The 57,671-nt window shown below is 44.9% G+C and carries 46 protein-coding genes (1 of these 46 running past the window's edge); 22 read left to right on the top strand and 24 right to left on the bottom strand.

What is annotated here, in order from left to right:
* The 5 genes from G3R49_RS04455 to G3R49_RS04435 all read right to left on the bottom strand — a co-directional run.
* A protein-coding gene (locus G3R49_RS04455) for a cyclopropane-fatty-acyl-phospholipid synthase family protein (protein WP_167868743.1) crosses the window boundary here: on the bottom strand, window positions 1-585 show its beginning. Its footprint begins 675 nt before the window's first position; 585 of the gene's 1,260 nt are visible here — the first part of the coding sequence; it begins with the start codon at window positions 583-585; its stop codon lies off the left edge, out of view.
* Window positions 586-719: 134 nt separating this feature from the next.
* On the bottom strand, window positions 720-1,628 hold the full coding sequence (locus G3R49_RS04450) for a DUF1365 domain-containing protein (RefSeq protein WP_167868742.1): 909 nt from the start codon (window positions 1,626-1,628) through the stop codon (window positions 720-722).
* Window positions 1,628-2,896, bottom strand: coding sequence for an NAD(P)/FAD-dependent oxidoreductase (locus G3R49_RS04445; RefSeq protein WP_167868741.1), 1,269 nt, complete (start codon window positions 2,894-2,896; stop codon window positions 1,628-1,630). Before G3R49_RS04445 ends, G3R49_RS04450 begins: the two co-directional genes overlap by 1 nt.
* 83 nt (window positions 2,897-2,979) lie before the next feature.
* Entirely contained in the window at window positions 2,980-3,870 is an 891-nt protein-coding gene (locus G3R49_RS04440) for an SDR family NAD(P)-dependent oxidoreductase (protein ID WP_167868913.1), read from the bottom strand.
* A gap of 49 nt (window positions 3,871-3,919) precedes the next feature.
* Window positions 3,920-4,342, bottom strand: a complete 423-nt coding sequence (locus G3R49_RS04435) for a nuclear transport factor 2 family protein (protein WP_245335269.1) — start codon at window positions 4,340-4,342, stop codon at window positions 3,920-3,922.
* A gap of 578 nt (window positions 4,343-4,920) precedes the next feature.
* On the opposite strand from G3R49_RS04435, the gene G3R49_RS04430 reads away from it, so the two are divergent.
* Window positions 4,921-5,496: a YgjV family protein gene (locus G3R49_RS04430; protein WP_210147091.1), complete on the top strand. Its 576-nt coding sequence runs from the start codon at window positions 4,921-4,923 to the stop codon at window positions 5,494-5,496.
* Window positions 5,497-5,698: 202 nt separating this feature from the next.
* Here G3R49_RS04430 and G3R49_RS04425 read toward each other — a convergent pair whose 3' ends face one another.
* Window positions 5,699-6,919 (bottom strand): Xaa-Pro peptidase family protein, encoded by a 1,221-nt coding sequence (locus tag G3R49_RS04425; protein ID WP_167868739.1) that lies wholly within the window; start codon window positions 6,917-6,919, stop codon window positions 5,699-5,701.
* A 414-nt stretch (window positions 6,920-7,333) separates the two neighbouring features.
* On the opposite strand from G3R49_RS04425, the gene G3R49_RS04420 reads away from it, so the two are divergent.
* The 11 genes from G3R49_RS04420 (at window position 7,334) to G3R49_RS04370 (ending at window position 20,469) form a co-directional block, all read left to right on the top strand.
* Window positions 7,334-9,121: an aminopeptidase P family protein gene (locus tag G3R49_RS04420; RefSeq protein WP_167868738.1), complete on the top strand. Its 1,788-nt coding sequence runs from the start codon at window positions 7,334-7,336 to the stop codon at window positions 9,119-9,121.
* Window positions 9,122-9,606: 485 nt separating this feature from the next.
* Entirely contained in the window at window positions 9,607-10,908 is a 1,302-nt protein-coding gene (locus tag G3R49_RS04415) for a DEAD/DEAH box helicase (protein WP_167868737.1), read from the top strand.
* A 571-nt stretch (window positions 10,909-11,479) separates the two neighbouring features.
* A complete protein-coding gene (locus tag G3R49_RS04410; RefSeq protein WP_167868736.1) occupies window positions 11,480-11,755 on the top strand; it encodes a hypothetical protein in 276 nt (91 codons plus the stop codon).
* 223 nt (window positions 11,756-11,978) lie between these two features.
* On the top strand, window positions 11,979-12,578 hold the full coding sequence (locus G3R49_RS04405) for a peroxiredoxin-like family protein (RefSeq protein WP_167868911.1): 600 nt from the start codon (window positions 11,979-11,981) through the stop codon (window positions 12,576-12,578).
* Window positions 12,579-12,859: 281 nt separating this feature from the next.
* Window positions 12,860-14,905, top strand: a complete 2,046-nt coding sequence (locus G3R49_RS04400) for a HAMP domain-containing sensor histidine kinase (RefSeq protein ID WP_167868735.1) — start codon at window positions 12,860-12,862, stop codon at window positions 14,903-14,905.
* 3 nt (window positions 14,906-14,908) lie between these two features.
* The gene (locus G3R49_RS04395; RefSeq protein WP_167868734.1) at window positions 14,909-17,152 is read left to right on the top strand and encodes an EAL domain-containing protein; all 2,244 of its coding nucleotides are present in this window, start codon (window positions 14,909-14,911) and stop codon (window positions 17,150-17,152) included.
* A gap of 96 nt (window positions 17,153-17,248) precedes the next feature.
* Window positions 17,249-17,890 (top strand): DUF2913 family protein, encoded by a 642-nt coding sequence (locus G3R49_RS04390; protein ID WP_167868733.1) that lies wholly within the window; start codon window positions 17,249-17,251, stop codon window positions 17,888-17,890.
* A 293-nt stretch (window positions 17,891-18,183) separates the two neighbouring features.
* On the top strand, window positions 18,184-18,921 hold the full coding sequence (locus tag G3R49_RS04385; protein ID WP_245335233.1) for an ABC transporter substrate-binding protein: 738 nt from the start codon (window positions 18,184-18,186) through the stop codon (window positions 18,919-18,921).
* 90 nt (window positions 18,922-19,011) lie between these two features.
* Complete coding sequence (locus tag G3R49_RS04380) at window positions 19,012-19,503, top strand: GNAT family N-acetyltransferase (protein ID WP_167868732.1); 492 nt, start codon at window positions 19,012-19,014, stop codon at window positions 19,501-19,503.
* Window positions 19,504-19,635: 132 nt separating this feature from the next.
* Window positions 19,636-19,896, top strand: coding sequence for a DUF2960 domain-containing protein (locus G3R49_RS04375; protein ID WP_130598094.1), 261 nt, complete (start codon window positions 19,636-19,638; stop codon window positions 19,894-19,896).
* A 63-nt stretch (window positions 19,897-19,959) separates the two neighbouring features.
* Window positions 19,960-20,469 carry an RDD family protein gene (locus G3R49_RS04370; RefSeq protein ID WP_130598095.1) on the top strand — a complete coding sequence of 170 codons (510 nt, stop codon included), beginning with the start codon at window positions 19,960-19,962 and terminating at the stop codon, window positions 20,467-20,469.
* Between the two features lie 97 nt (window positions 20,470-20,566).
* Here G3R49_RS04370 and lptG read toward each other — a convergent pair whose 3' ends face one another.
* On the bottom strand, window positions 20,567-21,622 hold the full coding sequence (lptG, locus tag G3R49_RS04365; RefSeq protein WP_130598096.1) for an LPS export ABC transporter permease LptG: 1,056 nt from the start codon (window positions 21,620-21,622) through the stop codon (window positions 20,567-20,569).
* Window positions 21,619-22,734, bottom strand: coding sequence for an LPS export ABC transporter permease LptF (gene lptF, locus G3R49_RS04360; RefSeq protein ID WP_167868731.1), 1,116 nt, complete (start codon window positions 22,732-22,734; stop codon window positions 21,619-21,621). The genes lptG and lptF overlap by 4 nt, the downstream gene beginning before the upstream one ends.
* 318 nt (window positions 22,735-23,052) lie before the next feature.
* On the opposite strand from lptF, the gene pepA reads away from it, so the two are divergent.
* The 7 genes from pepA (at window position 23,053) to G3R49_RS04325 (ending at window position 35,170) form a co-directional block, all read left to right on the top strand.
* Window positions 23,053-24,561, top strand: a complete 1,509-nt coding sequence (gene pepA, locus G3R49_RS04355; protein WP_130598098.1) for a leucyl aminopeptidase — start codon at window positions 23,053-23,055, stop codon at window positions 24,559-24,561.
* A gap of 215 nt (window positions 24,562-24,776) precedes the next feature.
* The gene (locus G3R49_RS04350; protein WP_167868730.1) at window positions 24,777-25,226 is read left to right on the top strand and encodes a DNA polymerase III subunit chi; all 450 of its coding nucleotides are present in this window, start codon (window positions 24,777-24,779) and stop codon (window positions 25,224-25,226) included.
* Window positions 25,227-25,257: 31 nt separating this feature from the next.
* A complete protein-coding gene (locus G3R49_RS04345) occupies window positions 25,258-28,158 on the top strand; it encodes a valine--tRNA ligase (RefSeq protein ID WP_167868729.1) in 2,901 nt (966 codons plus the stop codon).
* Between the two features lie 494 nt (window positions 28,159-28,652).
* A complete protein-coding gene (locus G3R49_RS04340; protein WP_348633905.1) occupies window positions 28,653-29,348 on the top strand; it encodes a hypothetical protein in 696 nt (231 codons plus the stop codon).
* On the top strand, window positions 29,348-31,732 hold the full coding sequence (locus tag G3R49_RS04335) for an EAL domain-containing protein (RefSeq protein ID WP_167868728.1): 2,385 nt from the start codon (window positions 29,348-29,350) through the stop codon (window positions 31,730-31,732). The genes G3R49_RS04340 and G3R49_RS04335 overlap by 1 nt, the downstream gene beginning before the upstream one ends.
* 60 nt (window positions 31,733-31,792) lie before the next feature.
* A complete protein-coding gene (locus G3R49_RS04330; RefSeq protein WP_210147089.1) occupies window positions 31,793-33,124 on the top strand; it encodes a hypothetical protein in 1,332 nt (443 codons plus the stop codon).
* A gap of 498 nt (window positions 33,125-33,622) precedes the next feature.
* Window positions 33,623-35,170, top strand: coding sequence for an MFS transporter (locus G3R49_RS04325; RefSeq protein WP_167868727.1), 1,548 nt, complete (start codon window positions 33,623-33,625; stop codon window positions 35,168-35,170).
* 110 nt (window positions 35,171-35,280) lie between these two features.
* Here G3R49_RS04325 and G3R49_RS04320 read toward each other — a convergent pair whose 3' ends face one another.
* From G3R49_RS04320 to G3R49_RS04300, 5 genes are all read right to left on the bottom strand, one after another.
* Window positions 35,281-36,072 carry a hypothetical protein gene (locus G3R49_RS04320; protein WP_167868726.1) on the bottom strand — a complete coding sequence of 264 codons (792 nt, stop codon included), beginning with the start codon at window positions 36,070-36,072 and terminating at the stop codon, window positions 35,281-35,283.
* Window positions 36,072-36,626: a sigma-70 family RNA polymerase sigma factor gene (locus G3R49_RS04315; RefSeq protein ID WP_167868908.1), complete on the bottom strand. Its 555-nt coding sequence runs from the start codon at window positions 36,624-36,626 to the stop codon at window positions 36,072-36,074. The genes G3R49_RS04320 and G3R49_RS04315 overlap by 1 nt, the downstream gene beginning before the upstream one ends.
* A gap of 69 nt (window positions 36,627-36,695) precedes the next feature.
* Complete coding sequence (locus G3R49_RS04310) at window positions 36,696-38,144, bottom strand: hypothetical protein (protein WP_167868725.1); 1,449 nt, start codon at window positions 38,142-38,144, stop codon at window positions 36,696-36,698.
* A 61-nt stretch (window positions 38,145-38,205) separates the two neighbouring features.
* On the bottom strand, window positions 38,206-39,069 hold the full coding sequence (locus tag G3R49_RS04305) for a transporter substrate-binding domain-containing protein (protein ID WP_167868724.1): 864 nt from the start codon (window positions 39,067-39,069) through the stop codon (window positions 38,206-38,208).
* A 188-nt stretch (window positions 39,070-39,257) separates the two neighbouring features.
* Complete coding sequence (locus G3R49_RS04300) at window positions 39,258-40,106, bottom strand: hypothetical protein (RefSeq protein ID WP_130598106.1); 849 nt, start codon at window positions 40,104-40,106, stop codon at window positions 39,258-39,260.
* Window positions 40,107-40,464: 358 nt separating this feature from the next.
* On the opposite strand from G3R49_RS04300, the gene purE reads away from it, so the two are divergent.
* Window positions 40,465-40,956, top strand: a complete 492-nt coding sequence (gene purE, locus G3R49_RS04295) for a 5-(carboxyamino)imidazole ribonucleotide mutase (protein ID WP_167868723.1) — start codon at window positions 40,465-40,467, stop codon at window positions 40,954-40,956.
* Window positions 40,956-42,035 (top strand): 5-(carboxyamino)imidazole ribonucleotide synthase, encoded by a 1,080-nt coding sequence (gene purK / locus G3R49_RS04290; RefSeq protein WP_167868722.1) that lies wholly within the window; start codon window positions 40,956-40,958, stop codon window positions 42,033-42,035. Before purE ends, purK begins: the two co-directional genes overlap by 1 nt.
* Window positions 42,036-42,111: 76 nt before the next feature.
* On the opposite strand, the gene G3R49_RS04285 is transcribed toward purK, so the two are convergent.
* The 6 genes from G3R49_RS04285 to G3R49_RS04260 form a co-directional block, all read right to left on the bottom strand.
* Window positions 42,112-42,774: a GAP family protein gene (locus G3R49_RS04285; RefSeq protein WP_130598109.1), complete on the bottom strand. Its 663-nt coding sequence runs from the start codon at window positions 42,772-42,774 to the stop codon at window positions 42,112-42,114.
* Window positions 42,775-43,135: 361 nt separating this feature from the next.
* Window positions 43,136-43,753 (bottom strand): hypothetical protein, encoded by a 618-nt coding sequence (locus G3R49_RS04280; protein ID WP_207234115.1) that lies wholly within the window; start codon window positions 43,751-43,753, stop codon window positions 43,136-43,138.
* Window positions 43,754-43,857: 104 nt separating this feature from the next.
* Window positions 43,858-44,271 carry a hypothetical protein gene (locus tag G3R49_RS04275; protein WP_348633904.1) on the bottom strand — a complete coding sequence of 138 codons (414 nt, stop codon included), beginning with the start codon at window positions 44,269-44,271 and terminating at the stop codon, window positions 43,858-43,860.
* 22 nt (window positions 44,272-44,293) lie between these two features.
* Window positions 44,294-45,913 carry a glutamate--cysteine ligase gene (gshA, locus tag G3R49_RS04270; RefSeq protein WP_348633910.1) on the bottom strand — a complete coding sequence of 540 codons (1,620 nt, stop codon included), beginning with the start codon at window positions 45,911-45,913 and terminating at the stop codon, window positions 44,294-44,296.
* Between the two features lie 273 nt (window positions 45,914-46,186).
* Complete coding sequence (locus tag G3R49_RS04265; protein WP_167868719.1) at window positions 46,187-49,024, bottom strand: pitrilysin family protein; 2,838 nt, start codon at window positions 49,022-49,024, stop codon at window positions 46,187-46,189.
* 143 nt (window positions 49,025-49,167) lie between these two features.
* A complete protein-coding gene (locus tag G3R49_RS04260; protein ID WP_130598112.1) occupies window positions 49,168-49,581 on the bottom strand; it encodes a YqaA family protein in 414 nt (137 codons plus the stop codon).
* Between the two features lie 389 nt (window positions 49,582-49,970).
* Between G3R49_RS04260 and G3R49_RS04255 the strand changes: the two genes are divergently transcribed.
* On the top strand, window positions 49,971-51,218 hold the full coding sequence (locus tag G3R49_RS04255; RefSeq protein WP_167868718.1) for a dicarboxylate/amino acid:cation symporter: 1,248 nt from the start codon (window positions 49,971-49,973) through the stop codon (window positions 51,216-51,218).
* A gap of 92 nt (window positions 51,219-51,310) precedes the next feature.
* Here the strand turns inward: G3R49_RS04255 and G3R49_RS04250 are convergent, their stop codons facing one another.
* The 5 genes from G3R49_RS04250 to G3R49_RS04230 all read right to left on the bottom strand — a co-directional run bounded on the left by G3R49_RS04250 (window position 51,311) and on the right by G3R49_RS04230 (window position 57,481).
* A complete protein-coding gene (locus tag G3R49_RS04250) occupies window positions 51,311-52,669 on the bottom strand; it encodes a hypothetical protein (protein WP_167868717.1) in 1,359 nt (452 codons plus the stop codon).
* Window positions 52,670-52,915: 246 nt separating this feature from the next.
* On the bottom strand, window positions 52,916-54,130 hold the full coding sequence (locus G3R49_RS04245) for an alginate export family protein (RefSeq protein ID WP_245335232.1): 1,215 nt from the start codon (window positions 54,128-54,130) through the stop codon (window positions 52,916-52,918).
* Between the two features lie 112 nt (window positions 54,131-54,242).
* Window positions 54,243-55,103: an ABC transporter ATP-binding protein gene (locus G3R49_RS04240; protein WP_167868716.1), complete on the bottom strand. Its 861-nt coding sequence runs from the start codon at window positions 55,101-55,103 to the stop codon at window positions 54,243-54,245.
* A 36-nt stretch (window positions 55,104-55,139) separates the two neighbouring features.
* On the bottom strand, window positions 55,140-56,066 hold the full coding sequence (locus tag G3R49_RS04235) for an ABC transporter permease (protein WP_245335265.1): 927 nt from the start codon (window positions 56,064-56,066) through the stop codon (window positions 55,140-55,142).
* A gap of 98 nt (window positions 56,067-56,164) precedes the next feature.
* Complete coding sequence (locus G3R49_RS04230; protein WP_245335264.1) at window positions 56,165-57,481, bottom strand: CmpA/NrtA family ABC transporter substrate-binding protein; 1,317 nt, start codon at window positions 57,479-57,481, stop codon at window positions 56,165-56,167.
* Window positions 57,482-57,671 lie beyond the last annotated feature (190 nt).

The raw sequence follows: 57,671 nt of genomic DNA, 5'->3' as shown, positions 1-57,671 counted from the left end.
AGGCTTTAAATCAAGACGCTTACAAATGGTATCTAACTTATGGATTTGAGCCTGCGCCAGGCTTGAGTCGATAAACGGATAAATTGCGCTTGAGTACAACATTTCTGGGTCAAGAAACTGCTGGTACATGTCGTTACCTAAATCGTAGTGCGCAAGGATATTGCGTTTTGAACCCGCCTTAGAGTTACGATTAAACATGTGCTTGAAGCGATTGACCACTCGACTAAACCAGGAGAACTTGCCTTCGATGCTATCAAGCAGAGCTAGGTTTTTGGCAAACACCTGCACGACTTTGGTTAAATCAGGGCTAGTCCAATGGCCTTGGATGTAAGCTTCACCGGCACCAATTGACCCACCAGTTAACACCTGACGATAAAAACTTGGGTGGGTAACGTGAATACTGGCATGAATATCTGATTTAGGATCACCAAAGCTCTGCGAGCCACCGTTTCCCTGCTCTGCGGTGTCATGAATGGTGAGAAACCCGTGTTGCAATCCAGATAGCGCTTTTAATATGAGCTTTTTCGCCACGTTTTGAGAAAGCGTCGCCTGAGTAAGTACAGATCCGTTAGCTGTATTTTCCATTTTTCACTCCGTTGCAACATGATTTGCTAATGTAAAACCAATAATTAAGTTAGAAGCTTATACGCACACGATGACGATTTGGTTTAACGTGTATCAATTCGAATAACTTAAGTTCGAGTATGCGCCTAATACGCTTAGACCTCGGCATTCTTCGAGACCAGCGCACTCTTGCCAAGAAATGGGATCTTCTTGCGCCAGATCTTGAATGCTTGCCAGTAAATACGCGCAACTATGCCAAATGTCATCAAAGGAAAGCGCCAGGCAAAACTTCGTAAATTCGCTTTAGAAAAAGGTTGCTGTTTGAGTGCCATATTGGCTTCAAACAAACGCTGACGACCACTATCTAGGTTGCTGATACTGACAGAAAACTTATTTTCTGGTGGCAATACTCGCCAGCGATATTGCATATCGAGCCCCATGAATGGCGAGACTAAAAAGTCTTTGTCTGTCATTTGGGTTGTCGATAATTCCACTAAATAACAATGTCTTTCATTCCAAGGCGTGTTACTCACTTCAGCCAACATCACTCGCGCTTGCCCATCTTGATAGCAAAAGTAAAAATTAACCGGACTGAAGTAAAAGCCAAAGTGGCGCATCTGTCCGGCAAACAACACCTTATCAATACAATCTGGGTCAAAAGCCTCAGTTTGAGGAGCTTGAACGCCCTGCGACGCTTGTGGCTCTTGTGAAAAGCAGGATAGCTGAGTGCTATGCTGCTCAGCTAAACGCTTAACCACTGATATGACCCGCGACTTAAGCGCACTGGCACTATCTTCCGATTTAACTATCGCTAGCTCTTCGTCAAACTGCTTATCAAGCTGATTAAGGTAGTCATTGCAATTAAAACGTATTGGAGCAAAACCAGATGATGAAAAGCTAGCGCTAAGCTCAGAGAGGTTATTTAACTCATCAAGGTCAATTACTAACATGGCAAAAGGATAATTAAACTGATGCACACTAGGCGCAAAGCGTCTGTGCATGACACTGCCTCGATAAATGCCGCCGTTAAATTCACTATGCGCACTGTCAGTTTTCTTAACCATTAGAGTTCAACCCCAAGCATATTGCACACATCAACCGCGCTGCGCACACCGTCTTCATGAAAACCGTTATACCAATATGCGCCAGCAAAATAGGTATTGTTTTTACCATTAATGAGTCCGCGCTGAGCCTGAGCATCGCTCGCTGCTTGATTAAATACTGGATGAGCATAGTTAAACTTACGTAAGATCTTCGACTCATCAATCAGTTGCGTTTGGTTTAAGGTTACACAAAACGTCGGTGAGCCTTTAGGCAATCGCTGCAGAATATTCATGTTATAGGTCACACTCGCAGGTCGTGACAACAGCTCCGCCTGGCTCGCCCCATCTAAACGATAGTTCCAACTTGCCCACGCAGCCTTGCGCTTTGGCAACAAATCGGTGTCTGTGTGCAGCACTACCTCGTTGTTTTGATAAGCCAAATCACTCAGCAACCGTTTCTCATCATCACTGGCATCACTCAGCATGGCTAACGCTTGATCGCTATGACACGCAAGTACCACATCATCAAAAAGCTTAACTTCACCGTTATTAAGTGTAAGTTCAACACCATCATCGCTGCGCTTCACCTGCTTGATTGGCGTATTAAGGTGTATCTTGTCCGCATATGGCGCGGTTAAACCTGGAATATAGCTGCGTGAGCCGCCTTCAAGGACATACCACTGAGGCCTGTCGCTGACATTAAGCAAGCCGTGATGATGGAAAAAGCGAATAAAGAACTGCAGCGAGAATACCCGCATATCGTCAATACTTGCCGACCAAATAGCCGCGCCCATTGGCAAAATATAGTGCTGAGAAAAATACTCGCTAAAACCTTGCTCGTCTATGAATTGCCCTAATGAGGCATAAGGAAAATTGTCTTGCTCATACAATTCTTTGCAAATGCGGTTAAAGCGTAGGATCTCTTGTAAAAATCGATAAAATCTAGGGTTCAGTAAATTGCGTTTTTGCGCAAACATGCTCCAAAGACTATGGCCATTGTACTCAAGCCCAGTCAGCGCATTGTGCACGCTAAAACTCATTTCAGTTGGCAACGAGCTCACGCCAATCTGCGCCATGAGTTTTTGAAATCGAGGGTAAGTGCGATCGTTAAATACGATAAAGCCAGTATCAATTGCATAACTTTTGCCATCGACTTCGACATCGACGGTTGCCGTATGCCCGCCAATATAGTCATTGGCTTCAAACACAGTCACATCATACTGTTTACTCAATAAATAGGCTGAAGTTAAACCTGCAATACCACTTCCTACTACGGCTATTTTTTTCATTTTACGTCCTGTTTGTGATTGCCTTTGTTTGTCCAGCTTATCTTGTAGCTAATTCAAATTATTCGAGTTTTACCTGCTTTGCCTTAAACTTGCTTCACCCGTTTAGTTGCTGATGATTTGCTATTTGATGTTAATTTCGGTCCAGAATCTTGCTTGCTACGAGAGCTTTTGTTGTTAGCATCAGCCCCTAATAGTTTGAGCTTGATAAATGTCGGCAACATACCTAATAACTTCAACATATAGGTGAACCGCCTAGGGAAATGAATATCATTGCGGCCAACTTTCATGCCTTGATAAATATAACTTGCTGCTTGCTCACTAGAGATGCGCATTGGCATCGAAAAATCATTTTTGTCAGTTAACGGTGTTTGAACAAACCCTGGATGGATGACACTGACATGTCGCTTAGATGCTTGGAGATCTACGCGCAAGCTTTCTGCCAAATAAGTTACTGCAGCTTTTGATGCGCCATAGGCTTGAGCACGGGGAAACGGCAAATAAATTGCGCTCGAACTCATTAATGCAATGCGCCCATCCTCGACTAACAGCGGCAAAAAAGCCTCTAAGCAAAAACCTGTTGCAACAACATTAGTATTGATGACCCTAGCAAACAGGTCACTGTCAAAACGCGACACATCATCTATGTACTCGCAACTTCCCGCATTAAGCACAACTTGAGTGAGGCTTAGGTTTTCATCGGCAATGAGCTGCTTTAGTTGCTCACCGGCAGATAACACCTGCTGCTTGTTGGTAATATCAAAACTAAGCTGATGAATCTTGCCTTGAACACAACCGGTCGATGAGTTGTTGTCGAACGAGATTGCACAACTAGCCGCCAAACATGATTCCTCCAGCAACGCTAACTTAGCGCTGTTGCGCCCGCAAGCAATGACCTGCCAACCCTGATCAAAATAATGTTTTGCTAGACTGTAGCCAATGCCCGAACTGGCCCCGGTAATAAGGACACAAGGCATTGTATTTTGGCCATTAAACTCTGTTGAGCTAGAGCCTGCTATATATTGTTTACTCATCTGTTGCCACCCGCTGTTTAATTTTGTTAATCGCCCAACCAAGCACAGGTATGTGTTGATAAACCATAGCTGCTCCATCGAAGTAGTCCCTGTGGAACATCACCTTGTCGGCAAATTTGAGTTGGCTCATGCCTTCAACTTCAATTGGCTCACCCTTGGCGAGTTTGGGGTGTTGATAGGTCATAGTCCAAAACACGCTGGCATGGTGAACATCTAAACTCTGCGGCTGACCTGAACTGATATCAACCTGGTGAATATCGAACTTGATGGCAAGCACGTTTTCATACATGCCAGCAAAGTAGTGCTTCAGCTGTTGCAATCCTTTGATGTGATGAAGCGGATCTTTAAACTCGATTTGCTCGTTATAGACTTCATCAAGTAGGCTCAAATTATCTTTACCTAGCTTCTGATACATCGCGATAAAATTTGCAATAGCACTAGGCAGCTCAGCTTCAACGCCTTGAGCATTAATGCCCTGTACGCTTTCACTTTTAGCTAACTTAACCTCTGTGCCGTGCGTAGTGCTTGCTGGCACACTCGCTAGGTTGCTGGCATCAGCCATATTTACTCCCTATCTTTTATCGAACCGATCTTTTATCGACCTTATCTTGTATCGATCAACGGCTTGCTTCAAAAACAAAAAAATAACTGCTTAACAATACGTTAAAAGTTAGCTCAAGGATCAGTTCATGTCTCTTTTTATCTCAAATGTATTTGAGATAAAGCTTTCTCAGTCAACAATTTCTAGCCTCGCCAATTTTTACGCTTTGAAAACAAATTTCAAACACCCAACACACGTCTGCAAAACAGCTAACAAACACTTTTCGGAAACTCGCCCTCAAAACCGCCTCAATATGCGCCTTTGCTAAGTAGATCACAGCATGCAAGCACAAAAAACATACAATGCGCGCCCTTTGAATTTTCATCGCAGCACGGTGAAGCACAAGGTCTTACCCCTTAGATAAACCAAGATCAAACTAGAGCGCAGCATCCATGAACATTACTGAGTTTAGCTATCAAGTGATTGCCCAAGGCATTGGCTTTATTGCCATGATTTTTGGCTGGCGCGCTTGCACACAAGACTCGCGCTCAGGCTTTATGCGCAACAATATGTTGGCATCACTGCTCACCGCAATACACCTAGGATTAATGGGCAGCATGGCGGGTATGGCTAATCAGCTGATTAATATGGGGCGCTTTACTGCAGGGCAAAGCAGGCGTTGCCGTACAGGGGCAAGGCCACTAATACTCGCCACAGGATTTAGTTTAATCGCCCTATTACAAGGGATTTTGTGGGCGCAGCATTGGAGCGAATGGTGCGCGGTTGGCGCTGGGGTGTTCAGCAGCTTTGCGGTGCTATATTTAGCACAAAACAAACTAAAGCTGGCGTTTGTGCTTACCAACTTGATGAACCTAAGCCTTTCTTTATATTTACTTTCTTGGTCTGGGATGATTTACCAAGTTGTCGCAATCGGTTTGTTGCTCAAGCAAATTCATCTCGAAGGCGATGTTGAGGGTGAGATAAACCTTGAAGGTAGTGACGCAGGCATGGAAGCATCTAAAGCCTAGATATTAACCAAACCCAGGCATCAAGCAAACCTAGGTCAGCTCACAGGGCGAGTGCATGAGAGATTGATTATCAGCCATGTACTAAAGGAAACGCGCGGTAAATATTCGTAACCCCAGCCCGTAGATGATCCAACAATAAATTTGCAAAAAATAAGCGGTGACTTACATCACCGCTTGGTTATTTATAAGAAATTTTGTCGACTTAGTTGTCAGCTAAATCAAATGGGTCATCAATTGACTTCGCAGGCTTGGTAAACCATTTAGGACCATCAGCAGCCATATAGAAATGATCTTCATGGCGCACTCCAAACTCACCCGGTACGCATAACATTGGCTCGTTACTAAAACACATGCCAGCAGCAAGTGGCGTATGATCGTTTAATACCAAATATGGCCATTCGTGAATATCTAAGCCAACACCGTGACCTGTGCGATGCGGCAGCCCTGGCACGTCGTAACCTGGACCAAAACCCGCTTGCTCAAGCACAGTTCGTGCTGCTCTATCTACCTCGCTACATGGCGTACCAATTTGCGCTGCAGCAAAAGCGGCTAATTGCGCATCTTGCTCATATTGCCAAAGCTCACGTTGGCGTTCACTTGGCTCGCCATATACATAAGTACGGGTAATATCTGAGTTATAACCTTCAAGCTGACACCCAGTATCAATCAGCACAGTGTCATTCAGCTCAAGCGCTTTGGGCGACATCACACCATGTGGATAGGCGCTGTCTTCACCAAATAACACGATACAGAAGTAAGACCCTTTTGGTGCGCCCACCTTAATGTGCGCCTGATGAATAAAGGCTTCAACTTTTTGCGTGGTAATACCTTCACGCAAAATACTTGCAGCGGCTATATGCACCGCAAGCGTCATATCTTTAGCACGCTGCAATAAGGCAAGCTCGGCAGCTGATTTAATTTGACGACACTTTGCACTCACGCAGCTTGCATTAATAACTTCAACATTTGTGAGTGCTTTATCGATACCATTGGCGATAAAGAAGGCTGCAGCTTCATCAACCGCTACTCGGTTGTAATTAAGCCCCATGCGTTTGACGACAGTAGCAAATAGCGCATAAGGACTTTCATCTTCTTGCCAGGTATTTACCTCGCCAGTAATTTGCATAAAGCCTTTTAGAGTGTCGAGCTCGAATGCTGGGGCAATAAACTCTAGCTCACCGTTTGCTGGCAAAATCGCGCCCACCATACGCTCACTTGGATACCATCTCAGGCCGGTAAAATAATAAAGGTTGGTACCAGCATTGAGGTACATGGCATCAATATTTTGCTCAGCCATGAGTTGCTGAGCTTTGGCGATGCGCGCCTTGAACTCACTTAGCGCAATCGGCTCAACGCCTTGAGTCATATTTTCCAAGGTCGCTAACGCCTGCTCTGGCGTTTTTCCACCTACACCAATTGTCATTACTCTCTCCAATAATCTATTACGCACCTAGCTGCTCAAATCCGCTCGTAACATCTGCTGAGACAAGTAAAAGGCTCAAACTACTGAATCTGAATTCGGAAAGATAGCTAAGTGCATATACTGTAAAATTGCATACAATATATCATCATCTGCGAATATTGTGCTATCGTCTGCAGCAATCAGTTTTACATTGGCAAGAAAACTAGCACATTAAGCAATGGCTGATTGTTAGTTAACTAGACCACAAGTCATTACAAAAATATTAGCAATATAAGCTCTGCTAGCCCTTGCCAGCTAAGGTTTAATTGCCATAATAGCCTCACAATCTTCGCTCACGCTTTACTTATGTGATGAGCAGTAGCGTGACAAAAAATAATGATAAGCACTGCCTAAAGCAGCCCAATTGGAGTAGATATGCCTGCAACTATCGCCGACCGCCTAAGCCTTATTCGTCAATCAATGTCAGAGCAAGCCGTTGATGCCTTTATTATTCCCCGCGCCGATGAATACTTAGGCGAATACGTACCCGAGAAAAACGAGCGCCTATTGTGGGCAACCAATTTTACTGGCTCGGCAGGTATGGCAATTGTTCTTGCAGATACTGCTGCGATATTTACCGATGGCCGCTACACTGTGCAGGTACGCCAACAAGTTGATGGCGAGCTATTTCAATACCTAAGCTTGGTTGATGATCCACAAGTCGAATGGTTAATTGACACCTTGCCTAGCGGCAGCACAGTAGGCATTGATGCACGCCTGCATACGCTTGCATGGTACAAACAAGCTAAAAGTAAATTCGACCAAGCTGGCATTAAGCTTAAATCAGTTGCGGGTAACCCGATTGATCAACACTGGCAAAACCGTCCTAACTTGCCGCAAACGCCTATCACGCTATTTAGTCATGAGTCGGCTGGCGCAGACAGTGTACAAAAGCGAAAGCAGATTGGTGAGCTAGTGGCTAAAGCCGGTGCTGACGCAGCCCTTATTAGTGCACTAGATTCATTCTGTTGGCTACTAAATCTCCGTGGTAGCGATGTTCCGCGCTTGCCAGTATTGCTTGGCAACGCGATTTTATCTGCCAATGGCGACATGACCTTATTTACCGACACCAGCAAGTTACCAGCGAATGCACTTGAGCACGTTGGAGCAGGCGTGAGCGTTAAAGATGAGTCAGAGCTAGAGCAAGCCCTATTAAACCTCGGCGACATTAAGCTATTGGCCGATCCAAATACTGCCAATGCCTGGTCGCAGTTAACTGCTGAGCAAGGCGGCGCAAGCTTAGTTGCAGGTGCAGACCCTGTTGCAATCCCTAAAGCACAAAAAAATAGCGCAGAGCTTGCCGGCATGTACGCCAGTCACGTGCGTGATGGCGCAGCCGTTTCTAAATTCTTAGCCTGGTTAGATAATCAAGTTGCTCAAGGCAACATGCACGATGAAGGCAAACTTGCCGATCAATTAGAGAGCTACCGCCTGCCAGATCCGCTATATCGCGAGCCAAGTTTCGATACTATTTCGGCAACCGGCGCCAACGCTGCCATGTGCCATTACAACCACAACAATGGCACGCCAGCAACCATGACGCCGAACAGCATCTATCTGGTCGACTCTGGCGCGCAATACCTAGATGGCACCACTGACGTTACCCGCACCATTGCCATTGGCGAGGTGACGCCAGAGCAAAAACAAATGTTTACCCTAGTGCTAAAAGGTCATATCTCGCTTGATTTAGCCCGCTTCCCGAAAGGCACAACTGGTCAGCAACTTGATGCGTTTGCCCGTCAACATCTATGGCAATATGGTTTTGATTATGACCATGGAACAGGTCATGGTGTTGGTCACTTCTTAAGTGTGCATGAAGGGCCGCAGCGCGTCGCGAAAAACGCCAACAATGTGCCACTACTGCCGGGCATGGTGATTTCAAACGAGCCAGGCTATTACCGTGAAGATGGCTTTGGTATTCGTATCGAAAACCTAGTTGCAGTGCGCCCATGTGAAGCACTTAACGGCAGCGAGCGTGAAACCTATGAGTTTGACGCGTTAACGCTTATCCCAATCGATACCCGTCTGGTAGATAAATCATTAATGACCGCAACTGAAATCAATTGGTTAAATGATTATCACGCTAAAGTTCAGCAGACCATTAGCCCACTACTTAGCGGCGATGAATTAGCTTGGTTAACTCAGGCAACGCGAGCTATTTAGTAGCCCTAAAATTCAACTATCAAGCACGACATGATCCATTTAGGAGAGCCATTTAGGAGAGCTTAGGCTCTCCTTTTTTGTGGAAGATAAGTATGCGAACTCGCCAAACAATTCTAGGAGGTATTGGAGCAAGTCTTTACGGCAAGGATGCCATAGCGAAGCCATCAGGGATGATTTTACGGCGGCTTGCGAATCTATCCCCTAGAGTTGGTACCTCATTGAACAATCTTGGACTCACTGTAGCAATGAGACTGCTTCAACACTTGCACCATCAGCCATTTATTATCAATTAGCCCCACATAACCATGAAATTTATATTTATCGGCACTTGCTAAGGTCCATTAGTTAAAAACAGCAGTGAAAACTCTGATAAAATTCAAGCAATCGACAAAAGTTTGCTATACTCCGCGACCGCAAAATGACGACTCGGTGTTGAGTGCACTAACCAATATGCGCCCAGACCCACGAATTAACAGGAAATCAGCATGAAATTTGAATCATATAGCTTCGCTCAAGAAATTCTCAGTGCGATCGCTGACTGCGGTTATAAAGACATGACCCCAGTACAAAGACAAGCTATTCCTGCTATTCGTCGTGGCGAAGACGTGCTTGCCAGCGCGCAAACAGGTACAGGTAAAACGGCAGCCTTTGCTCTGCCGATTTTGCAGCGTATTGCTGAGCAACCAAAAGCACTGCAGCACTCAAACACGCGCGCGTTAATCCTAACGCCAACCCGTGAGCTAGCGGCGCAAGTTGCTGACAACATTAAAGACTATGGCAAAAACCTAGAGCTAACGGTTCACACCATTTATGGCGGCGTGAAGATGGACACGCAGTCGCAAAAGCTTAAAAACGGCGCAGATGTGATTGTGGCGACGCCTGGTCGCCTACTAGAGCACATAGTTGCCTGTAACTTGAGCCTTTCAACCGTTGAGTTTTTAGTGCTGGATGAAGCTGACCGCATGCTGGATATGGGCTTTAGCTCAGATATTCAAAAAATCTTGCAAGCGGTGAATAAAAAGCGTCAAAACCTGTTGTTCTCAGCCACCTTCTCAAGCGCGGTTAAGCAACTTGCCAACGACATGCTTAACAAGCCAAAACTGATTAATGCCGACAAGCAAAACACCACAGCGGAAACCGTTAGCCAGGTGGTTTACCCAGTTGAGCAGCGCCGCAAGCGAGAACTGCTCTCTGAGCTGATCGGCACCAAAAACTGGCACCGCGTATTGGTATTCACCGCAACCCGCGAAGATGCTGACACACTAGTAAAAGAGTTAAACCTCGATGGTATTCACTCTGTAGTGGTACATGGCGAGAAAGCTCAGGGCAGTCGCCGCCGCGCGCTACGCGAGTTTATGGAAGGTAAAGCCCGCGTAATGGTGGCAACCGAAGTCGCCGCTCGCGGCCTTGATATTCAAGACTTAGAATACGTAGTTAACTACGATCTGCCATTTCTTGCAGAAGACTATGTACACCGCATTGGTCGTACTGGCCGTGCGGGTAAAACCGGTGTCGCCATCTCGTTTGTCAGCCGTGAAGAAGAGCGTACTTTGAAGGATATTCAAAAGCTAATCGGCCAGAAAATTCGCCGCATTTCAGTGCCAGGTTATGAAGTCAGTAGCCGTGAACTACTACTCAAACAAATTCAAAAGCGCCGCAGCTTTGCCAAAAAGAAGCAACGTAGCGACAACGCGGGCGAGCAAATGATTGCCGAGAAGAACCTAAAAGGTCGCCACGTCAAAGTCGGCAAGAAATCAAACAACGTGCAGTATAAGAAGATTAAGTAGCTGCTTTGTGCACGCTAGCTTCAATACCTGCTGAATACAAAAACGCCTTAGCGCTTAATGCCTAAGGCGTTTTTTGTATTCAGCTCACTAACTGTGCAAACTCAGGTTAATCTTTTAGCTGTCGAACATTAAAACTGCTCGCGCTCAAATAGTAACTAGCTGATATATAGCGTTTAGCTACAAAGCGATGTTGCAAATATGTTGTCAGCCATAGTATCTTGACTGCTCAAACAAGTGGTGCTGACTACGCACTCGTTGGTAAATTGTCTTTTGCTTTTTGCTCTAGACTTGAAAGTAAAGGGATTTACTCCAGATGCCAAAGTTAGCAACCTTCTAGCTCCTTCATACATGGATAGTAACAATGAACATTGACCAGTATCAGATTGGTTTTATAACCAGCTTCCTACCTGCCCCGTTAACAATCACAACCTCCCCTTTAAGTCGTTATAGCGACAACAAACTAACATCGAGTATCTTCAACAAAATACGCTTTTAGCACGACAATATGATGGGAAGTATGAAACTACTAACTAAGCCATTGGAATGGCACATGTACGCCCTAGGTTACCTCATGGCAGGAATCCTTTATTTACAAATCATCGCCTGTGCAGTGGGATTATCATTAATGGCCAGTGGGCTTGCCTTACTAGCACTGCCTTCAGCACCAGGAAATTATGTATTACTTGCCGCTTCGCTAGTCGGCACTGTGATTGGCATTGTTTGGGCAGAGTCCATTCGTAAGAATATTGGAATAATTACTTTCCATAGCTTCTTGTTGTCTACTCCTGAAATTGACGGCTGGCGAGATTACAACATCAAACGCAAAATTAGAGAGCGAAATATATAAGGGGCAAAACAGTCTCATACACTGCAAACACTAACAAAGAAAATAAAAAATACCCTAGCGTGAAATTTTCCCTCAACTACTCAGGTCTATTGTTGCACCTAGGTTATCGCCCGTGAATAACGGGCGTTTTAACCCATCAACTTAGTAGCAAACACAAGGACCTATAATGCTAAACAAGTTACTCGTTACCCTATTGTCAGCCGCTGTTATCACTTTTTCAGCTATGAGCATGTCAGAAGCTCAAGCAAAACCTATTGCCGTTGATGAGAACAATATTTCTCCACTGTTAAATGGCCATAACATTCCAAAAGTAACCCTTAACGACTATCAAGGTAAGCCTGTAGAGTTAGCAAAGCTGGTTGAAGCTAAGCCAACTATCTTCTTCTTTTACCGCGGAGGCTGGTGCCCATTTTGTAATATCCAAATGGGTCAACTCAAAGCCATTGAGCCAAAGTTAATTGAAATGGGTTTCCAGTTAGTGGGTATTTCTCCTGACTCGCCTGAGAAACTACGTGAATCAATGACCGACAATGAACTTAGCTATATGTTGCTGTCAGACGAGAACTTAGAAGCCACTAAAGCTTTTGGTTTAGCTTTCTTTACCAGTCAAAAGGTGACTGACATGTATCAAGCTAAGCTTGGTGTTAAAAACCACCTATTCAAAAATGCCCAGGGGCAAGAGCGCCTAGTGCTGCCGGTTCCAGCGATTTACATTGCAGATAACCAAGGCTTGATTCACTTTCAATATGCCAACCCAAATTACAAGGTGCGCCCAGCTTCTGAGTTAATCATGACTGCTGCAAAGCTGGTTGTCGCCAAGTAATCACTAAACTGTTTTACCCCACTGACTTCATCATCAAAAGTCATGTCTTTCAGCGTTGTCGCACCCCATGCTTCAACGCTGCTTTTTTATCTAGTTAACCCATAGATGACTGATAGCCATTATATGTAAAAAAAGGCGGCTAGCTAACTTTACGCCATTTCAAAAATTATCCTTTCTTTTCAATATCCTTTGCTACACTTTATCTAATGCATCGATTCACGCAGCACTCTCAACGATTAGACAATTTTAATAGATAATTTATTGGAGCATTGACGGCGGATATGACGAAAAGGACCTCTATCCTTAAGCGCCTTAACCGGGTATTTTACTTCATCATGATATTGGTGATTGTGAACACCGCTGTTTTCAGTTTCACCAGCTATCAAATTCAGTCCATCTCTAGCTCAACTATTCAATACGACTTTCCACTAGAGGCAGCATCTGCAAAGATGATTTCAGCCCATAAGTCGATGCAAAGTAATGCTGCTGAATACCTACTAGGCGACTATCAACAAAAAGCGATTTATCGCGATAATATCGAGCGATTAAATCAAGCTCAGCAGTTCATCTTAGATAACGAATTACTGCAAAACCCACAGCAAGTTGAGCTGTTTAATCAAATATCTGAGCTAAGTCAGGCAATCAATCAGATCTACATTGAGCAAATTTTTAGTCAGTACAATCCTGGGGATGAATCAGCAGCAGAGAACATCGCCATCAACCTGCTAAATACTGTCGCCATACCGCTTGAAACCTTGATAGAAAGTCGCGCCAATGACGAAATAGAAGGCGCTATGACAAGCTCAGACGAGAACGAGCTACGTAATGATGATATTCCTGCCATAAGTTATTACTTGAGGATGGTAGATAAGGTCGGCGACATGCAAAATGGCCTGTCTCGCTACCTACTCAATGACCCACACGCCAAGACAAGCTTTGAGCAAGACTCAAAAGAGTTTTTACAATGGTTTGAGTTAGTATCACCGCTTGAGCAAGATGCTGATGAGCAGCAGGACCTAGCTATTATTCGCCATCATTATCAAACGCTAGTTGATGACGGTAACCGATTATTCCAGCTCTATAATCCACTGCAATATCAAAATGCGATTCAAACCTTTAAACAGATGGAGCAGCAGCAACTTTCACAAATTGAAAATCTTCTCGGTCAGCTGTCGCAAAACTCACAAGATGAAGTCATAGATCAACTTGCCAGCCTTAGTTACATCAACAACCTTACCTTTGGCTTAATTGCCACCATGACACTGTTTGCGATTATCGTACTGTTTTCAATTCAACGTCATGCCCGTATTACCATTTACAAGCCTATTCGTGCACTTGCTCATGCGGTAGATAGACTGCGTCAGGGCGAGCGTAATATTGAGCTAAAACATAATAATGATGAGCTTGGCGATGTGTTTGTTAATGTCGCGCATTTTCAGCAAGACTTACAAGCGCTAGATGATCTACGCGAGCAAGAAAAAGCCTATAAACAACAGCTTGAGAGCGAGCGCGACAAACTAAAAATTGCCCTTGAAGATCTTAATCTTGCGAAGGATAAACTGGTCACAAACGAGAAAATGGCATCTTTAGGTGCCTTGGTCGCTGGTGTGTCCCACGAAATCAACACTCCAATTGGTATTGCGGTCACCATAAGCTCCACCTTTGAAAGCCGAATTAAAGAGTTTATGACAAAAGCCAATAGCGGCGAAGTGACAATGGAAGATCTTGAGCAGTTTGAAGCAGAAAGCCTAGAAGGCCTGGAGATCATGCTACGCTCGCTTAACAAGGCGGCAGAACTCATCCATAGCTTTAAGCGAGTGGCCATAGACCAATCAAGCGAAGTGAGGCGAGAGTTTAATCTTTTTGAGGTGATTAACGAGGTGCTCAACACGGTTAAACACCAAATAAAAACCAAGCAATATGTGGTCAATCTCAATGGCGATCAGGATGTGTTAATCGACAGCTACCCAGGCCCACTTGGGCAAGTCATCACTAACTTGTTCAATAATGCAGTACTGCACGGTTTTGATGGCAGTGATAGCGGTGAAATCAATATCAGCATTAGCAAAACCTGCAGCAAATGGGTTCAGATAATATTTGCCGATAACGGTAAAGGAATACCAAAAGATCATGTAGCCAAAGTCTTTGACCCTTTCTTTACCACTAAAATGGGGAAAGGCGGCTCTGGGCTTGGGATGAATATCGTGTATAACATAGTAAGTGGCATGCTTGGCGGCGAAATAAGCCTGAGTAGCAGCCAAGATGCGGATACTCACGGCACTCAATTTACCATCAATATTCCATTACAAGCACCACAGGGAGAATAGTGTATGTCTGGTGGCTTCTTAAAAATAAAAAAACACAAAGAGCCTAGTGAAGCAAAACCTAAGCTAGACCCTTGGTTGATTGGCATTATTGATGATGAACCCTCGATGCATGACGTAACTAAACTGGCGTTGTCGCGGATCACCATCTTTGACAGACCACTTAAATTTGTTAGCGCCTATAGTGCCCATGAAGGCTATGAGCTCATTGAACGTCACCCAGAAATGGCGCTGGTATTGCTAGATGTGGTAATGGAAACCGACGATGCTGGTTTGTGCTTGGTCAAACGTATACGTGAAGAGCTCAGCAATAAGTTTATTCAAATCATTCTACGTACCGGCCAGCCAGGTTTTGCCCCTGAAGAGCAGGTAATGGTCGACTACGAGATTAATGCCTACAAAACTAAAAGTGAGCTCACTCGCTCCAAGTTATTTACAGCTCTGGCAACAGGTATTAGAAGCTACCGACAAATCACCGCTCTTGAGAAAAGCCGCCAAGGGTTGAGAGCAATCATTGAAGCCTCATCTAACCTGATTCAAGAGCGCTCGGTTTATGATTTTGCTAGCGGCGTTCTGGATCAAATTAGCGCTTTATTTGAACTAAACACCGAAAGCATATTCTGTGTTTCCCAGCGACCGCATAATGGCCCGTCGGCCATTAGTGCCCGCCAATCGGATGAATACTTTGTGGTGGCGGCAAGCGAGAAGTATCAGCCTTTGTTTGGTAAACCCATTAGTGCAATCGGGCAAACCGGTTTATCTGATGCGCCAATTGATATCGTTAAACAAGTACTGCAGAAAAAGCAGCATATTTTTTCTGAGCAATATAGCTGTTTGTATTTAAGCACCCCTTCACAATGGGAAGGAGTGATCATTGCTGAGCGCGCTGAAAAATTAAAACAAGTAGATCAAGAGTTATTGCAAGTGTTCTGCATGAATGTAGCGATTGGGCTTGAGAATGCTAAGTTTTTCAATTATCTCAATAAAGCCGCCTATTATGATGAAGTAACAGGCCTATTTAGCCGCGCAGGTTTTATTGATAATGCACGCACATTCTATCGTAGCCATGGCGATGAACTGTGTTTGTATTTGCTTGATGTTGATTACTTCCACAATATTATCGAAAGCCTAGGCTACGACTTCGGTAACAAAATTCTTAAGCGTATTGCCCGCCACTTAATGGCTTCTTATGGGGAAGATGTGGTGCTAGCAAGGCTGCATTCAGACGTATTTGCCCTACTCCTGCCCCATAGCAATATCAAAGCGCAAGAAGTCGCCATGCGTAGCTCGATTCCGTTTAACATTGACGACCATGCTATTCGTCTAGGGATGACGGTAGGCGCAGCCAAACTCGAAGAAGGTGAATCCATCGACGAGTTCGACCCGTCTTTGTTGTTGCGCCACGCTGAAATAGCACTTAAGGTCGCCAAGGAGAATCGCCGCGGCTCGGGTGAGTTGTTCGATAGCAACTATGAGCGTAACTCTCGTCATCGCATGAGCCTACTCAGTGATATCCGCCAAGCTATCGACAGCAAAGAACTCTATTTGGTCATGCAACCTAAAGTGAATTCAGCTGATTTGAGCATCATGGGATACGAAGCACTGCTGCGTTGGGAACATGAGCTGCAAGGCAATATTCCGCCGGATGCCTTTATTCCTGCGGTGGAGAAATCTGGACTATATTATGATGTTGACCTGTATGTTGCACAGGCGACATGTGATTTAATTAATCAAAATAAACAGTTATCACATCCTATTTCGATAAATCTGTCGGCGAACTCGTTGAACCACGAAACCTTTGTCGAAGACCTACACAATGTGTTCATTCGCAATCAGGTGCCGCTAAACCGGGTGGAACTGGAGATCACCGAGAACGCACTTATTCACTCTGAAACAGCAATCCGTGAGCTAGATAGACTTGCCGCATACGGATTTACCATCTGTTTAGATGACTTTGGCGCAGGCTATTCATCCCTTGGTTACCTGCTGCGCTTACCTCTGCACACCATTAAAATCGACCGCGCTTTTGTGTCGCACCTAGAAGGCAATCAAAAAGCACAGGTGGTGCTGGAAGGCATTATCAACATGGGACAAAAGCTGGGTAAAGAAATGATTGTTGAGGGCGTAGAAACTCAGGCCCAGTTAGCTCTAGTAAGAGAAATGGGGGTGGAGCATATACAAGGTTTTTACTTCTTCAAACCTATGAAGATAGAGCAAATTTTAGAGTTGCAAAGCCAATATAAGCTGTAATCAATACAAGGTGATAACCTATTTAACCTAAGAGCGCCAAAATCATTTATAATTTGGCGCTCATTTTTATGGTTAATTTCACCACTCGGAAAACCCATGGCAACACAAACCTATAATCAGGCAATTCTCGAATTGGCTCAAACTGGCACTCAAGCACTGAACACTTGGGCAGCACAATTTAGCTCACCGCGCACGGCCGCGCAGCAAAGCCATTACTTGTGTAGCTGGATGGTTGAGTCGTTAAAAACCAAACGTTTCTCAAAACTGGTAGCCGATGATTTAACCATGTGGATCCGCACCGCTCGCAGTCAAGGCGCTGGCGCGCAGCTCGCCGAATTACTGGCAAATATTGAACGTCATTACCAAGTTGCGCAGCAGCACGACAGTCAGCTTGGCACTAAGCTCGAGCAGCTATTAGAAACCTTAGAAGAGCTAGATTGGCTAGTGATTGCCGACACCACTATTGATACTAAGTTAAAACTTAACAGTGAAGGTCAATCAAGCTTGGTGGTATGCGCAGATGTGCTCGAAGATGCAATTAAAGATGGTGAGCTAATAAAATCGATTCTGGTCTATGTGCGCGGCAATGAAGCTCAGTTTGCTAAGCAAGCGCTAGCACAAGGGTTGCTCGTCAGCCAAGGTAATAAAAAAGCCTCACTCATTAAACACCATAAAGCTTACCAAATCGGTGTCGCGAATCAGCTTAAACAGCTATGTTTGCTAACGGCGCAAGACTAAGCATCTGCTTTCACGGCTACGCCAATGATCGTCAATAAACTACACCTAGTGCTATCAGGGCTAGGTGCAGTATTAACGAGCGCTGAACTTTTCCCTTTTCTTTGTATTGCGCTTTCCTTTTCGCTTTTTCCTTACAAATATCTAATTTAGCGCTTACCTAAACCCTCCAAACGAGACGCACTGTTCGCAGCCACGTTCAATGCCACCGATAGACAAGCTTTAACATAGTTGAGATCTTTGTATCAGTTGTTAGACTGATATCAACCTATTGTTTTACCCAAAGGACAATTGCCTTGCGACTAGTTGTAACAGCCGTTTGCTTTTTCTCCATGTTAACTTGTGTCGCCGCTATGGCCGACACGGTGCTCAAGTACAATGTCAATGCATCAAGTGGCTGGGTTCCCTATTACATTCCCCATCAAGATGATAAGCCAGGGATCCTCGGTGAAATTGTGCCTCTGCTGATGGCAACGGCCAAAATTGACATCCAAAAACACAACTTGCCGCCAAGACGAACCAATCAAGCTATTGAAAATGGTGACTTAGACTTTGATTTTGTTAGCCCAGACTGGTTTCCAAACCATGATTTAGGTGAGCTATTTGTGCAGTCTGAGCCGCTAATGCCAATTAAAGAGTTCATCATTACCACTAAAGCCAATGCTGATGCATGGGCTGATATCAATAAGATAAAAGGTCAACGCATAGGTACGGTGCGCGGCTATTACTATCACGACACAGATCAATTCACTCGCGTAGATTTCAGCTCCGAGCGCGAGCTGATAAAAGCTATCTCGAAAAACCGTGTACAAGCGGCTATTTCAGGTGACTTACCCGCACTTTACTGGGCGAAAGAACTGAATATGCCGATTAGCCTCGCGGCACTGCATTCAGACGGATACCTTGTTATGCGACTTAGAAAAGAACACGCCCATTTGTTGCCCGCAATTAACAGTGCTATTAAACAATTGCAGCAACAAGGCAATGTTGAACAACTCATCGATAAATACACTAAGGCCGAGGTGTTTCAGTAACGCCATCTTGCTATGCTTAGCCCTAAAATGAGCCAATCAGTAAAACTAGTTCATCTATAAAACTAGTCATACAGAGTTAGGTATACCAAGATGATTATCCGCCCTATTGCTGCAGGTGACTGGCCTGCGATTATGACGATTCAAAGCCAGTGCTACTCACAAGACACCTGCGAGTCAAAAGCCGTTTTGCAAGATAAAGCGCAACACTTTGCCGACACCTGTTTCGTGGTCGAGTTCAATGGACAAGTTGCAGCCTATGTTTTCGCTCATCCCTGGCAACAACTTGATGCTCCCAGTTTAAATCTTGAGCTTACCTATATTGAGTCCGCAGACTGTTTATATATCCACGATATGGCAGTAAGCCCAAACTTTCAGGGTAAAGGCATTGCCAAGCAATTATTCAAGCAGCTGTTAGCAATCAAGCAGCAAAACCAACTAGGTCACATGGCATTGGTTGCCCTGCCTGAAGCGCTGGCATTCTGGCAAACACTTGGTTTTAGCGCGCCTAACGTTTTACCTGATAAGGTTAGAGCCTCACTGGCTAGCTACCCAGAAAACACCCAATACCTTACCCGCAGTTAATGGTATCAGCCTTCCTTACGCTTCAGTCCAAGCTTTAAATTAGCTTAAACATCCGCTCGCTATGCTTGGACAAACTCGGGTTCCGTGTGACAATAGCGACAATTTTTGAACCAGTACATTTGAGGCGCACTTATGGCTCGCCAAGTTATCTACACCTTTAAGGGTGAAACCAAAACCATCGCATTTAGTTACGACAAACATCACGATTTGTATGAAGCCGCGGCAGAAGCAGAAGGTATCGACCTGACTAACTTTTTAAAGATGGAAGCGCAAATTGCCATGACGTCAAAGAAAGGCGCTAAAGCTGAGCGCGACTTTAGACGCACTGAATTTGCCCGCTTTGGTTTTACTAGCATTAAGTTCGTTCGCGAAGACGACGAGCCTGCTAAATAGCATTCGCTAACCGCTCGACAAACAACTCAAAAACAACAATAACTGATTAATAGTGAGTGATAGATGATTAACCCAGAACACGCTAACTTCCCTCGCGCTACCTTCTTTCGCCGAATCGGTGCCATGATCTACGACGCGATGCTAGCCGTCGCTGTGTATATGTTTGCTGGCGCTATCGGGTTCGGGATATTTTTTGGGTTAACCAGCATAGGTCTAGTATCAATGAATGGTTACGAGCATGTATCTGATGCCTTAAATAGCACCCCAGTCTACTCAGGAGTCTATCAATTTTACCTAGCATGCTGCGTTGGTGGGTTTTACGCGCTATTTTGGAGTCGCGGCGGTCAAACCCTCGGCATGCGCGCCTGGCGTTTAAAAGTTCAACACCCAAATGGGCAAAACCTTAGCTTTATCACCGCTTGCGCTCGCGTAGTTTGGTCGTTGCTTGGGATAGGCAACTTATACATTTTACTGAATAGTGAAAAGCTAGCACTGCAAGATAAACTGACCCAATCTGAAGTGGTTGTGTTATCGGTTGAGGCTAACCAGATGCGTAACTGGCATGGTGCTTAGTCTCAACAAAATGCTTTCCAGACATAAAAAATGCGGCTTCATAGCCGCATTTTTTATTGTTTTGTAGTCCAGACTCTTGCACTTTGCGCCACATTAACTAGCGCCGGATGAAGTACACTGCAACACCAGTAAACAGAATGCTCGGCGCCATAGCCCCTACTGCAGCGGGTAACTCATACACAATGCTCATCGGGCCGAATATTTCATTACAAATGTAGAAACTAAAGCCAGCGACTACCCCAAGTAATACCCGTGCACCCATGGTGACGGTTCTAAGTGGGCCAAAAACAAATGAAAGCGCCACTAGCATCATCACTGCAACGGTCACCGGTTGCATTATCTTGCGCCACAGCGCCAACTCATAACGGCTAGCTTCCTGATTGTTTTGCTGCAGATAATCTAAATAACCAACTAAGCCTTGAATAGACAGAGCCTCTGGTTTTACCGACACCACACTCAGTTTGTCAGGGGTTAAGGTCGACTGCCAAGATTGATTCTCTACGTACGAAGGTACGATTCTATCTGGCTCGACTTGAGTCTTTTGCACCTCAGATAATAGCCATTCATCACCCATATATTCAGCGGTTTTAGCATGGCTCATGCTGACCAAGTCTTGCTTATCATTGAACTCATAGAAGGTGATATTGTTAAGCTTCGTGACCTCTTGTACCTCACCAATATTGACAAACATATCACCGTCTTTCGCCCACACGCCGCGGTGAGAAGCGATCATGCTACCGCCTGAAAGCTTCAATGCTTGCATCTCTTTAGCCACGCGTTCAGACACTGGCGCGCCCCACTCACCCAAGGCCATCACCATAATCATCAACGGAATAGCGGTTTTCATGGCTGACTGAGTGATCTGCAAACGCGATAACCCTGACGCTTGCATCACCACCAATTCAGAATTTGACGCCAACATGCCCATACCAATCAATGCTCCAAGCAGCACCGCCATAGGGAAGAACATCTCAATATCTCGCGGGATTAAGAACAGTACATAAACACCCGCATCCAACATGGTGTAAGTACCACGGCCAACAAGGCGAAGTTGGTCAACCCATTTAATAATGCCCGACAGGCCCGTCAAAATAAGTAAGGTCAACGCCGAGGTGCTTAAAATCACTCGCGCAATATAAAAGTCTAAAATCATGCGCTTTTCACCTGCTTACGTTTAAGTCCATTAAACAGCTTCAAGGCTTTTGGCCTTTCTTTACTGAGCAGCAATAGTCCCATGACCAAGGCACTTGCATGGATCCACCACATACCTAGCTGCGCAGGAATAACCTCATCTTCAAGCGCTTTACGCCCTGCGACCATCAGCCCAAAGTAGCCAAGATACAGCAAAATAGCTGGGAAAATTTTGGCAAACTTACCCTGGCGTACATTCACCCTGGCAAGCGGTACTGCAATTAAGGTCATCATAGGTATCGCTAAGGGAATGGCGATGCGCCAATGGAACTCAGCCACGGCTTCTGGGCCAGGCGTGTTAACCAATTCATCGATAGGCAATGCTGACAAACGGCGATTACGTTCATCTACTTGCTGCTCTTTAATCTCCATTTGGTAGCCGCCAAACTCGATAATTTGGTAATTAGGTGCTTGCGCACTCCCCTGATAACGCGTACCTGAATTAAGCTCGAGTTGCTGACTTCCGTATTCATCTTCGATAACGCGGCCATTGTTTGCCACCACCACATTGGTGATATCAGAATCACTATCTAAGTCTGGTAACTGAGCAACAAATACTTTCTCTAGCTGGTTATCTTTGCCAATTCTCTCTACAAACAATACCGCACGGCCATTGGGACTGGTTTGAAAGCGCCCTTGTACAAGCGCAGCTAAGCCAGCTTCAGATTGAGCTTGCTCCAGCACCTGATTTTGTTGCTCTTCAGCCCATGGACTGACGTATATCGCCAGTATCGCGGTGACAATGACATTGAACAAACCAAGCAATAAAGTCACACGAGTAACGTACCACTCAGAGACGCCCACACCATGCAAAATCACCATTTCATTCTCAGCGTACATGCGGCCATGGGCAAGCAAAATACCGAGGAAAAAGCTTAAGGGTAAAACCAACACGGTTAACTGAGGTAAATTTAAACCTAACAGGGTAAGCACTAGTGAGGCAGGAAATTCGCCGTCCGAGGCATCGGCCAAAACGCGAACAAACTGTTGGCTAATAAAAATAGTTAACAGCACAATTAATACCGCGAATTGTGCCTTTAAAACTTCGCCAATCAAGTATCTAAATACAATCACAACAAGGATCCGGGAGCTTAACTTATCTTTTTACTGGTAACAGGCTATCTTTCATGTAAACTGTCTACTTTTAGCAGTTTTGATAATTTTCTGACCAGCTTGGAAGGTGCTTCAAAGCATTCATTTGCTGAGTTGATTGCTGACAGCAATTTGCAACCAACGACTCATTTACTTATTACAATAATGACAAGCAAAGTAAGCAAAAGTTTTGAATGAAAGAAGTTTATCACCTAAACGTTATTCATGATGGCGATTTCGCCGAAGTGAAACATTATCTTATAAATATAAAAATTTGTCTTTAATAATCTAGGAGTGCTCATGGAGTTTAGCGTAAAGAGCGGCAGCCCAGAGAAACAACGTTCAGCCTGTATCGTTGTGGGCGTATACGAACCACGCCGTTTATCTGGTATCGCGGAGCAATTGGATAAAATCAGTGAAGGTTATATCAGTAACCTACTTCGCCGTGGTGACCTTGAAGGTAAACCAGGGCAAATGTTACTACTTCACCATGTACCAAACGTATTAAGTGAGCGTGTTCTACTGGTTGGTTGTGGCAAAGAGCGCGAGCTAGATGAGCGCCAATACAAACAAATCATCACAAAAACCATCAACACGCTTAACGAAACTGGTTCAATGGAAGCTGTATGCTTCTTAACTGAACTGCACGTAAAAGGCCGGGACACCTACTGGAAAGTTCGTCAGGCAGTTGAGAGCACACAAAACACTCTTTACACCTTCGACACGCTGAAAAGCCGCAAAGGTGAAACCCGTCGCCCACTTCGCAAAATGGTATTCAATGTACCAACTCGCCGCGAACTCACCATTGGCGAACGTGCAATTGAGCATGGCGTTGGCGTTGCAGAAGGTATGAACCTGTGTCGCGACGTGGCAAACATGCCGCCAAACATCTGTAACCCTGCTTACCTGGCATCGCAAGCTCGCCAAATGGGTGAAGTTTACGAGAACCTAAAAATCACCACGGTAGGTGAAGAGCAAATGGCAAAACTAGGCATGAACTCATACCTAGCAGTGGGCCGTGCAAGTGCCAATGAGTCAATCATGACCATCATGGAGTACCAAGGCGCAGTCGATAGCACTGAAAAGCCAATCGTACTTGTTGGTAAAGGCTTAACCTTTGACTCAGGCGGTATTTCACTTAAGCCTGGCGAAGCCATGGACGAAATGAAATACGACATGGGCGGTGCAGCCGGTGTTATCGGTGCAATGAAAGCCCTTTGTGAGATGAAGCTACCAATCAACGTGATTGGTATTCTAGCTGGCTGTGAAAACATGCCATCTGGCAATGCTTATCGCCCAGGCGACATCTTAACCACTATGTCAGGTCAAACTGTTGAAGTACTTAATACTGACGCAGAAGGTCGCCTAGTGCTATGTGACGTATTAACTTACGTTGAGCGCTTTGACCCTGAACTGGTTATCGACACAGCAACCCTAACTGGTGCTTGTGTGATTGCCCTTGGTAAACACGCATCAGGCCTATTTAGCTCGCACAACCCGCTAGCCCATGAGCTACTCAATGCAGGCGAGCAAAGTGGTGACCGCGCATGGCGCATGCCGCTATGGGATGAGTACCAAGACATGCTAGACAGCCCATTTGCTGACATGACCAACTTAGGTGGCCGCCCAGCAGGTTCAATCACAGCAGCTTGTTTCCTTTCTCGCTTTGCTAAGAAGTACAACTGGGCACACATTGATGTGGCAGGTACTGCTTGGAACAGCGGCGCAAACAAAGGCTCAACGGGTCGTCCTGTGCCACTACTAGCACAATTCCTGATCAACAAATCAGGTGTTGAAGCTGGCGAATAGTCCCTAACGAATAGCTGCTAACGAATAGCTGCTAACGACAGCTTAAAATGATAAAAGGTGAAGCTCAGGCTTCACCTTTTTTGTTCATGGGACGAATTAATCTGCCGCTCATATCAATGAGCACTGAAATTTAAGTGGCAAATGCCACCTGCCCCTAGCTTATAACTGAGGTTTTAGTATAAAATTCTCGTTCAATTAATTGCCTATATTCATTAATGCCTCAAGCTCAATTTTTCCTTATGCCTGCTCTTGCAGCCAATACCACTGCCATTGATGCAGTGTATCTTGCTGCTTGCCAGTTGGCTGAGCAAAATTATCGTCAGCAGCGCAGTGTTTATATTCATTGCCAAGACAAGCAACAGGCCCATGCAATTGACGAACTACTGTGGCAATTTGAGCCCACAAGCTTCGTTCCACACAACCTCAAAGGTGAAGGGTTAATCAATGGCTCGCCAGTGGAAATTGGCTTTGATCCCGTTGGCCCAAATAAAAGTCGCCAACTACTGATTAATCTTGCACAACAAGTGCCGCAATTTGCGGTAAACTTGCCAGATATTATTGATTTTGTCGCGCAAGACGGTGCGTTAAAACAACAGGCTCGCCAACGCTACCGCCAATACCAACAACTTGGCATGCAAGTGAGCACGCAACCGCTTGCCGTTTAACCCATATTTTTACTGAAGAAATTACGCACCCATGGAAAAAACATACAATCCTAAGTCGATAGAACAGTCTCTGTACCAAAACTGGGAAGAGCAAGGCTACTTCAAGCCGCACGGTGATACGTCACAAGGCAACTACTGCATTATGATCCCGCCACCGAATGTCACAGGTAGTTTGCACATGGGTCACGCGTTCCAAGACACCATCATGGATGCGCTAACTCGTTACCAACGCATGAAGGGCAAAAACACCCTTTGGCAAGTGGGTACTGACCACGCGGGTATCGCTACTCAAATGCTGGTTGAGCGTAAAATTGAAGCCGAAGAAGGCAAAACTCGTCACGACTTAGGCCGTGATGCGTTTATGGACAAAGTATGGGATTGGAAAAACCAATCTGGCGGTACGATTACCAAACAGCTACGCCGCATGGGTGCATCAGTTGATTGGGACCGTGAGCGCTTCACTATGGACGAAGGCTTATCAAAAGCCGTTCAAGAAGTGTTTGTTCGCCTGTACGAAGACGACCTAATTTACCGTGGTAAGCGCCTAGTAAACTGGGACTGCAAACTACAAACGGCAATTTCTGATCTTGAAGTAGAAAACAAAGAAAAGAACGGCAGCATGTGGCATTTCCGCTTCCCACTTGCTGACGGCGCATTAACCGCTGACGGTAAAGACTATTTAGAAATCGCTACTACGCGCCCTGAAACCATGCTGGGTGATAGCGCAGTTGCGGTTCACCCAGATGACGAGCGCTACCAATCGCTAATTGGTAAGCACGTAATGCTGCCTATCGTTAATCGCCCTATCCCAATCGTGGCAGACGACTATGTAGACATGGAATTTGGTACGGGTTGTGTGAAAATCACTCCAGCACACGACTTTAACGACTATGAAGTAGGTAAGCGTCACAGCCTGCCTATGTACAACATCTTTACTTTAGATGCAGCTGTACGCGCTCAAGTTGAAGTGATCAACACAGATGGCACACCAAACAAAGACATCGAAATCGCGCTACCAGAGCGTTATGTGGGTCTTGATCGCTTTAAAGCAAGAACCAAAATCGTTGAAGAGTTTGAAACTCTAGGCCTGCTTGAGAAAATCGAACCACATGGACTTAAAGTACCTTATGGTGACCGCTCAGGCGTAGTTATTGAGCCTATGCTGACTGACCAATGGTATGTTGCGGTTGCGCCTATGGCGAAAACTGCCCTAGAAGCCGTTGAAAATGGCGACATTAAGTTTGTGCCACAGCAATACGAAAACATGTACTACTCTTGGATGCGCGATATTCAAGACTGGTGTATCTCGCGCCAGTTATGGTGGGGGCACCGTATTCCAGCTTGGTATGACGAAAACGGTAAAGTTTACGTTGGTCGTAACGAAGCTGAAGTGCGTGCTAAACACAACATCGATGACTCAGTGAACCTGCGACAGGATGATGACGTACTTGATACCTGGTTTAGCTCTGCGCTATGGACCTTCTCTACTTTAGGCTGGCCTGACAACATTGAAGATTTAAAAACCTTCCACCCAACCGATGTGTTGGTTACCGGTTTCGACATCATCTTCTTCTGGGTTGCGCGCATGATCATGATGACCATGCACTTCATTAAAGATGAAGACGGCAAGCCACAAGTACCATTTAAAACGGTTTATGTGACTGGCCTTATCCGCGATGAAGCAGGCAACAAGATGTCAAAATCTAAGGGTAACGTACTTGACCCACTAGATATGATTGACGGTATCGATCTTGAGTCATTAGTCGAAAAGCGCACTGGCAACATGATGCAGCCGCAACTAGCAGCCAAGATTGAAAAGAGCACCCGTAAAGAATTTGCTGATGGCATTGAAGCTCATGGTACTGATGCGCTGCGCTTTACCTTAGCGGCAATGGCATCTACTGGCCGTGACATTAACTGGGACATGAAGCGTCTAGACGGTTACCGTAGCTTCTGTAACAAGTTATGGAATGCATCACGCTACGTGCTGATGAACACAGAAGTGCAAGAAGAAGGCGCTGCTGAAGATGCAATCGGTAAGGCACTAGATTGTGGTCAAAACGATGGCGAGATGCAGCTTTCTTTAGCGGATCGCTGGATCATTAGCCTGTTCAATCAAACAGTACAAACGTTTGATGAGCATATGGCAGCATACCGCTTTGACCTTGCAGCTAACACACTTTATGAGTTCACCTGGAATCAGTTCTGTGACTGGTACCTTGAGCTAACTAAGCCTGTATTGCAAAATGGCAGCGAAGCTGAGCAACGTGGTACTCGCCACACCTTGGTAACTGTACTTGAGAAGATGCAGCGTTTAATGCACCCAATCATGCCTTACATTACTGAGACCATTTGGCAGCGTGTTAAAGGTTTAGCAGGCGTTGAAGGCGAAACCTTGATGTTAGCTCAGTTCCCTGAGTTCGATGCAGCAAAAGTTGACCAGCAAGCAATGGCTGACATCGAATGGGTTAAACAAGTGATTGTTGCTGTGCGTAACATCCGCGCCGAGCTAAACATTGCGCCATCTAAGCCGCTTAATGCCCTGCTTCGCAGTGTAAGTGAGCAAGATAAGGCGCGTCTTGAAGCTAACCAAGCATTCTTCAAGACCCTAGCGAAGCTTGAGTCTATGACCATACTGGCAGACGATGAAACTGCGCCTATGTCGACCACTCAACTTGTGGGCGAAATGGAGCTGTTAATCCCAATGGCAGGTCTGATTGACGTTGCAGCTGAAATGGCGCGTATCGATAAGCAGTTAGATAAACTACTTAACGAGACTAAGCGCATTGAAAGCAAGCTTAATAACCAAGGTTTTGTGGCAAAAGCGCCTGAAGCGGTTATTGAGAAAGAGCGCAGCAAACTGGCAGAGTTTACTCGCGACATCGAGAAACTTAACGAGCAAAAAGCTGAGCTGGCTAAGTTAGAAGACTAGGCTAGAAGACTAAGTCAAAAGACTAGGCTAGAACGCTAACGCCGCTAATAAGCAAAAGTACATCAAAGGCAGCCAATTAGGCTGCCTTTTTGTTTTCCCCATTCCCGGCTTTCCACATACAAAGCCAATCTCCTTCCCTCAAACTTGCCAATTTTTGATACAAAGCTAAACAGATATTCGATGGATAATACCAATTGGGATAAATAAGTGATCAGAGATTACGCAGGAAAAATCGCTTAGAACAAGGCATAAATTGCAGCTAGCTAGTTGTTCTAACTACAAAATTTATAACGCAGTTATAGGCGATTTTAACCAGTAAGAATGATCACATACTTGTGCTAATTGGTATAAACACACCTGTGTTGCTAAATTGTTGCTATGATGAACAATTGAGGGATAATCAGGATGTTAATGAAAGTTTTTATCAAGTTTTAGGTTCTTATTAACTCAGTACAAGCTAACAAATGGCCTTGAGAGAGCATTAGGGGAATAGAGTGACTAAAACAATAAGCTACATGGCAGTAGCCATTGGCACAATAGCATCAAGTATGGCTTTGCAGGCACAAGCAGCCAATATCTACATAATGGATGACAATAACCAACCTATGGAGAATATGGTGGTTTACCTTCAATCTAATAATCCTGCCGCATTTGCCACTCCCGCTTTAGCCTCTGACTCCTCAACAGCTCAGGCACTTCAAAACCCAGTTGAAGTGCATCAAAAAGACAAGCAATTCAGCCCATACATTACCGTTGTGCAAAAGGGTTATCAGCTCAAGTTTGTTAATGATGATGACATTACCCATCATATCTACTCCGCTTCTGGCCCCAAGCGATTTTCATTTAAGTTGCGCCAAGATGGCGTTAACAAAGACATGGTATTCGACCAACTTGGGCATATTTCAATGGGCTGTAATATCCACGACTGGATGAGTGGTCATATTCTCATTGTCGACACGCCGCACTTTGCAAATACAGACAATAAAGGATTAGTCAGCTTTGACAATATTGCCCCAGGGCAATACCAACTTGTTGTTTGGCACCCGCAACTTCAAGCAATAAACAATCAAAATAGCTACCAGATTGACCTGCCACTTAGCAAGCCGCTAACCCTGACGGTGACGGACACCATGGGTGAAATACCGAGTCAGCAAAGCCTGGATGATTTTGAATTTCTGGAAGGATACTAATGCCGGCACTGTTTAACCGTATTCAAACACGAATTTTTGCTTGGTTTGTACTGCTACTGCTGGCAGTACAAACCATCTCGTTCGCCCTAACCTACTATGGCAACGAGCTACTTGAGCAGCAACAACTGAAAAACCAGCTGTCGATAGCCAAGTTAGTGTTTAAGTCTGAATACAATGACCGCGCTTATTATCTGTCTGCGTTTGCAGAAACCGCTGCCAAGGATTTTGGTCTGAAAGAAGTGTTCATCGACAAGGATAGCCGCAGCTTTTTGGTCGCCCTAAATAACCATCGTAAACGCATTGACGCCGACTTAGCTATCGCCGTTGACAAGCAAGGCAAAATAATTGGTCAATTACTCACATCACTTGATGACGCTAACAAAGGCAAAGTGAAAGTCGGCCCAGAGCAAGGTCAAGCATTTAAGCAAACATTAGACTTTGAATTTATCACCATCAACACCTTGTATGCACTGCAAGGCAATATCTACCAGCTCAGTTTTGCGCCGCTAACCAGTGGTGCAGGTAACCTTATCGGTTGGGTAGGCTTTGGTTTTGTCATTGGCGATGAGTTAACTAATAACTTATCCGAGCAAACTGGTTTAAATACGGGCTTTATTCTCACAGAGCCAAACTCACAACTAGATGAGCCAGCATTTGATGCTCAGCTCATCAGTATTTCTAACCATGATATTACTGAGCGAGATAAAAAAGTAATAGGTCAATTAATCTCGAGCGGGCAACACCATAAAGATTACATTTTATGGCAGTCTTCTTTAGGGCAAATAGACGAGCAGCAGCTACATGCCTTTATGTATATAAGTCAGCGTGACGCCCTTGCACTGGCAGCGTCACACGAACAATGGTTCCCTCAATTAGTGCTTATCTTAATTATGTTGCCCGTATCTTTGATGGTGGCTTACATGATTGCCCGCGGCGTGACTAAGCCAATCACCTTACTAATCAATCAAGCGCGCTTTATTGCTAAAGGTAATTACAACTCCAAAGTAGAGGTGGGTAGCAGCACGGAAATGCTGGCATTGGCTGAAGAGTTTACCGTGATGCAACAAGCGATTTTAAGTCGTGAGAATAAAATTGCCTTCCAAGCCTACCATGACCCTTTGACCAATTTGGGTAATAAGAACAAACTCAGTCAGGTCACTGCTGACTGGTTTGCTAATAAATCACCTTTAGCGATTTGTCTTATCAACATTCGCCGCATGACTGAAGTAAACGGCACCCTAGGTCACCTGGTTGGCGACAAAGTCATTGTCGAGGTTGGTCGACGCTTATCAGAGTTTAGTGAAATTGATCTGGTGTGTAGGCTTAGCGGCGATGAGTTTGTACTCGCCATTAAAGAGATACAGTCTAGCGCGTTTAACCAGCTTATCCGCAAGGTGCAAGAAGCAGTGGAAGCAGAGTATCGCTATCAAGATATTTCACTGCATTTGCAAGTTACCATAGGCGTGAGTTTTGCCCATTACCCGAGTGATTTGCAAACTGTGATGCGCCAAGCCGATACCGCGCTGCAACACGCCAAGCGTAACCGTATCGATCTACAAACATACAGCCAGCAAATTGATGCAAACTCGCTCGACAGACTGCAGCTAGTTAATGAACTCAAAGCGGCGATTGAAAATAATGAGCTGGTACTGTTTTATCAGCCTAAGCTCAACCTTGCTATTAACAAGGTCACCCATGTCGAAGCGTTAGTGAGATGGCAGCACCCTGTTAGAGGCATGATCCCACCGGATACCTTTATTCCAATTGCTGAACAAATGGGGCAAATGAACGCCCTCACCCACTGGGTTATCCATCAAGCGCTTAGCCAATATCATTTATGGTTAGCCGAGGGGATTGAGCTAGCTATTGCGGTTAATATATCGGCAGAAAATCTAAAAAATCAAAGCTTTGGTGAGTTTGTGCTTAGCGCGATTGAGCAACACCAAGTACCGATAGAAGCGCTGACACTAGAGATCACCGAAGATGCAGTTGTTGCCGACCCAGAAAACGCAATCAAGCAGCTCAACCAACTTAAGCAACATGGTTTAACGCTATCGATTGATGACTACGGCACTGGCTACTCTTCGCTCGCTCAGTTAAAACAATTGCCAGTAGATGAGCTCAAAATCGACAAGTCATTTGTACAAAATCTAATGACAAGTGACGACGACAAAACAATTGTGAGCTCAACGATCCAGCTAGCCCACAATCTAGGGTTAAAAGTGGTTGCAGAAGGCATAGAGGATGAAGGCTCGCTTAAATGGCTTGCCAAACATAATTGTGAGTTAGGGCAAGGGTTTTATCTTTCTAAACCTGTGGATGCCAAAATGTTAGCAAACTGGCTAGTACGCTCACCTTACGGCCAAAATAGCGCTGAAACCTAGCCCCCTTACTAGCATTACCAATTAACACGATATCCGTAAAAACAACAATAAGGAGTACGGATGAAAGCTTGGCTTGAGATGCAAAATAAAGCGCGATTAGGTAGCAGATTATGCCTAAGCGGTATTTGTGTTGCTCAGCTTAGTTTTGCAGCTCCACTCTTAGCAACAGAAAAGGTTGCAACAGAAAAGAGAGCGACAGAAAAGCTAAAAGCGGAGCACGACTTTGCGGCTGTGATTGATATGCGTTTAACTCATACTTCTGGCGCAAGCAGCGATACAAGTCACACCAATGCTGGCCTAGGAAAGTATCGATTTGATCCTGGCAATCAGTTATCACTTGCTCAGGCTGGACTCAGTTATACCCTGGATTGGGACAACCCTTTTTCAGCCCACCTTATTGCCAATGCTTATGTCGACCAATCTAACCCCAGCTTAGGGATCACCGAAGGTTTTATTAAATACCGCTCACTACCGAGTCAATCAGGGCTGCGCGCTCAGGCAAAACTTGGGCTGATGTACCCGACCATCTCGCTAGAGAATATCGCTACAGCCTGGGCATCACCTTATACATTAAGTTACTCAGCTATAAATAGTTGGCTAGGTGAAGAACTGCGCCATGTGGGCGCTGAGTTTACACTTGAAAAACTCGGCAAGTTCACCAATTCCAAACACAGCTTTACCTTATCTGGAGCGGCCTTTAAAAACAATGACACCGCAGGCGCACTGCTTGCTTGGCATGGCTGGACCAATAGCTCAAAGCAAACCTTATTGCAGCAGCACGTGAAGCTAAGCAAGATGCCAAGCTTAGATGGCAGTTTAAGCGGACAAGCCAGAAGTTCCGATCCCTTTATCGAACTAGATAACCGCTTTGGTTATCATGTTCACGGTCAGTGGCAGTATCGCGGATATGGCAAACTCACAGCTGGCTACTACGACAACAATGCCGACACCAGTATCGTAATCAATGGCCAATATACCTGGCTCACTCGCTTTTCTCACCTAGGGATCAAGTGGCGACTGCCATACAAAATTGAGCTGCTTAGTCAGTACATGAATGGCAGCACGCTAATGAGCGCACCAGATGGCACTGATGCCGTCAACAACGATTACCAATCGGGATATATCATGTTAAGTCGGCGCTGGGGAGTACAAAGATTAAGTGTTCGCGCTGAGCAGTTTTCAGTTACAGATCACGACTCAACCCCAGATAATAATAACCACGAACAGGGACACGGATTTACTGCATCCTACCAGTACCGAATAAATAAGAACTGGTTCATTCATGGTGAGTACAATCATCTATACAGCGAGCGCCCGGCGCGAAGTGCACAAGCTCTGCCAAGTAAACTCACCGAGAACCAGTACCAACTGGCGATGCGATGGTTCTTTTGACTTGCCCACCTCATCGTAAAAGTGTTAACGCATTTCTAGAACGAACAGCTCAAACTTTAAAACTCAACTTGGGCTGCTCAAATCGGACATCTATCTTAGAAAAGTTAACCAAATAAAAATCGAAGAACGGTTATCGAAAAAGACTAGTTAACCTGAACTGTGGATAAGGAAGTGATAACCACTACCTAGGCCTGAGTTATACCTCACATTATGTTTCTAGCGAGATAGTTTTTGTTTAGTTCAAGGCGAAGCTACGCGTCAATAGCTAGCCTATTGCAAGTAGCTTCAACGAAGAAATAGGCAAAAATAGCCGTTAGAAACCGATTTATTATCCAGAGTTCAGGTTATTTATGCAATTTGTATATGAATTCAGCGTCAAAAGCTAAAAAACAACAATTAGCTCTCCATTTTAGCAACACAACCTTTGGTAAATAGTCACAAATTAGGTAAAGTGTTGGGCTATTAATTCGAAGCTAATAATCATAATAAAGGTGAATTATGGCAACTCCTCCTAACTCAGTGAACGATCTGAGTGAAGTAAAACAATTAGGTATGTGGGCCTCGATTACCAGTTTAGGTTATCTATTCTGGTTAGTTGGTGGCATGGAATTGGTTGAGCGTATTGCATATTACGGCGTTAAAGCCAGTGCCGGTCTTTATGCAAAATCACCAGCATCTGAAGGTGGCCTAGGTATCGACCTGCATGACTACGGTATTATTCTTGCCATTTGGGCACTACTGCAAACATTCGTTCCTGTGTTTACCGGCGGTATTTCTGACCGTGTGGGTTATAAAGAAACCATTTTTGCATCAACAGTAATCAAGATTGCCGGTTATCTGTGTATGGCATTCTTCCCTAATTTCTGGGGATTCTTAGGTGGCGCTATGCTGCTAGCCGCGGGTACAGGTATCTTTAAACCGGGTATTCAAGGCACACTGGTATTATCCACCAGACGAGAAAACACCTCCATGGCCTGGGGCATTTTCTATCAGGTAGTGAACATTGGTGGCTTCCTAGGTCCTCTCGTTGCGGTGCATATGCGCCAGCTTTCTTGGGACAATGTATTTTATGCCTGCGCTGCGATTATCTCGCTGAACTTCCTATTCTTACTGGCTTATAAAGAGCCTGGTAAAGAAGAGCGCATCGAACGTGCTCGCAAAATCAAATCGGGTGAAATCCAGCAAGAGTCATTATGGATAGATGCTTGGCAGGAGCTGAAAAAGCCGGTGGTAATCTACTACATGTTAGTCTTTGCCGGATTCTGGTTCCTGTTCAACTCACTGTTTGACGTATTACCTATTCACATTGCTGAATGGGTTGATACCAGCATTATCGTGACCTCACTATTTGGCCCTGAAGGCACCAGCAGCGGTATTTTGCAGTTCTGGCTTGGTCTAAACAATGAAGGTACTCAGGTGATGCCAGAGGGTATGCTTAACCTTAACGCCGGTATGATCATGACCACTTGTTTCCTTGTAGCTGCATTTACTGCTAAGTACCGTATTACCACTGCGATGCTAGTAGGCTGTATTTTAAGTATTACTGCCATCATGTTTGTCGGCTTGTTTAATGCTGCTTGGATGATTGTATTAGCCATTGCCATGTTCTCATTGGGTGAGATGATGATCAGCCCGAAAAAGAATGAGTTCATGGGTAATATTGCACCTGAAGGAAAAAAAGCCATGTACCTAGGCTTTGTGATGCTACCTCAGGGTATCGGCTGGACATTAGAAGGTTACTTCGCACCTAAGCTGTATGAAATGTACGCCTCAAAAGAAGTGATCTCACGCAATGAATTGTTAACTAATGGTTTATCGCAAGCCGATGTTGACGCTATCCCTCAAGGTGAGGCCTTTATGCGTTTGGTAGAAGTAACGGGCATTGAAGCGCAGCAACTTACCCATAACCTGTATGCTGCTAACAATATCGGTATGGCTTGGTACATCATTGCAGCTATCGGTATTATCTCAGCTGTGGGTATCTACATTTACGGTAAATGGTTACTGCAAATGCAAAAACAGCAGCAACAAGCTGCGGCGCAGTAAATCCGATTAAGCCTCAAACTGATTTAAGCTAAATGGCTAACGCCAAGAGCAATATAAAAAGGAGACCATTTGGTCTCCTTTTTGTTGTTTAGACTCCAGTTCAAGCCTTGCTAGTAACTGGTCAATTGTTGCTTGAGCTCACTGTATCGAGCAAACAATGGATGGGATTTTTGAGCTAACTCAGGGAAGCGTTTATCTATCTTTTCCACCAGCATTCTTGCTTGAGATATCTCATCCGCATCAACTAAGCCTTGTAGGCGCTCAAGAGCTTTTTCGGCGGTATCTAGCGTTATTACTCTTTCCTCATACTGATCAGTTCCAAGCTGCTTAGCGCCGTTTGCTAACGCCTCAGTTGGCAAACTTCGCTGTTTTGGCGTTGCTAACATATCACTTGCAGTTGTACCTGCTGCACTTGAACTAGCCGTTTGCGCTGAAGGCTCAGCCATAGCTTCAAATCCAGAGTTATCTAGAGGCGCTGCACTTTGTCTGCCATCACCTGCTTCAATTGCCTCGTCAGATGGTGCACCGGACATCATCAGCATCGGCTTGGCTTGCATTTCACTGGGCATATTGGCATCAACTACGGTCTGTTTAGCACCTTGTTGCATCAACTCTGGATTTAATAGAAACAAGCCCGCCACCAGCATGACTGAAGCCGCAGATGAAACACCGAGTTTATGCTTTGACCACCAACTGAGCTGCACCACCTTTTTGTCAGCTTCCATCTGCGCTTCTGCGGCAGAATGTACCTGCTGATGCGATTGAGACGCTAACGCCAGAATTGCCGCATCAATATGCTGAGGCGGCAGCTCTAAATCCTGCTGATGATATTGACTACGGATCTCATCTTGCAGCTTGGCAAAGGCATTATCATCCATGTTTTGCTTAGTTTTATCACTCATTAGCCTGTCTCCTGCCATCTTAGGGAGATACAGTTTTTAATGCTCTGATATGCATAACGAATACGGCTTTTTGTCGCCTCTAGTGTAACACCTGCAATTTCGCTGATTGACGCTGCGGTAAGACCTAGCTCAACATTTAGTAAAAACGCCTCTTTTTGGGTTGCCGGCAGTTTGGCAATACATGCTTGCATATCTTGCTGCTGAGCTGATACGGTAGCTTGCTGCTCGGGTGAATTAGCTTCCGAATCAGCAATACTATCCATATGATCGGCTTGTTCGTCAGAAGTTGGAGCTTGGGTTAAATCTAGCGGCCTAACTGCGCGAACATGGTCAATCACCAAATTGTGGGCAATCTTATAAAGCCAGGTAGTGAATTTAGCCGTAGCTTGATAAGACGCTGCCGCCTTAATCACCTTACCCCATGTATCTTGATATAGGTCCTCAGCCAACTGTTTATCACTTAGCTGGCGCACAAAATAGCGATACAAGGCCCCTTTATGCTTTAAATAAAGCTGTTCAAATGCGCTGCTATTACCAGCTTGATAGTCCAGCATAAGCTGTTCATCTGATGTTTCTGCTGCAGATAATGATGCTGCTTGCGACACAATTTATCCTCATGCTCATTAGTTAGCCACCTTATAATCTCGCCCCTGAAAATGATTTAACAATAAATATTGCAGTGGCTTTTGTTGTTGCTCAATAAACTGCAACACACCTTGATACGAAGGCGACCGATTTGTTTCTGCGCCAGCTTTGGCGAGTGTATTTAATTTAGCATAGTCAAAGCTGCGCATATAAGGATTATGGTTAAAGGCTTGGACTAGGCCGGCTACTGCAGCAAAACTCTGCATATAGCCACTAGCAGTTTCAATACCTCGGATCTGGCTAGGCGCAGCAATGCGGTACTGACTGCCACAACTTTGTGTTAGCGGTTTTAAAGTGCTGTTCGGCTTGCCCTGAGTAAACAAACCATACTCGGGTTCAGGTTTAACTGGCAGGCTACTACCGGGCTGATTTTCTAGTTTAAGGCTCACATAAGCAATGGAGTCAGGAAAACGATTAACATCGATGCAGCCCATTCCAAGCCTGCTGGCTTGCTGCGGAGTAAAACGCGCTGCTTCAGTCGTTTGTTGAACATCATCAAGGTTATTGCCACTACTTAGCTGCGTGGCATCTAAGCTAAGCTTTAGCTGAGAGCGCGAAGAAGAGCCGTGATAAGACGTGTTTAAATACAGCTCAAACATCATCACAGATACAGGGCTAACATCTATGCCTTTGGATTTACTCTTGTCGTCAGCAAGTCGATAATCAACTGGATTATATCCAAGCAAACGATATTCGCTGATCTGACGCGGATTAAAGCTCACCTGCAGCAAGCCTTTACCTAACATAGCTGCAGGCACCTTTACAGCAAGCATCAACAACGCAGCATCAGGATTATAAGGTGAACTGGTTATCTCACTGCGCCACAACACCTTAGGAAAAACCGCCTGACTTGCGCCGGGGCGATATGCGTGCAACTGTGTAGTGTCGTTATCATGGGGCCGATGTTGGCGGAAAATGGGCACAACGGACTCATCGCCAAAATGGTCAAAGCTTGTATGGTTAAAATCGAGTTGCGCAGCTAAAGGCAACAACGCTTGGTCAACAGTATTTTGCCATGGCAGCGGCAAGCATAGTGACTTATCGGCGCAGGACTGCCCAAGCTCTACTGGCGTACGTAAATCTAACTCATTAAGGTTGAGCTGAGTGAAATTGAGCGCTAGCTGCGAAATCGGCGTTTCAGCCGCTACCCTCAACCCATTAAAGTGGCGTGGCTTAATATTAAGCTCTGAGCCTTGCTTTAAGCTCGCAGCAGTGAGCGCCATACTCATTAAACAGAGCACCACCACCGCACTTAACAAGAATGCTGGGCGTTGATGCCAACTAATGTTGGGTAACCTTGATGCGAGCTTTGCAAAGCATTGCTCATGCTTTGCACCAAGCTCTTTTTCTTTTGTATTTGGCGACTTTGTTTCTTGAGTGATTTTTTTGCAGCAATCAGTTTTACTGCGTTTAATAGATAGTGCCATCTTAGATCCCCTTGATGAACAATGCTTATGTCTATATAAACGCAGCAAAAACAAAAAAGGGTTAATCTGACTTTGAATGTGGGGTTGAATGTGACTCTGAGTTTTCAAAAATACCTAAAAGTTCAGGTTGAAGCAGTAAACGCTCTTCCTGAGTGAAAAACTCGTTATGCATTTCAATGTACTCTTGCTGAAACGCTTTTTGCTGCATAATGGCATCTATTCTATCGATTAATTGTTTGCCCATCGGGGTTTTAGCACATACCATGTAGCCGCGATCGACCTTTTCTACGCCGCGGATCATCACGGTATCAAACTCCAACTGTTTATTGTTGCGCTCTAAATAAGCGCTAACCTCTTCAGAGTATTCAATAATAGCTTTAACACGTCCTACCGCCATCATATCGATTAAGGTTTCCGACGAGTCCATGCCACCACGCTTAAAGAATAAATCAGGGCTTTGTTCAATGTAGGCGTTAATGGTATCGCCGTAAGATCGATTTAACGCCACACCAATGCTGTGCTTCGCTATAGTATCAGGCTTGGTTAAATCGACGGGATGCGGGAATAAATGCGCATTTTTCTTGAGGGTGATAAGTCTTAAAGGTGGGTAAATACTGATAGGCAACTTGCTAAAGTAACCTAATTTTTCTCGCTCAGGGCTTTTAAACTTATTATACATACAAGCATTACCAAGGCGGTTAAGCTCAAACCACCCCCTTTTAAAGCTTACTTGTTGTTGCTCAAACTCAAGGCTACCCGCAGAGTGCTTAAGCAATAAGCTTAGCATTCCCATAGGTTGCTCTTGAGTTAAATTAACATCTTCTTGGTCAGTGTCCGCAAACACTATGCCTTTTAGCGGCGTGGCATGTACAGGAGAAAACCACAACAAAATAAGACCAATAATAACGACTGAATTTCTTAGCATCTATGCCCTAACCCTATTATTATATTTTTGGATTAATTGCACTAAGCTCACGACTAGCTACGTCTTGTATCAGGCTAGCTCAGCTCAACTACGTGCAACACAACTTGCTATTTCTTCCTAAAGCAATTGGCCTCCTGCCGTTACTTTCCCTCCTGTAATTCGAATAACGGTAAATGATGAACTATCGGCTAAAAGTAAAACTCCAGCGCTTTTTCTAACACAGCAGTGTCATCGACTGATGCAAAACGCTTGTGGATATCAAAAAACTCTTGCTGAAAAGCCTTACGCGACATCGCCGCATCCACTTGCTTAATTAACTTTAGTCCATATTCTGTTTTTGAGCAGACAAAGTAGCCTGCAGATGCCTGATTGACCTGCTTAATCGCAATACTGCTCACTTGCTGTGGCAAGTCATTATCTTCAACGTAACTTGCTGCAAAATCACTGTACTCAATTACCGCATTCACTCGGCCTTTAACTAGCATATCAATCAGTTTACGAGATGAGTCACCGCCCTCTCGTTTAAAAAAGGGCATATCAGATAAGGCAATCTTCTCATCAATGACTTTGCCATAAGCACGTGATGCCGACACGCCAATAAGACCGAGCTGCCAATCCTTTAAGGTATCTAGGTCAATCACCTCTGGAAATAAGTGACGCTGCTGTTTCAATACAATTAAGCGCAGTGGTGGATACAAGGTAATGGGATACTGGCTGTAGTAAGCGACTTTTTCACGCTCTGGCGTTTTCAGCTTGTTGAACATACAAGCATTTTCACGCTTACTCAGTTCTAACCACCCACGGTTTAAACTCACCTGGTTATGGGAAAAATTCAGCATGCCATCGCTGTGTACATGCAACATATCGAGAATACTCATTGGCTCAATTTCAGAAATATCCAGGCTGCCGTCTGAAAACACTCCCATTACCACAGCCTTTAACGCATCTTGTGTTTTGGGGTGGGAGTTTTTGCCGGATTCAACGGTATGTGCTAGGGCAGCAGAGCAAACACCAGAAAGTACGATGATTGCTAGCATAAATAGCTGTCTGAAAATCTTGTTATAGTTTGTTATCTTTCTCATCATTGTTATGGTTATTTTTATCAGTTTTTCCCGTTAAACCCTTATAAAATCACAGCCTCCATCTTTACCACACTCAATAACAAACTCCAAACATTTCCATAATATCAGTACGGTTTTTGCCGAAATGAGTTTTCACAAATCTAAACTGAGTGTTAGCCGCAAAAAACACTGCAAACTAAGCAAAAATGCTATTATCTAGCCCGTTTTTTTATAGCCTAAGTCACATTGCGCTAGTTTGTTGTGGAATTAGCCAGGTTTCAGCGACTTAGGATAGATTCAATGTGAATCACCATCAGTATATTGAGGAGTTAACATGCAAGCGCTTGTTGCCGTTGTAATGGGATCAAAAAGTGATTGGCCAACTATGGAAGCCGCAGCTCAAATTATGGACGAGTTAAAAGTTCCATATCATGTCGAGGTGGTTTCAGCGCACCGTACTCCAGATAAATTAATGGATTTTGCTAGCACAGCAGCAGACAAAGGTTACAAGATTATCATCGGCGGTGCAGGCGGCGCAGCTCACCTACCAGGTATGATTGCTTCTAAAACCCCGCTTCCTGTTTTAGGTGTGCCAGTGCAAAGTAAAGCACTTTCAGGTATGGATAGCTTGCTTTCAATCGTACAAATGCCAAAAGGTATTGCTGTCGGTACGCTAGCGATCGGCACAGCAGGCGCGTTCAACGCAGGTTTACTTGCTAGCCAAATCCTTGCAACGCAGGACCCTGAGCTGATGGAACGCTTAAACGCATTTAGAACTGCGCAAACTGAGACGATTTTAGAAAATCCTGATCCGAGAGAAGCATAATGACACAACAAAAGGTATGGGTACTGGGTAACGGTCAACTAGGTGCAATGCTTGCTCATGCTGGTCAACCACTGGCACTTGACGTTCGCCCTGTTGATATCATGAACCCAACGGATGATAAGCTGCCGCTGGAAGATAACGACATCATCACTGCAGAGCGTGAGCTTTGGCCTGAGTCATCTACCAGCTTGCAATTAAGCGAGCACCCAAACTTTATCAATGGTGCTATTTTTGCGCGCTTAGCTGACCGCTTTACCCAAAAAAGTCTACTTGATGAGCTTGAGGTTGCAACTGCGCCATGGGAGCTAGTAGAAGATGAAACTCAAGAGTCTAATTTACATCAGGCCTATGGCGATCGCGTATTACTAAAGCGCCGCACTGGTGGTTATGACGGTAAAGGTCAGCACTGGCTAAAACAAGCTGAGAGCACCACGATTCCTGCTGACTGGCGCAATGAAGCGATTGCCGAGCAAGCGATTAACTTTGACGAAGAAGTGTCCTTAGTTGGCGTGCGTACCCAAGATGGCCGTTGCCTGTTTTACCCATTAGCGCTGAACCTGCATCAAGATGGCATCTTGATGGCGTCAGTAGCACCACTTGCTCGCCTATCTCACCTTCAAGCTGAAGCTGAACGTATGCTTAGCACCATTATGAATGGTCTTGAGTATGTAGGTGTAATGGCAATGGAGTGCTTCCGTGTTGGTGATGAGCTTTTAGTGAATGAGTTAGCCCCAAGGGTGCACAACTCAGGTCACTGGACTCAAGCAGGCTGTCATATCAACCAGTTTGAATTACACCTGCGCGCGCTGTGCAACCTACCTATTCATACACCTCAAGTAAACTACCCGTGTGTGATGGTTAACCTGATTGGTATTGAAAAAGACGACCGTTGGATAAGCCTGCCAAATGCCGAGCTATTTTGGTACAACAAGGAAGTCCGTGTCGGCCGTAAAGTCGGTCACTTGAACTTATCAGCCCATAACGATGAGCTAGTGCAAGATAGTATTGCCAAGCTAAAACAATGGATGCCTGAGCAATATCAAGCGCCACTTGAGTGGATTATAAAAGAGTTCAGCTAGTACTCGATTATGACTAATGCAATTGTAAAAGGAGCCTATTGGCTCCTTTTTGTTTAAAGTCATCGCAGCAAAATGGCTATAACAAGCCCTCGCCCAACAGTATATACATCAGGGCATCTACCACAAACAGTGCTCCAATGCCGCCTAACATAAGCGGCATAATCACCTGACTTGCCTTGTCCACTTTTTGATTAATTCGCTGCAGTAACGCGGCGCTATTGTCTTTCATAAATACTAAGATCAGTGGGATAAGCAAAAATGGCACAGCATAGGCCAGGTTATACCCCACCAGCACCAACAGCATTTCAATTTGCGTTAGCTGCTCTTTAATCAGCTGATTTACCAAGGCAAAATAAGGCAGTGCAAACGGCATCCCGACGAAGTTAAGCACTGCGCCATAACCAAAGGCTTTCATTGGCGTTAGCTCACCCGACTCTTGCGGTTTATCTCCCTGCTCTGCTGGTTTTTTTAGAGCGAGATACAGCAATAGCGCACCGATAACTAAACTAATAACATAATCAATCGGCAGTGGGTTATTAAGGCGCCCTGAGATACTTTCAAGCATAGGTGCCAGCAGCACACCCGCCGCAAAATATGCCAGAGTGTGACCAATTAGAATCGCCATGCTGTGGGCAACTGGTCGTGAGGTACCTGCTGCATAAACCATGAACGCCAGTAACACAGGGTTAAGTACGTCCACTAACAAAATTGGACCTGTGATAAGCAAAATGTCGCTCATTAATAACTCCCTCTACAGCGGTAATAAATGCCTGCTAGTTATACCAATCAGCACAAGTATGTGATCATTTATCCTAATTAGTATTAAGTGTGCTAGAGGCTAATCGTTAATCACTCTTTAAATCTCTGGTGATAGGTTCACTTCTTAAACCAATATGTTTCAGATTAAACATAAAGTTGTTACAACGCGAAATAATACCTATAGAAACCTTCAATGAGACACATCTGCCACTTTGAACTTTACGACTCACAAAAAATGCTCCTTTACAGGAGCATTCTAGTTTTCGCCTTTGGTGCCTACTCTTCACTAAAACGTTTTACTGGAAAGTAACTCAACCATCGAGGCTGTTAAAGAATAGCCGTTAGCCGAAGAATAGACGCCACAACCACGAAGAATCAAGATCTTCCTTACAACCACGATATTGAGTAGCGTATCGACGAGCACGATCATCTACTTTTTTAGCGACAGGACCAAGCCATTTCTTTTTCTTGTAGGTACCGCGTTTATAGCCGCCCCAACCTTCATGGTAATTAAGGTATTGATTTTTAGCATCCCACTTAGAAACACCGTTGATTTTATGGGTTTTGCTGATAAACCAGCCCATAAAATCCATGGCATCGGCGAAATTATCTCGGCTCGACCATGAGTTGCCCGTTTCTCTAACATAGTCATCCCAAGTCATGGTTTTAGCCTGAGCATAACCATAGGCATCACTGGCTCGGCCAATTGGAATAAAGCCCCAAAAATATTGCATAGGCGGCGCGGCATTATGTTTAAACGAGCTTTCTTGGTACATCATGGCAATGGGGACATGTACAGGTACCCCCCATTTATCACGGGTATCTACCGCAGCGTTGTACCAGGAGCGATTCTCTTTGAAAATGGAGCAAATATTATCAGGGTCTTTTGGCGGTGGCGTGGCGCAGCCAGCGAGGGACAGTAACAACAAGCAACAAGCAGGGCCGATAAGGCGCTTCATACACAAACCAATCAGTGAATAATCAATGGCTTTAGTGTCACATCTTGTTTTCGCTAATGCAATCACCTCATTACTGTAATTAGAGGGCAATTAAGTGTTGATTGCTAATTGCCTACTAGCTGTGAGCTGGCCTCACATTGATAGGACTCTTGTTGCCACACAACAGCTTGCCAGTAGTCACTATTCTTACCCGCATAGATTTTGTCAGTTTTGAACTTAGCAGCCAGATGATAGCGAGTATCGTCTTCGACTATCACTGTTACAGTTTTGGTGCCGCGGGCACTGAGCGAGACTTTTAACTGCGGCGCAGAAATTAACTCGGCGAGGGTGAACTCATACTCACCCACGGGCAGTATGTAATAAGGTCTTGAAATAACGGGCATGCCGTTTAAGTGGGTCACCACTGCGCGGTAGTAGCTACCTTCACCAGCAGGATTTTTAAAGGCAGCAACGACCCCACAAGGAGCGTATTCAACTTGGGATGCGCACGAGGTGAGTAGCAAGCTGATACTTGCCACAAACCCCAATAGCTTGAAAGACTTAGCTCGCAACCACATCTTTGAAATAGTCTGCTAAGAATTGATCAAAATCGACACTCGTTTGCGCTTCGATTTGCGCTTGCTGGTTTAATGACGTATCCGCTTCTTGCTGATAAGCAGCTTGGATATCAGCACCGAGTTGGTAGTCAGCCAAATAGCCATGGTACTCATCCATCAATGACTGTACCCATTGACCATGATCTTGACCTTGTTCAACCACATCGCGATGCACGCGACCAGATAAGGTTAAATTAGGATCAAGCACAGCACTATGCCATTGACTCAAAGCTTGCTGGTAACGATTACTCTCTTCACCTTGCGCAAACTCTTGCCTATCAAGCAGCTTAGCAATTTGCTGCAATTCACCAAACAACTCTAATAGCCATGACTGCATACTAACTTCTTGGCCATCGCGGCTAAGCGTTAGGCCTGGCTGACGACCAAGCTCAATCACCTTATTAAGGTTTGCAGAGATTTCAGCTTCTTGTGCTTCACTGCTCGGCAAAGATGGGGACAGCAAACAGTGCAATAAGAACAAGTCTAAAAAGCGCACCTGACTGGCTTCAATACCAATCGGGCTAAATGGATTCACGTCCAGCGCGCGGACCTCAATGTACTCAACGCCGCCTCTAGCAAGTGCTTCAGACGGTTTCTCGCCAGCTTGTGTCACACGCTTAGCGCGAATTGGTGAGTAGAACTCGTTTTCAATCTGCAAGATATTGCTGTTTAGCTGACGATACTCACCATCGACTTTGACGCCAATTTTGGCAAACTCAGCAGAAGGCTGGCGAATTGCCGCTTGCACACCTTGTAAATACTCTGGCAAAGAGTCATAGCTAATGTTTAGCGTGTCTTGCTCTTTGTTGGTATAACCTAAGTCGCTCATGCGCAGCGAGGTGGCGTAAGGTAAATATAGCGTCCCTTTGCCCGTGGTTTTAAAATCAAAATTATGTTGTTGGTCTTTGATAAACGAGCCACATAGCGCAGGCGAAGAACCAAACAAATATGGCATCACCCAAACCAGCCTGCGGTAATTGCGAATTAAGCCAAAATAAGATTCAGAAATGAAGTCTTGTTTACTGCACTCGCTGCCAACGGTTGAGGTGTTAGCAAGCTTAAGCTCAAACAATTGCTGCCATAATTCATCAGACACAGAGAAATTAAAGTGCACCCCAGCAATAATTTGCATTAATGGGCCGTATCTGTGGGTTAAGCCCTCACGGTAAAGAGTTTTCATTTTACCGTTGTTAGAGGTGCCATACTGAGCGATAGGAATATCTTTTTCATTGCCCACAAAGCAAGGCATGCTTACTGGCCATAGCTTTTGTCCATAGATGTTTTGCACACTATAGGCATGGGTTTGGGTTAAACCTTCAAGCAGCACATCAATATCCTGATTAACAGGCGTGATGAACTCAAGTAAGGCTTCACTGTAATCTGTGGTGATCCGTGAATGGGTTAATGCACTGCCTAATGCTTTTGGATGAGCGTCTTTAGCTAACTGGCCTTGCTCATCTATACGCAAAGCTTCGCGCTCAATACCGCGCTGCATACCTAATAATGCGCTACGCCCTGCACTGGTATCTAAGTGCTCAATAACTTCATTGAATGATTTCAATATTCACTTCTCTTGTTGACTCATATCACCAGAAAGCTGCTAACGCACCTAACATTCATGGCAAGATATGACTTTTTAATAGCCGAGCATTCTACCTAAGTTAACACTCCAATGCCGATAGCGGATCACATCTTTTTACAAAAACGCGAAACGGTAACATTTTAGGTTACCGTTTCGTACATTTGATGACCTGCTACCCCAGCTTGTTTACCACTTTAATATGCGGCTAAATCAAGCAATTGCAAGTGATTAAGGCTAAATTAAATGCTACTTGAGTTAATTTAACATTTTCACTGGGTAACCAAGTTGTTCAAGTTGTTGTTTAACTGTAGCTTTATCACCGACAACCAAAATTACCATATCATCAATATTAAGCCATTTATCTGCCAACGCATTTAGCTCCTGCTTTGTCACCGATTCAATAATGCTCTGCTGCTCAGCGGTGTAGTCATCAGCAAGTTGATAACGTTGAATACGGCGTAAGAAACCCGCTTTTTGATAAGGTGTTTCGTATTCAAGCGCGTGACCTTGCGAGATTGAGCTGCGCATAAAGCTCAGTTCTTTGTCCGTCATACCCTGCGCTTTAAACTGGTTGATTTCAGCAATAAACTCTTTTACCGCATCACCTGTCACATCGGCGCGAACGCTCGCGCCCGCAGTAAAGGTACCTACCTCAGCTACACCATAAAAATAACTGCGAGCACCATAGGTGTAGCCTTTATCCTCACGTAAGTTCAAGTTAATGCGGCTATTAAATGCGCCACCTAACGGGTAGTTCATCAAGTCCGCTTTAAAGTACTCGCCAGTTGCATCAAACGGCAGGGCTAGGCGGCCAATAGATATGACTGATTGCGGCGCATCTGGTTTGTCGTATAGGTAAATAGCACCTGTTTTTGCGGTTTTAATCGGGTTAACCGGCGCAAGCTCGGTTGCTTCGCCTTGCCAGCTTGCAAGCGCGCCTAACTTAGAAGTGACTTGCTGTTGAGTGAGATCAGATACCGCAACAACCTTGGCGTTACCAGCGCGATACTGCAGCTGATAGAAAGCTCTCACATCATCAAGGGTCAGCTTAGACACCGACTCGATACTGCCTGATGCACCAATGCCAAAGTGCACATTGTCACCATATAGCAACTTGCCATATTCAGTGCGTGCTAGGTAATTCGCATCTGAGCTACGTTGCTGCAAAAACTGCAAGTGCTGCTGTTTAACGCGATTAAAGTCTTGCTCGTTAAAAGCTGGGCTAAATAACTGCTCTTCAAGAATGCTCAGAGTCTGTGGCAAATTAGCTGTTAAGCTCGATAGCTGCACTGAGCTTTGACTCGCGTTGGCTGAGAAATGAATCGATGAGCCTAACATTTCTAACGCATTCGCCAGCTCCACGCTATTGCGTTTGGTGGTCGACTCGTTAAGCATAGCCGCAGTTAAATAAGCTAAACCTGACTCTTCAACAGGCTCTAAACGATGACCGCCATCAAGATAAACAACTAACTCTACCGTAGGCGTTTCATCACTTTTAGTACCGACGACTTCAATACCGTTTTCAAGCTTACTGCGCCACAGTTTTGGCACTTTAACCACTGGCGCGTCGCCAGCTTTTGGCATAATTGAGCGGTCAAAGCTTGAGACAATTTGCTCGGCATCAATTTCTACATCTACCGCATGCTCTGCCACTTGCGGACTTGGCGCTATGAAATTATCAGGTTTGGCAACTAACTGCGTTTGCCCTTCTGGCACCACGCTCATGACCACCATCGGCTTGTCTTTAATATAAGTATTAAACACACGCATCACGTCTTCTTTGGTAACACTGGCATAGCGGGCTAAATCGTTAGTTACCTGATCAGGATTGCCGTAGAAGGTTTGGTTAGCGGCAAGGGTCGACACCTTACCTTTAACACTTTGCATGCCATAAATAGTGTCAGCCTCAAACTGCACTTTCACCTTTTGCAAGTCTTCATCGGTCACGCCGCGGCTTTCAAATTCCGCCACCGATTTAGCAATTTTTTCCTCAAGCTTAGCAAGCTCGCCGCCTTGAGCAGGATTTGCTAGAGCGTAAAGAGTAAATTGACAAGCTAGCTCCTGACATGGGTGGCTTACTGCAGCTTGTACCGCCACACCTTGCTCAACCATGTTTTTATAAAATAGCGAGGTTTTACCGCCACCGATGATATTTGCCAGTAAATCCAACGCTGCTTCATCTTTGTGACCGGCATAGACAGTTGGGTAACCCATGTAGATAAGCGGCAGATGCACCTTATCTTCCATTGAAATATAACGCGTTTTATCTAGGGTGACCGGTACCTTTTCATCAGCTTTGACTTTGGGGCCTGCTGGGATTTCACCAAAGTACTTTTCAACCCAGGCTAGCGTTTGCGCCTCGTCAAAATCACCGCCGATAGTTAAGGTTGCGTTATTTGGACCATACCAGCGCTGGAAGAAGTGTTTAACATCGGCAAGAGTGGCGCGTTCGAGATCTTCAGGCCACCCAATCACTGGCCACGAATACGGGTGCCCTGCAGGGTACAGCGCCTGACTGAATCGCTCGTTTAGGCGGCCATAAGGACGATTGTCGATACGCTGAGCACGCTCATTCTTTACCGTTTCACGTTGCACTTCGAACTTCTCACTTGTGAGCGCAGGTAAGAAAAAGCCCATACGATCTGACTCTAACCAAAGCATTTTCTCTAGCTGATTGCTTGGTACTGTTTCAAAGTAGTTAGTACGATCAGTATTGGTGGTGCCATTTAGGGTGCCACCCGCTTCAGTGATCACTTTAAAGTGTTGCTCATCAGCCACATTTTGCGAGCCTTGAAACATCATGTGCTCGAACAAATGCGCAAAGCCGCTGCGGCCAGCAAACTCACGCGCCGATCCAACATGGTATGTGACATCAACATGCACCAGCGGATCCGAATTATCCTGGTGTAAAATTACCGTTAAGCCATTGGCTAACTGATATTTTTTGTAGGGAATATTGGCTTGCCCAGCTTGATGCTCGACAGTTTCAACTAGGGTTATCGCAGCAGGAGCAGCTGAGTCCAGTTCAGACTTAACTGCGCTGCAGCCAAATAAAGCAGCGGATACCGCTGCCGCTATCATCCAATGTTTCACATTACACTCCTGTAAATATATAAAAGCTGGCCTGACTCAAAAGCCACCAGCTTTGCAATGTCAGCAGCTAGCCATTGATAGCTGCTTGACTAAAAATCTAATCATCTTCACTTGAGACAAGAGCCATGCACCAAGCACTGAGGTTAAATTATCGCCCAGGCGATAAGGCTATAACGCAGTGCCTTACCAATAAAAATCAATACCACTGACGAGGTTATAGGTAACTTTAACCAACCTGCCATCAAACACAAAATATCGCCAATTACAGGTAGCCAAGACAAAAGTAATGACCAGCTGCCGTAGCGCTCAATCCAGCCTAAAGCTTTTTGATAACGCGGAGAGTGAATCGCATCCGGCGATTTTGCATAACGGCCGACATAGCCTAGATAGTAACTGGTTATCGCCCCTAATGTATTACCGACACTGGCGACAACCAATAGTTCCAACCAAAGCTCAGGTTGCTGATTTAACAGGCCAATTAATAGCACTTCGCTGCCGCCTGGCAACAAGGTAGCAGCAAGAAATGCGCCGCTAAACATCAACCATAGTTCTAACATGAGGCTAGATTTACCTTTAAAGTTTGTTGCGATACAAGTTGTCTAAAAAACAGACTTTACCTGTAGGTGGATTTAACGTATTAATAACAAAACGTTATAAGCATATAAGTTATAACAAATCGGCTTTGTTTGTCTGTAGGTCAACTCATACAATGCTATTAATATTAATTCATTATTGTCTTGTCTCATCTTGTCACATTCAATAAACCGAACAAGATGTAAGATAACTAGTGTAATAAACCTAGCCAAAATCCGGTCTATTACTCTAGACCAGAATAGTTCTAAGCTAGGATAGCTCTTAACCAAACTGGCTCTAGACAAAAAGGCGCTTGACCTAAAAACAATAACAATGCCCTTGAGCGGCTACAAAAATTGAGTTGGAAATATCTATGCTACAAGTGTTGAACCGTATTCCTTTCTGGCAAAAAGTCCTTGCTGGTTTTGCCTTAGGCGCCATTGCTGGCGTGTTATTTGGTGAGCAAGCGACGGCATTAAAGCCTTTAGGTGACCTGTTTATTGGTGCGATTAAAATGCTGGTCGCACCTTTGGTATTTTGCGCCATTGTTGTTAGCATTACCTCACTGGGCTCACAGACGAATCTTAAACGATTAAGCTTTAAAACCCTTGGCATGTTTATGCTAACGGGTACAGCAGCTTCATTTATTGGCTTGACTATTGGCTCAGTTATCGACATGGGCGGCACACTTGAACTAGCGACGTCAGAGGTGAGAGAGCGTGATATTCCAGGCTTTGCTCAAGTGCTGCTGAATATGATCCCGGTTAACCCTTTTGCCTCTTTGGCTGAAGGTAAAGTTTTACAGATCATCGTATTTGCCGCGCTAATCGGTATTGCAATCAATGCTGTGGGCGAAAAGGCAGAGCCTTTAAAGAAAACCATTGAAGCCGGCGCTGAGGTCATGTTCCAGCTGACTCGCATGGTACTAAAGCTCACCCCTATTGGTGTATTCGGTTTAATGGCCTGGGTGATTGGCAAATATGGTCTCACCACGCTGCTGCCGTTAGGCAAGTTTATCATCGCCATTTATATCGCGGCGCTAATCCACATTATTTTTGTTTACGGTGGTTTAATTAAGTTTGTCGCCAAAGTCAGCCCACTAAAGTTTTTCCGTAAAGCCATACCTGCGCAGCTAGTCGCGTTTACTACGGCATCAAGCTTTGGCACCTTACCCGTAAGCACTAAATGTAGCGAGTCGATGGGGGTATCAAAACGTTATAGCGCGTTTGTGCTGCCACTAGGCGCAACCATGAACATGGACGGCTGCGGCGGTATTTACCCTGCAATCGCAGCTATTTTTATCGCGCAGATTTACGGTATTCCGCTAGATATGAGCGATTACATGCTGATTGCGATTACCGCTACCGTAGCATCTGTGGGCACTGCGGGTGTGCCGGGCAGCGCTATGGTGATGCTAACTGTAACCTTAGGTGCAGTAGGTCTGCCGCTTGAAGGTATTGCCTTTATTGCCGCCATTGACCGCGTAATTGATATGATCCGCACCGCGACTAACGTCACTGGCGATATGATGACTGCAGTGGTGGTAGGAAAAAGCGAAGGTCAATTCGACCAAGAACAGTTTGATAGTGATGAAAACCGCGTGGAGCATCAAGCAGCGTAAACGCGTTTCAATGAATGTTTAGCAAATATAAAAAACCACCTTCTAGCTAGGTGGTTTTTTATTTAACTCAAATTGTTTAATACCGTGACGATTTATAACTTAATCAAGCTATGCTCAAAAGGACTCATAGCATCAGGAATTAATACAAAGCTGTAATTCCCCTCGCCCTCAACACTGATAGAGTCTGACTGATATACCAACGTTTGCGTACCATTATCACTCTCACTCACCACGCTGATACGGTAATCTTCTATGGGTAAATCAATGGATAACTGCTCTTCAAAATCAACGTCTGTAAGCGTATATTCGGCATTTTCAACGGTCTCATTATCTCGCACAAAGTACACGTTTAAATCGTCATAAAAGTAGGTCAGGTTAGTAATATCAACTCGAAACTCATAAGGTCTTGGCCTTAAGTCTTGCTCAATCACTATGCCACTGGCTTGTGTGTCACTGGTTGGGTAGACCAATACAGTTTTAATCTCGCCTTGGTTAAAGGTCATTAGCAGATTATCAAATAAGGTGGTCCCGTCTTCTGCCGACTTTGCCTTAACAGCAAAGTCGTTGTACCCAATAGATTCAAACGGACTGACGGCGAAGCTAGTTAAATCATGCACATATTGGCTTTCATCTTCACTGACGATTTCAACATCAATGGTTTGATTCTCAAGCCCGTTGAATACGTTAATTTCGGCTTCGGACTCCAGCGCAGTGTAGTTAGTTGGCGTAGTTGTAGAGTCGACATTATCAATAGTAAAGCCAAGCTCGCCTGCGCCAAAGCTTGGGCGCATCACTAATTTGTACACTGTATTGGCGCTTAGACTCATACTGCCTGTGGTATAAACCACATCTTTGGTGCCAACATCGGTTAGATACACCACATAATCTTCAGTATCGAATATTTGCTCTGTAGTGTAACTGCCGTAATCGACTGTACCTAACAGCACAGCTTCTTCAATAGCTTGTGTTTCTAAGGCGATATAAGCATCAAAGCTTTGCTCTACTGCAGCATTAGCCACCAGCACTTGCATCTTCGAGTATTCATTGTCTTCGTCACTGTTAAGTTCATCCATTTCAGTGCGCGAAAAGCTAACATCTAGCACCTCAGGAGAGTGAAAATCGCCATAAAGCACTAACAGGTGTTCATTCTCACCATCTAGAGTGACATCCTGGGTGTATAGCTCGAAGCTAGTGCCATCTTCATCAAGGCCATACAGCGAAAACTCCATGGTGCCTGTGGTATAGCTGTAACGCGGAATAGCGTCAGCAAAGTCGACTGTGCCATAGGTGTAATCGTCAATTAGCACAGCGGTTAAGGTGCTATTGGCGCTGGCATTGTAGTACTGAAAATAGCCGCTGGTATCGGTTGAATCATCAGAATCACTGCCGCAACCCAGTAAACTTGTACCGATTAAAGACACCAACATTAGTGAGCGAAAATTATTATCCATGGTTACCTCATTAACCTTTCAATTACATCTCGCTAACTATGACAACGGCCATACGTAAATCTGTGTCAAGAAAGGTAATGAAGTCAATGCAAGTGTCATGGCAACTGCACATTCAACAAAATCGAAAATAATAAAACTAACAAAGCAAAGCGGGCATGCCCTATGGACATGCCCGCTTTTGGTTTCGCAGTACGACACCGTTAACACATTTGTATGGACGTGCTCACGATAACCTGCTTGTCGAGGTTAGAACTTAGCGTTAGCCCAAACCCAAACCTTGTCGGTATCGACTTTACCTGCACCTGCATCACCCGCAGAGTAAGCAGCATACTTAATACCTAGTAGATAGTTCTTTTGAATAGGTAGCGTGAACGATACATCGATCTCTGAACCTAAATCATCAACCGTGGCAGAAGACTTATCTGCATCGAACTTGTGATAAGCCAGTGCCCACTTACCATCCATTAGCTTGCCACCAACAGAGGCGTAAAGATCAACTAGGCCTTCATTTGGCGTACCTAAGAATTGGTCAGCCCAACCGTTGAATTTATGTAGTGTCGCCAGTGGTGTCGAGAAGCCATACTGACCGTTGTCAGAGCCCAGTTTTTCGTAGCCGCCTTTAATCGTAAAGCCAGCTAGACCAACACCAGCTTCAAGCGCTAAGTAATCAGCATCATACTTAGTTGTCGCTGTCGTAGACTCCTGCTTAGCGTATTCTGCTTTATACATGACTTTGGTGTCAGCAAGCTTAGTTGAACCCGTAAAGTTAACACCGTAAGTATCTAGGCCATTCTTAACATCGTTATCAACTTCAAGTAGGTAGCCATAACCGGTGACTTTACCAAAACCTAGGTTGTATGAAGCGTTAAACATGTGGTCTTTCGCACGCACGTCCTTGGCTTCAGCAAAGATACGGTTACGCTTGGTAATGTAGCCATAATCAACCTGGAAAGCATCAACAGCATATTGCATGGTGATACCATCAAAGGTTTGGCGGTCTTGACGCCAGCCAACATGACCCACAAAACGTTGATTACCTAATGCGATGACTTGGCGACCTAGCTTGGCTTTAAAGCCTTGGCGCTTGTATTGTAAAAATGCTTGATCAAGCTCAGTGGTGTTAGGATCAGCAATCACTGAATATTCAGGATTCTTACCTAATGTGTCGTTATAGTCATCAACTCCAAACACATTACGTGAATCTTCAAACTCTACTAATGCTGACAGACCATAGTAATCTGCCGTTGCAAAAGTAAGACGAGTACGCAGGGTTAATGCATCGGCATCTTTAAGTGCATTATCTTGCGCTACATTTTCATAACGGAAGTTAAGATCAACTTTCGCGCTCCCTTGCGTGAAAGCATCTGCAATGGAGTTTACTTTGGCATCTTCTGCGTGAGCAGTCCCCATTGCCATTAACACCGCACAGCTAAGTGCTGACATTGCAATTTTTTTGTTCATCATCTATCCCTATTTTTCTTTAATTTGGCAAAAATCGAGTTTTGCCTATTTCACGTTACTTACATTCAATTAAGCAACGCATCACCCAAGCGAAACTTTAGCAACCAAACGTTTACTTTTCTGTGACATATTTAGCACTTTGTCGCAATTCCGGCATTTTTGATGCCACTTTTGGCTGACTGATTGATTCAACTTTGCGCTGCTTCTCATAAAGAAACTTCAACACCTCTGATCGCAAATAGTTGTACTGCGCATCTTGTGCCAGTGCTAAACGATCCCTTGGTCTTGGTAAGTTCACATCAAGCACTTCCCCTACCGTTGCCTCAGGGCCATTGGTCATCATCACAATCTTGTCTGACAACAACACGGCTTCATCGACATCATGGGTGATCATAATTACTGTGTTATTTAACTGTGCCTGGATCTCCATTAGTGAGTCTTGCATATGCGCTTTTGTCAGTGCATCCAGCGCGCCAAATGGCTCATCCATCAGCAAAACCTCCGGCTGCATCGACAAGGCTCGGGCAATACCTACCCTTTGCTTCATACCACCAGAGATCTCGCTTGGCAGCTTGTCCATCGCGTGCCCCATGTGTACCAACTCAAGGTTATGCTCAATCCAGTCGTGCATTTCAGCCTTGCTCATTTTGTTGGCAAACACCTGCTCAACCGCGAGCTCGACATTTTGATAAGCCGTTAACCATGGCATTAACGAGTGATTTTGAAACACCACGGCTCGCTCAGGCCCAGGTTCAGTGACCTCGCTATTGTTAAGCAACACGCCACCGTTTGATGCCTGATAAATACCCGCTACTATGTTAAGTACGGTAGATTTACCACAGCCTGAGTGACCGATAAGCGATACAAACTCGCCCTTATTGATTTTTAAATTGACGTCTTGCAGTGCGGTAAACGCCCCTTTTGGGGTGGGAAATACCATATCGACGCCGGTGATCTCTAAAAACGTCCCCATAACAACTCCTTAAATATGGCTAGGTAACTGATTAGCCTAGTGCTTTTCCCAAGATGCCCAGCGCTGCACCGCTAACACACCTCTATCTAATAAAAAGCCGATAAAGCCAATCACTAACACCGCTGCCATGATTCTCGACAAGGACTCAGAGCTACCGTTTTGAAACTCGTCCCAGACGAATTTGCCCAGCCCTGGGTTTTGCGCCAGCATTTCTGCGGCAATCAATACCATCCAAGCAACGCCCAGTGACAAACGCATGCCGGTGAAAATCATCGGCACAGACGCGGGTAGCACGATTTTCTTGATGTGGGTCCAGGTCGATAATCTCAGCACCTGACTGACATTGAGCAAGTCTTGATCAATTCTTGACACACCTATGGCAGTGTTGATGATCATTGGCCATACACTACATAAGGTGACCGTGAGCATTGAATTGATAAACGATTTAGCCACAATGGGATCGGCAGAAACATAAACACCGCTCACCACCATGGTTACCAGTGGCAGCCAGGCTAGTGGTGAAACAGGTTTAAATAGCTGAATAATCGGGTTTATTGCAGCTTGAACACTCGCATTTAACCCCATTAATATCCCCAATGGAATCGCCAGAAACGCAGCCAAACCAAAACCACTCATCACCGTAATCAAGCTAGTGACAATTTGATCCCAAAACGTTTCTTTGCCTGTGTATGGGCGCACTTTAGGTTGGTAGCTAGGGTCTTTGGCGACCCTATCTGCATTACGTTTATGCTGACGCTCATAAAATGCCTGTGCTTTTTGCCGCTCAGTAACATGCTCTTGATAAAGATTGTCAAACTGAGTCAGTACAGCCACAGGGCCTGGAAACTTGCCCAGCGAGGTATTAATGCTATTAGCTGTGATAGCCCACACTAATAGGAAGCAACTAATCCCCACTAGCGGTAGCAGCAACACCTTGCTGCTCGCTAGTATTTGGGCAAACATGCTCTGCAACTTGCCTTTACTCAGCTCGGCGTTTTCGAGGGATGAAATACTACTCATATCCACACTCCTTTACGCAAATCCTCTAAGCCCGTGCGGACTTACAGTCTTTCGCCTTGCTTTAGACCGATTGCAAATGAGTTGATGTAAGCATTTGGCTTACTACCGTCATAGACAATGTCATCGATAAAGTGAGTTTGTGGCTGCTTGAAACCGGTTTCAGTTTCAAAGTTAGGGAATGATTCAGCGCTGATCAGCTTATCGGCAATCAGTGATTTTGCCGCTTTAGCATAGATGTCAGGGCGATAGACCTTAGCTGCGACATCCTTGTACCAGGTATCAGGCTTATCCTCTGCAATCTGACCCCAACGACGCATTTGGGTTAGATACCAAATCGCATCAGAATAGTATGGGTAAGTCGCATTGTGTCTAAAGAATACGTTGAAGTCTGGTACTGAGCGCTTATCACCTTTTTCATACTCAAAGGTACCTGTCATGCTATTGGCAATCACATCATAATCAGCACCGACATAGTTAGATTGCGACAAAATCTTCACCGCTTCAGGGCGGTTAGCGTTATTGTTGTCATCTAACCATTTCGCTGCGCGAATGAGTGCGCGAGTTAAGCGAATAGTGGTATTTGGATACTTCTCGGCAAACTCAGCAGTAATACCAAATACTTTCTCAGGGTTGTCTTTCCAAATCTCATAGTCAGTGACGACCGGTACGCCAATACCTTTAAATACTGCTTGTTGGTTCCACGGTTCACCCACGCAGTAACCATAAATGGTACCTGCTTCTAAGGTTGATGGCATTTGCGGTGGCGGGGTAACTGATAAAAGCGCTTGAGCATCAATTTGACCAGAAGTGTCACCTTTGTGCGGCGCGTAGTATCCAGGGTGAATACCGCCAGCCGCTAACCAGTATCTAAGCTCATAGTTATGGGTCGAAACCGGAAATACCATGCCCATGTTAAACGGCTTACCCGCCTGGGTATATGAATCGACCACAGGTTTTAATGCATCTGCTTTAATTGGATGCACCGGCTTACCATCGGCTTGCTTAGCAATGTTTGGCTTCATTTTGGCCCATACATCATTTGAAACCGTAATCGCGTTGCCATTTAAGTCCATCGAGAAAGGCGTAATAATGTGCGCCTCGGTGCCATAACCAATGGTTGCAGCAATTGGCTGACCCGCTAGCATGTGCGCGCCGTCTAAACGGCCATCAATCACGCCATCAAGCAATACCTTCCAGTTAGCTTGAGCTTCAATAGTGACGTAAAGCCCCTCATCTTCGAAATAACCCTTCTCGTAGGCAATGGCAATCGGTGCCATATCCGTCAGCTTAATAAAGCCGAACTTAAGCTCTTCTTTCTCTGGGTAACCCAGCTCAGCCTGAGCGCCTATGCTCACCATAGATGCACTTAGACCCAAACCTAAGGCAATAGGCTTGATGCTGGTTAACACACTATTGAGCGTTGACGCCCATTTACCTTGTGTTTGCTCAACCTCAGTCAGCAATTTCTGATAGCTAGAAGTAATTTTCATATGCTCCCTCATTTCTATTAATAAACCAAAAAACAGCTCCAAACAGATACCTCAAAGT

It is taken from the genome of Shewanella sp. WXL01 (assembly GCF_012263345.1).
GTDB lineage: Bacteria > Pseudomonadota > Gammaproteobacteria > Enterobacterales > Shewanellaceae > Shewanella > Shewanella maritima.
Note: the sequence above shows the minus strand (reverse complement) of the source record. Positions and strands in the feature narration are given on the sequence as shown.

What these genes read in the sequence shown, in the direction of transcription:
- G3R49_RS04450 (WP_167868742.1), bottom strand. Translation starts at nt 1,628, where the DNA reads ATGGTTAAGAAAACTGACAGTGCGCATAGTGAATTTAACGGCGGCATT.
- G3R49_RS04445 (WP_167868741.1), bottom strand. Translation starts at nt 2,896, where the DNA reads ATGAAAAAAATAGCCGTAGTAGGAAGTGGTATTGCAGGTTTAACTTCA.
- G3R49_RS04440 (WP_167868913.1), bottom strand. Translation starts at nt 3,870, where the DNA reads ATGCCTTGTGTCCTTATTACCGGGGCCAGTTCGGGCATTGGCTACAGT.
- G3R49_RS04435 (WP_245335269.1), bottom strand. Translation starts at nt 4,342, where the DNA reads ATGTATCAGAAGCTAGGTAAAGATAATTTGAGCCTACTTGATGAAGTC.
- G3R49_RS04430 (WP_210147091.1), top strand. Translation starts at nt 4,921, where the DNA reads ATGAACATTACTGAGTTTAGCTATCAAGTGATTGCCCAAGGCATTGGC.
- G3R49_RS04425 (WP_167868739.1), bottom strand. Translation starts at nt 6,919, where the DNA reads ATGACAATTGGTGTAGGTGGAAAAACGCCAGAGCAGGCGTTAGCGACC.
- G3R49_RS04420 (WP_167868738.1), top strand. Translation starts at nt 7,334, where the DNA reads ATGCCTGCAACTATCGCCGACCGCCTAAGCCTTATTCGTCAATCAATG.
- G3R49_RS04415 (WP_167868737.1), top strand. Translation starts at nt 9,607, where the DNA reads ATGAAATTTGAATCATATAGCTTCGCTCAAGAAATTCTCAGTGCGATC.
- G3R49_RS04410 (WP_167868736.1), top strand. Translation starts at nt 11,480, where the DNA reads ATGGCAGGAATCCTTTATTTACAAATCATCGCCTGTGCAGTGGGATTA.
- G3R49_RS04405 (WP_167868911.1), top strand. Translation starts at nt 11,979, where the DNA reads ATGAGCATGTCAGAAGCTCAAGCAAAACCTATTGCCGTTGATGAGAAC.
- G3R49_RS04400 (WP_167868735.1), top strand. Translation starts at nt 12,860, where the DNA reads ATGACGAAAAGGACCTCTATCCTTAAGCGCCTTAACCGGGTATTTTAC.
- G3R49_RS04395 (WP_167868734.1), top strand. Translation starts at nt 14,909, where the DNA reads ATGTCTGGTGGCTTCTTAAAAATAAAAAAACACAAAGAGCCTAGTGAA.
- G3R49_RS04390 (WP_167868733.1), top strand. Translation starts at nt 17,249, where the DNA reads ATGGCAACACAAACCTATAATCAGGCAATTCTCGAATTGGCTCAAACT.
- G3R49_RS04380 (WP_167868732.1), top strand. Translation starts at nt 19,012, where the DNA reads ATGATTATCCGCCCTATTGCTGCAGGTGACTGGCCTGCGATTATGACG.
- G3R49_RS04375 (WP_130598094.1), top strand. Translation starts at nt 19,636, where the DNA reads ATGGCTCGCCAAGTTATCTACACCTTTAAGGGTGAAACCAAAACCATC.
- G3R49_RS04370 (WP_130598095.1), top strand. Translation starts at nt 19,960, where the DNA reads ATGATTAACCCAGAACACGCTAACTTCCCTCGCGCTACCTTCTTTCGC.
- lptG (WP_130598096.1), bottom strand. Translation starts at nt 21,622, where the DNA reads ATGATTTTAGACTTTTATATTGCGCGAGTGATTTTAAGCACCTCGGCG.
- pepA (WP_130598098.1), top strand. Translation starts at nt 23,053, where the DNA reads ATGGAGTTTAGCGTAAAGAGCGGCAGCCCAGAGAAACAACGTTCAGCC.
- G3R49_RS04350 (WP_167868730.1), top strand. Translation starts at nt 24,777, where the DNA reads ATGCCTCAAGCTCAATTTTTCCTTATGCCTGCTCTTGCAGCCAATACC.
- G3R49_RS04345 (WP_167868729.1), top strand. Translation starts at nt 25,258, where the DNA reads ATGGAAAAAACATACAATCCTAAGTCGATAGAACAGTCTCTGTACCAA.
- G3R49_RS04335 (WP_167868728.1), top strand. Translation starts at nt 29,348, where the DNA reads ATGCCGGCACTGTTTAACCGTATTCAAACACGAATTTTTGCTTGGTTT.
- G3R49_RS04330 (WP_210147089.1), top strand. Translation starts at nt 31,793, where the DNA reads ATGAAAGCTTGGCTTGAGATGCAAAATAAAGCGCGATTAGGTAGCAGA.
- G3R49_RS04325 (WP_167868727.1), top strand. Translation starts at nt 33,623, where the DNA reads ATGGCAACTCCTCCTAACTCAGTGAACGATCTGAGTGAAGTAAAACAA.
- G3R49_RS04320 (WP_167868726.1), bottom strand. Translation starts at nt 36,072, where the DNA reads ATGAGTGATAAAACTAAGCAAAACATGGATGATAATGCCTTTGCCAAG.
- G3R49_RS04315 (WP_167868908.1), bottom strand. Translation starts at nt 36,626, where the DNA reads ATGCTGGACTATCAAGCTGGTAATAGCAGCGCATTTGAACAGCTTTAT.
- G3R49_RS04310 (WP_167868725.1), bottom strand. Translation starts at nt 38,144, where the DNA reads ATGGCACTATCTATTAAACGCAGTAAAACTGATTGCTGCAAAAAAATC.
- G3R49_RS04305 (WP_167868724.1), bottom strand. Translation starts at nt 39,069, where the DNA reads ATGCTAAGAAATTCAGTCGTTATTATTGGTCTTATTTTGTTGTGGTTT.
- G3R49_RS04300 (WP_130598106.1), bottom strand. Translation starts at nt 40,106, where the DNA reads ATGCTAGCAATCATCGTACTTTCTGGTGTTTGCTCTGCTGCCCTAGCA.
- purE (WP_167868723.1), top strand. Translation starts at nt 40,465, where the DNA reads ATGCAAGCGCTTGTTGCCGTTGTAATGGGATCAAAAAGTGATTGGCCA.
- purK (WP_167868722.1), top strand. Translation starts at nt 40,956, where the DNA reads ATGACACAACAAAAGGTATGGGTACTGGGTAACGGTCAACTAGGTGCA.
- G3R49_RS04285 (WP_130598109.1), bottom strand. Translation starts at nt 42,774, where the DNA reads ATGAGCGACATTTTGCTTATCACAGGTCCAATTTTGTTAGTGGACGTA.
- G3R49_RS04280 (WP_207234115.1), bottom strand. Translation starts at nt 43,753, where the DNA reads ATGAAGCGCCTTATCGGCCCTGCTTGTTGCTTGTTGTTACTGTCCCTC.
- G3R49_RS04260 (WP_130598112.1), bottom strand. Translation starts at nt 49,581, where the DNA reads ATGTTAGAACTATGGTTGATGTTTAGCGGCGCATTTCTTGCTGCTACC.
- G3R49_RS04255 (WP_167868718.1), top strand. Translation starts at nt 49,971, where the DNA reads ATGCTACAAGTGTTGAACCGTATTCCTTTCTGGCAAAAAGTCCTTGCT.
- G3R49_RS04250 (WP_167868717.1), bottom strand. Translation starts at nt 52,669, where the DNA reads ATGGATAATAATTTTCGCTCACTAATGTTGGTGTCTTTAATCGGTACA.
- G3R49_RS04245 (WP_245335232.1), bottom strand. Translation starts at nt 54,130, where the DNA reads ATGAACAAAAAAATTGCAATGTCAGCACTTAGCTGTGCGGTGTTAATG.
- G3R49_RS04240 (WP_167868716.1), bottom strand. Translation starts at nt 55,103, where the DNA reads ATGGGGACGTTTTTAGAGATCACCGGCGTCGATATGGTATTTCCCACC.
- G3R49_RS04235 (WP_245335265.1), bottom strand. Translation starts at nt 56,066, where the DNA reads ATGTTTGCCCAAATACTAGCGAGCAGCAAGGTGTTGCTGCTACCGCTA.
- G3R49_RS04230 (WP_245335264.1), bottom strand. Translation starts at nt 57,481, where the DNA reads ATGGTGAGCATAGGCGCTCAGGCTGAGCTGGGTTACCCAGAGAAAGAA.